This is a genomic window from Clostridium sp. ATCC BAA-442 (genome assembly GCF_964239415.1).
Classification (GTDB): domain Bacteria; phylum Bacillota; class Clostridia; order Oscillospirales; family Oscillospiraceae; genus Flavonifractor; species Flavonifractor plautii.
In genome coordinates, this window is record NZ_CAXSQB010000009.1 from 58,954 (window position 1) to 103,108 (window position 44,155).

At 55.7% G+C, this 44,155-nt stretch carries 54 protein-coding genes and 1 pseudogene; 48 read left to right on the plus strand and 7 right to left on the minus strand.

Annotation, left to right across the window (positions count from 1 at the left end; all coding sequences use genetic code 11):
* A partial coding sequence (locus ACESY8_RS05940) for a tyrosine-type recombinase/integrase (RefSeq protein WP_498794662.1) occupies positions 1–1,163 on the minus strand: 1,163 nt, incomplete at its 3' end.
* Positions 1,121–2,264 (minus strand): annotated as a pseudogene (locus ACESY8_RS05945) (tyrosine-type recombinase/integrase). The pseudogene ACESY8_RS05945 and the gene ACESY8_RS05940, both read right to left, overlap by 43 nt.
* A gap of 805 nt (positions 2,265–3,069) precedes the next feature.
* Here ACESY8_RS05945 and ACESY8_RS05950 point away from each other — a divergent pair.
* The 37 genes from ACESY8_RS05950 (at position 3,070) to ACESY8_RS06130 (ending at position 31,176) form a co-directional block, all read left to right on the plus strand.
* Positions 3,070–4,185, plus strand: a complete 1,116-nt coding sequence (locus ACESY8_RS05950) for a hypothetical protein (RefSeq protein ID WP_054338397.1) — start codon at positions 3,070–3,072, stop codon at positions 4,183–4,185.
* A gap of 14 nt (positions 4,186–4,199) precedes the next feature.
* Positions 4,200–5,582, plus strand: a complete 1,383-nt coding sequence (locus ACESY8_RS05955; protein WP_054338398.1) for a DUF6138 family protein — start codon at positions 4,200–4,202, stop codon at positions 5,580–5,582.
* 10 nt (positions 5,583–5,592) lie between these two features.
* Positions 5,593–6,435 (plus strand): DUF2262 domain-containing protein, encoded by an 843-nt coding sequence (locus tag ACESY8_RS05960; protein WP_039997486.1) that lies wholly within the window; start codon positions 5,593–5,595, stop codon positions 6,433–6,435.
* A gap of 17 nt (positions 6,436–6,452) precedes the next feature.
* Complete coding sequence (locus ACESY8_RS05965) at positions 6,453–6,677, plus strand: Imm17 family immunity protein (protein WP_054338399.1); 225 nt, start codon at positions 6,453–6,455, stop codon at positions 6,675–6,677.
* A 13-nt stretch (positions 6,678–6,690) separates the two neighbouring features.
* Positions 6,691–7,230: a hypothetical protein gene (locus ACESY8_RS05970; protein ID WP_007493242.1), complete on the plus strand. Its 540-nt coding sequence runs from the start codon at positions 6,691–6,693 to the stop codon at positions 7,228–7,230.
* 41 nt (positions 7,231–7,271) lie between these two features.
* On the plus strand, positions 7,272–7,466 hold the full coding sequence (locus ACESY8_RS05975) for a hypothetical protein (protein WP_007493240.1): 195 nt from the start codon (positions 7,272–7,274) through the stop codon (positions 7,464–7,466).
* A gap of 45 nt (positions 7,467–7,511) precedes the next feature.
* The gene (locus ACESY8_RS05980; protein ID WP_007493238.1) at positions 7,512–8,099 is read left to right on the plus strand and encodes a hypothetical protein; all 588 of its coding nucleotides are present in this window, start codon (positions 7,512–7,514) and stop codon (positions 8,097–8,099) included.
* A gap of 19 nt (positions 8,100–8,118) precedes the next feature.
* On the plus strand, positions 8,119–8,268 hold the full coding sequence (locus ACESY8_RS05985) for a hypothetical protein (RefSeq protein WP_007493235.1): 150 nt from the start codon (positions 8,119–8,121) through the stop codon (positions 8,266–8,268).
* 20 nt (positions 8,269–8,288) lie between these two features.
* Entirely contained in the window at positions 8,289–8,630 is a 342-nt protein-coding gene (locus tag ACESY8_RS05990; protein ID WP_007493234.1) for a hypothetical protein, read from the plus strand.
* Positions 8,631–8,673: 43 nt separating this feature from the next.
* On the plus strand, positions 8,674–9,294 hold the full coding sequence (locus tag ACESY8_RS05995) for a hypothetical protein (protein ID WP_009260983.1): 621 nt from the start codon (positions 8,674–8,676) through the stop codon (positions 9,292–9,294).
* 13 nt (positions 9,295–9,307) lie between these two features.
* Positions 9,308–9,901, plus strand: a complete 594-nt coding sequence (locus ACESY8_RS06000) for a hypothetical protein (protein WP_009260982.1) — start codon at positions 9,308–9,310, stop codon at positions 9,899–9,901.
* Between the two features lie 14 nt (positions 9,902–9,915).
* Positions 9,916–10,755 carry a DUF2262 domain-containing protein gene (locus tag ACESY8_RS06005; RefSeq protein WP_054338400.1) on the plus strand — a complete coding sequence of 280 codons (840 nt, stop codon included), beginning with the start codon at positions 9,916–9,918 and terminating at the stop codon, positions 10,753–10,755.
* A 13-nt stretch (positions 10,756–10,768) separates the two neighbouring features.
* Positions 10,769–11,272, plus strand: a complete 504-nt coding sequence (locus ACESY8_RS06010; protein WP_054338401.1) for a DUF2004 domain-containing protein — start codon at positions 10,769–10,771, stop codon at positions 11,270–11,272.
* A gap of 289 nt (positions 11,273–11,561) precedes the next feature.
* The gene (locus tag ACESY8_RS06015) at positions 11,562–11,888 is read left to right on the plus strand and encodes a hypothetical protein (RefSeq protein ID WP_225123431.1); all 327 of its coding nucleotides are present in this window, start codon (positions 11,562–11,564) and stop codon (positions 11,886–11,888) included.
* 26 nt (positions 11,889–11,914) lie between these two features.
* The gene (locus tag ACESY8_RS06020) at positions 11,915–12,469 is read left to right on the plus strand and encodes an SUKH-3 domain-containing protein (protein ID WP_054338402.1); all 555 of its coding nucleotides are present in this window, start codon (positions 11,915–11,917) and stop codon (positions 12,467–12,469) included.
* A gap of 35 nt (positions 12,470–12,504) precedes the next feature.
* A complete protein-coding gene (locus tag ACESY8_RS06025) occupies positions 12,505–13,050 on the plus strand; it encodes a hypothetical protein (RefSeq protein WP_007493214.1) in 546 nt (181 codons plus the stop codon).
* A 16-nt stretch (positions 13,051–13,066) separates the two neighbouring features.
* Entirely contained in the window at positions 13,067–13,393 is a 327-nt protein-coding gene (locus tag ACESY8_RS06030) for a DUF5713 family protein (protein WP_054338403.1), read from the plus strand.
* Between the two features lie 221 nt (positions 13,394–13,614).
* Positions 13,615–14,346 carry a DUF4241 domain-containing protein gene (locus ACESY8_RS06035; RefSeq protein ID WP_054338404.1) on the plus strand — a complete coding sequence of 244 codons (732 nt, stop codon included), beginning with the start codon at positions 13,615–13,617 and terminating at the stop codon, positions 14,344–14,346.
* Positions 14,347–14,357: 11 nt separating this feature from the next.
* Positions 14,358–15,317, plus strand: a complete 960-nt coding sequence (locus ACESY8_RS06040; RefSeq protein WP_055180368.1) for an NTF2 fold immunity protein — start codon at positions 14,358–14,360, stop codon at positions 15,315–15,317.
* A gap of 10 nt (positions 15,318–15,327) precedes the next feature.
* Positions 15,328–15,564 (plus strand): hypothetical protein, encoded by a 237-nt coding sequence (locus ACESY8_RS06045; RefSeq protein ID WP_007493205.1) that lies wholly within the window; start codon positions 15,328–15,330, stop codon positions 15,562–15,564.
* Positions 15,565–15,579: 15 nt separating this feature from the next.
* Entirely contained in the window at positions 15,580–17,061 is a 1,482-nt protein-coding gene (locus tag ACESY8_RS06050) for a hypothetical protein (RefSeq protein WP_054338405.1), read from the plus strand.
* Positions 17,062–17,073: 12 nt separating this feature from the next.
* Positions 17,074–17,673 carry an SIR2 family protein gene (locus ACESY8_RS06055; protein WP_054338406.1) on the plus strand — a complete coding sequence of 200 codons (600 nt, stop codon included), beginning with the start codon at positions 17,074–17,076 and terminating at the stop codon, positions 17,671–17,673.
* Between the two features lie 2 nt (positions 17,674–17,675).
* The gene (locus ACESY8_RS06060; protein WP_174888197.1) at positions 17,676–17,954 is read left to right on the plus strand and encodes a hypothetical protein; all 279 of its coding nucleotides are present in this window, start codon (positions 17,676–17,678) and stop codon (positions 17,952–17,954) included.
* Between the two features lie 7 nt (positions 17,955–17,961).
* Complete coding sequence (gene ybiA, locus ACESY8_RS06065; protein ID WP_434307942.1) at positions 17,962–18,807, plus strand: riboflavin biosynthesis intermediates N-glycosidase; 846 nt, start codon at positions 17,962–17,964, stop codon at positions 18,805–18,807.
* Positions 18,795–19,253: a C-GCAxxG-C-C family protein gene (locus tag ACESY8_RS06070; RefSeq protein ID WP_009260970.1), complete on the plus strand. Its 459-nt coding sequence runs from the start codon at positions 18,795–18,797 to the stop codon at positions 19,251–19,253. Before ybiA ends, ACESY8_RS06070 begins: the two co-directional genes overlap by 13 nt.
* Positions 19,254–19,284: 31 nt before the next feature.
* Positions 19,285–19,497 (plus strand): hypothetical protein, encoded by a 213-nt coding sequence (locus ACESY8_RS06075; protein WP_054338409.1) that lies wholly within the window; start codon positions 19,285–19,287, stop codon positions 19,495–19,497.
* 1 nt (position 19,498) lies between these two features.
* On the plus strand, positions 19,499–19,810 hold the full coding sequence (locus ACESY8_RS06080; RefSeq protein ID WP_009260968.1) for a DUF6881 domain-containing protein: 312 nt from the start codon (positions 19,499–19,501) through the stop codon (positions 19,808–19,810).
* Entirely contained in the window at positions 19,810–20,220 is a 411-nt protein-coding gene (locus ACESY8_RS06085) for a DUF6966 domain-containing protein (protein ID WP_054338410.1), read from the plus strand. Before ACESY8_RS06080 ends, ACESY8_RS06085 begins: the two co-directional genes overlap by 1 nt.
* 11 nt (positions 20,221–20,231) lie before the next feature.
* Positions 20,232–21,200 (plus strand): hypothetical protein, encoded by a 969-nt coding sequence (locus tag ACESY8_RS06090; RefSeq protein WP_434307941.1) that lies wholly within the window; start codon positions 20,232–20,234, stop codon positions 21,198–21,200.
* Positions 21,201–21,307: 107 nt separating this feature from the next.
* A complete protein-coding gene (locus ACESY8_RS06095) occupies positions 21,308–21,766 on the plus strand; it encodes an RNA 2'-phosphotransferase (protein WP_434307940.1) in 459 nt (152 codons plus the stop codon).
* 36 nt (positions 21,767–21,802) lie between these two features.
* A complete protein-coding gene (locus ACESY8_RS06100) occupies positions 21,803–22,153 on the plus strand; it encodes a DUF6547 family protein (RefSeq protein WP_054338412.1) in 351 nt (116 codons plus the stop codon).
* A 15-nt stretch (positions 22,154–22,168) separates the two neighbouring features.
* The gene (locus ACESY8_RS06105; protein ID WP_054338413.1) at positions 22,169–27,775 is read left to right on the plus strand and encodes an immunity protein Imm33 domain-containing protein; all 5,607 of its coding nucleotides are present in this window, start codon (positions 22,169–22,171) and stop codon (positions 27,773–27,775) included.
* A gap of 21 nt (positions 27,776–27,796) precedes the next feature.
* Entirely contained in the window at positions 27,797–28,075 is a 279-nt protein-coding gene (locus tag ACESY8_RS06110; RefSeq protein ID WP_054338414.1) for an Imm32 family immunity protein, read from the plus strand.
* The gene (locus tag ACESY8_RS06115) at positions 28,072–29,184 is read left to right on the plus strand and encodes a hypothetical protein (protein ID WP_054338415.1); all 1,113 of its coding nucleotides are present in this window, start codon (positions 28,072–28,074) and stop codon (positions 29,182–29,184) included. The genes ACESY8_RS06110 and ACESY8_RS06115 overlap by 4 nt, the downstream gene beginning before the upstream one ends.
* Before the next feature lie 104 nt (positions 29,185–29,288).
* Entirely contained in the window at positions 29,289–29,642 is a 354-nt protein-coding gene (locus tag ACESY8_RS06120; protein ID WP_243427567.1) for a hypothetical protein, read from the plus strand.
* Positions 29,643–29,648: 6 nt separating this feature from the next.
* Positions 29,649–29,909: an SMI1/KNR4 family protein gene (locus ACESY8_RS06125; RefSeq protein WP_243427568.1), complete on the plus strand. Its 261-nt coding sequence runs from the start codon at positions 29,649–29,651 to the stop codon at positions 29,907–29,909.
* 388 nt (positions 29,910–30,297) lie between these two features.
* Positions 30,298–31,176: a DUF4261 domain-containing protein gene (locus tag ACESY8_RS06130; protein WP_044942891.1), complete on the plus strand. Its 879-nt coding sequence runs from the start codon at positions 30,298–30,300 to the stop codon at positions 31,174–31,176.
* A 371-nt stretch (positions 31,177–31,547) separates the two neighbouring features.
* Here ACESY8_RS06130 and ACESY8_RS06135 read toward each other — a convergent pair whose 3' ends face one another.
* From ACESY8_RS06135 to ACESY8_RS06150, 4 genes are all read right to left on the minus strand, one after another.
* The gene (locus tag ACESY8_RS06135) at positions 31,548–32,171 is read right to left on the minus strand and encodes a CatB-related O-acetyltransferase (protein WP_434307939.1); all 624 of its coding nucleotides are present in this window, start codon (positions 32,169–32,171) and stop codon (positions 31,548–31,550) included.
* A gap of 15 nt (positions 32,172–32,186) precedes the next feature.
* On the minus strand, positions 32,187–33,563 hold the full coding sequence (locus ACESY8_RS06140) for an MATE family efflux transporter (protein ID WP_054338416.1): 1,377 nt from the start codon (positions 33,561–33,563) through the stop codon (positions 32,187–32,189).
* A 627-nt stretch (positions 33,564–34,190) separates the two neighbouring features.
* Positions 34,191–34,634 carry a GNAT family N-acetyltransferase gene (locus tag ACESY8_RS06145; protein ID WP_035301026.1) on the minus strand — a complete coding sequence of 148 codons (444 nt, stop codon included), beginning with the start codon at positions 34,632–34,634 and terminating at the stop codon, positions 34,191–34,193.
* A gap of 5 nt (positions 34,635–34,639) precedes the next feature.
* On the minus strand, positions 34,640–35,176 hold the full coding sequence (locus ACESY8_RS06150; protein WP_054338417.1) for a dihydrofolate reductase family protein: 537 nt from the start codon (positions 35,174–35,176) through the stop codon (positions 34,640–34,642).
* Positions 35,177–35,367: 191 nt separating this feature from the next.
* Here ACESY8_RS06150 and ACESY8_RS06155 point away from each other — a divergent pair, with 191 nt between their 5' ends.
* The 7 genes from ACESY8_RS06155 (at position 35,368) to ACESY8_RS06185 (ending at position 38,931) form a co-directional block, all read left to right on the plus strand.
* Positions 35,368–35,691, plus strand: a complete 324-nt coding sequence (locus ACESY8_RS06155; protein WP_007493162.1) for a TfoX/Sxy family protein — start codon at positions 35,368–35,370, stop codon at positions 35,689–35,691.
* A 2-nt stretch (positions 35,692–35,693) separates the two neighbouring features.
* Positions 35,694–35,831, plus strand: coding sequence for a hypothetical protein (locus ACESY8_RS06160; RefSeq protein ID WP_009260955.1), 138 nt, complete (start codon positions 35,694–35,696; stop codon positions 35,829–35,831).
* A gap of 16 nt (positions 35,832–35,847) precedes the next feature.
* Positions 35,848–36,405 (plus strand): DUF3795 domain-containing protein, encoded by a 558-nt coding sequence (locus ACESY8_RS06165; RefSeq protein ID WP_024723293.1) that lies wholly within the window; start codon positions 35,848–35,850, stop codon positions 36,403–36,405.
* 4 nt (positions 36,406–36,409) lie between these two features.
* Entirely contained in the window at positions 36,410–36,805 is a 396-nt protein-coding gene (locus ACESY8_RS06170) for an SRPBCC family protein (protein WP_009260953.1), read from the plus strand.
* Between the two features lie 74 nt (positions 36,806–36,879).
* Positions 36,880–37,395: a helix-turn-helix domain-containing protein gene (locus ACESY8_RS06175; protein WP_044942883.1), complete on the plus strand. Its 516-nt coding sequence runs from the start codon at positions 36,880–36,882 to the stop codon at positions 37,393–37,395.
* Between the two features lie 118 nt (positions 37,396–37,513).
* Entirely contained in the window at positions 37,514–38,371 is an 858-nt protein-coding gene (locus tag ACESY8_RS06180) for an AraC family transcriptional regulator (RefSeq protein WP_044942881.1), read from the plus strand.
* A gap of 419 nt (positions 38,372–38,790) precedes the next feature.
* Positions 38,791–38,931: a hypothetical protein gene (locus tag ACESY8_RS06185; RefSeq protein ID WP_164468428.1), complete on the plus strand. Its 141-nt coding sequence runs from the start codon at positions 38,791–38,793 to the stop codon at positions 38,929–38,931.
* Positions 38,932–38,999: 68 nt separating this feature from the next.
* Here the strand turns inward: ACESY8_RS06185 and ACESY8_RS06190 are convergent, their stop codons facing one another.
* Complete coding sequence (locus ACESY8_RS06190) at positions 39,000–39,404, minus strand: methyl-accepting chemotaxis protein (RefSeq protein ID WP_024723290.1); 405 nt, start codon at positions 39,402–39,404, stop codon at positions 39,000–39,002.
* 518 nt (positions 39,405–39,922) lie between these two features.
* Here ACESY8_RS06190 and ACESY8_RS06195 point away from each other — a divergent pair.
* From ACESY8_RS06195 to ACESY8_RS06210, 4 genes are all read left to right on the plus strand, one after another.
* Positions 39,923–40,531: a recombinase family protein gene (locus ACESY8_RS06195; RefSeq protein ID WP_054338418.1), complete on the plus strand. Its 609-nt coding sequence runs from the start codon at positions 39,923–39,925 to the stop codon at positions 40,529–40,531.
* 196 nt (positions 40,532–40,727) lie between these two features.
* Positions 40,728–41,897 carry an RNA-guided endonuclease InsQ/TnpB family protein gene (locus ACESY8_RS06200; protein ID WP_009260949.1) on the plus strand — a complete coding sequence of 390 codons (1,170 nt, stop codon included), beginning with the start codon at positions 40,728–40,730 and terminating at the stop codon, positions 41,895–41,897.
* Positions 41,898–42,161: 264 nt separating this feature from the next.
* Positions 42,162–42,581, plus strand: a complete 420-nt coding sequence (locus ACESY8_RS06205) for a carbon storage regulator (RefSeq protein ID WP_054339583.1) — start codon at positions 42,162–42,164, stop codon at positions 42,579–42,581.
* 186 nt (positions 42,582–42,767) lie between these two features.
* Positions 42,768–44,006: a flagellin N-terminal helical domain-containing protein gene (locus ACESY8_RS06210; RefSeq protein ID WP_054339582.1), complete on the plus strand. Its 1,239-nt coding sequence runs from the start codon at positions 42,768–42,770 to the stop codon at positions 44,004–44,006.
* Positions 44,007–44,155 lie beyond the last annotated feature (149 nt).

Consider the following 44,155-nt stretch of genomic DNA (forward strand, 5'->3'; position numbering starts at 1 on the left):
CCCCCCCCCCCCCCCCCCGCTTTTCCGATCCTCTGGTCAATCTTTGCCGCCGCCTCGGACCGCATGGGATCGGTGATGTGGGTGTAGATGTCCAGTGTAGTAGCCGCCGAAACATGGCCCAGCATGGCGGAGAGGGTCTTCACATCCATCCCGTTTCCCAGAGCGATGGTGGCAAAGGTATGCCGCAAATCATGGAAACGAATTTGCTTACATTGGGCGTGTTCCAGAATAAGGTGCAGCCGTGTTCTGATGTAGGCCGGGTCCAGCGGTGAGTCCTCCTTGACCGGCGAGGGGAACATCCACCGGGAGTTTACGCCCTCTTTGTACTCTTTCAGAATGTTCAGAAGCGGCGGAGGCAGGCTGACCGTGCGGATGGAGGATTTCGTTTTGGGCTGGGAAATCAGGAGCCCGTCCTCCTTTGTCCGGTAGACCTGCTTGGTGACTTGTAGTTCTCCCGTTTCCAGATTCAGGTCATCCCACTGGAGGGCCAGCAGTTCTCCCCGGCGCAGGCCGGTGGTCAGCTCCAGCAGGAACAGCTCGAAGTATCCCTCCGCCTTGGCCTGGATCAGGAACCGCTGGATCTCCTCACGGGTCAGCACCTGCATCTCTCGGGCCTTCTTGGGCGGTAGCTTGCAGCCGACGGCGGGGTTCACGCGGATCAGGCCATCCTGTACCGCCTTTTCCAGTGCGGATCGGCAGTTCATGTGGCAGGCCCGCACCATGCGGTCAGACAGCCCCTTGCCGTAGTGTTCTGTGTGGAGGAGCCGCCCGCTCTTTTTCAGTCGAGCGTAGAACTGCTGCAGGTCGTTCTGTGTCAGCTGATCCAGAGGGATGCTGCCCAGTTCCGGAATGATATGCTGATAGATCCTGCCCTCATAGCCAGAACGGGTGGTAGGCCGAAGTTTCGGTTTGGAGTAGTTCTGATACCAGAAGTCCATCCACTCCCTGAAGGGCATATCAGGCTTGACCTTGTCTGACTTGGGCGGAGCGTACTGCTCCTGCAGTCGCTTCAGCTTCTCCACGCATTCGCTCTTTGTCTTGGCCAAGACATTCTTGGTTTTGGGGCGGTTCTTTTCATCGTAACCGATGACCACCCGGCCCTCCCAGCGGCCATCTTTTCTCAGGCGGACGGTTCCCTCGCCGTTCTTTCGCTTCCTTGCCACGGTTTCCACTCCTCTCCCAACAGTTTTGTCATAAAGTCGCCTACAATATTCGCCGCCTGTTTCTGCATTTCCCCGGTCACATGGGTGTAGGTGTCCAGGGTAAAGCTGGCGTTGGTGTGCCCCAGGATACCCGAGAGGGTCTTGGCGTCCACGCCTCCGGCTAGGGCGTGGGTGGCGAAGGTATGCCTTAAATCGTGGAACCTGATACTGGGCAGTCTGGCGTTTTTCAGGATCGTCTTCATCCGGTTATAGGCATAGCCGGGATTGACCGGCTCCTCTGGATGCAGGGGATTTGGAAATATCCAATCACTAATGGCGGTTTCCTTCCGCTCCCGAAGGCGCTGGGCTGTGCTGTCCGGCAGAGAGATGGTGCGCCGGCCCTTTTTCTCCGACCTCCAGGTTGCCCGCCTTGCGGGTGCTGACAGAGCGGTTGACTCTGAGGGTTCCATCTACCTCGTCGAAATCCTCCCACCGAAGGCCGCAGATTTCCCCCCGGCGCAGGCCGGTGGTCAGTTCTGTGAAGAAGAAGTCCCTCCACACCTCGTCCTGCTCAATAGCGATCATGAAAGTGTCCAACTGTTCCTCATTCAGAATCTGCTTTGGACGGTAGTTGGGCTTGGGGACTACTGCGCCCTCGGTGGGATTCTTGGCGATTAAGTGTGCGCCCACCGCGTCTTTCATTGCTTGGTGGAGCATGGCATGGATGCGCCCCTCCCGTTTCAGTTTAGTGTACATCCGCTGGATGTCCGTCGAGGTGATGTGGGAGATTACTTTATCTCCCAGGATGGGCTTGATGTAGAGTCTGGCATACTGCCGGTAAGCGTACATGGTGCTGGAGCGTATAGTCCCTGACTTGTACTCGTCCAGCCATCGATCCAACCATTCGCCCAGGGTGATTCTGCTGTCCTCGGTCAACTCCACATCCTGATAGGTTTCGATGTTCTGATGGAGTTTGCTCAGCAATTCCTTCTGCGTGCGGCCCTACACATACCGGAAGATGTGATTGCCATTTGCCTTGTGGCCCACCACAATCCGGCCCTCCCAGCGGTCGTCTTCCTTTTTTCGTACCATGCCGTCGCCGGATGGCCTGCGTTTTGCCATGATGATGTACCTCCTTTGCAGCAACACAACATATCCCAGAAAGAGAGAACTATCCAGGGGCACGGCGAACTGTTATCAAAAAAGTTATCATTTGGGGTAGCGAACACAGTGGCAATCAATCAAAAATTTTTCTGTGATAAACCAAAATATATACATTTTTACAAAAATTGACCATCATAAGCAGCGACGAGAATTCTTTAAAAAAACAAAAGCACGAAAAACACTCAAAAATAGGCATAAAGGCTTTGATTTCTCTTGCAATAATTGAATTCTTGGAGAATTGGAGCTTGTTTGTAGCCCACTTTTTTACTCATCTCTTGATAGTATGTCTCAAGGGCTTTTTTGAATATGCTTTATAGTGCTTATTCTTTGTATATTGCGTGCTAAAAATTGGTACGCCCGTTGTCAGTCATCATCTATGTGTTTTCCTAACAGAGAACAGTTTCTGGGATTTTATCAATTCAAGTTTTAGTTGATAATTTCCATGTAATTAGGTATGATGGAAAAGAACCATCCGACCTTATGGTTTGAAAGAAGCAACTAACCATATATAAAAGTATCACAAGCAACTTACACTGTACGCATGGGATCATGCGTGATGTAGGCGGAAGTTTTTGGGAGATGCACACGAATCAGTTAAAGATAACTTTATTTCTATATAAAAATGGATTTTGTGTGTGGCGGAAACCACATCTGGGGGTGGATGTGGTTTCTTTCTTGCGGCCTTTTTGCGCCTTGCGTTAACCTGTCTAAGTGACAGGATATCGCAGGGCGCTTTTCTATCTTCGAAAAGGAGTCCGAGAATATGAGCCTGAAATACACCTGCCTCGGCTGTGGGACACCCTTGGGTTACGAGGGACTGTGCTGGAAATGCGAGTGCGAGAAAAGCCGAAAAACCGCGCTGGGATGGATGCCGGAACAAATTGCAGAGAAGCAGAAAAATCTGATTCAGAATATCCAGCGGCTGGCGGATATGGAAGACCCGGAGTTTACCAACTTCTGGCAGCTTTTAGGCTACCGGGATGCCATTACCCCGGAGATCCAACGGGCAGCACTGGCTGTAGAGGGATTCTATCCCTGCGAACTCTATTACGGAGCACCGGATGATGTACGGGATGCGCTGATCACCGCTTTACTGGAAACGGATAGCTCCCAAAATGCTGCCGAACTGATGTCCTGCCTTGCCTTCCAGGGAGATGACAAGGCAATGGAGACTCTGCTGGAACTGGAGCGGAACCCCCGGCCCTGGCGCAAGAGTCTCTATGTGGATCCGTCCAGCTATGCCCAGTGTGGCGGCTGGACCTTTGATAAGGATGGCCATCGGACGCAGCTCAACTTCAATACCTGCTATCCTATGGTCAAGGGGGCGACCGGCGAAGCGTCTCCCGTTCGCATCGGGCGGGCACGGGAGGACACCTGTCCCCACTGTGGCGGGCATATGGTGGATATGCTGGTGCTGGATGGGCGGGATGAGCGGCTGAAGTTCTTGGGGCTAGACGGTATTCTGACGGCCACCTGCTGTCCCAACTGCGTGGGCTTCCTGAAAGGCCCCGCCTTCAACCGCTTTACCCTGGACGGCGGCGTGGAGGTCTTTCCCTCGGAGCTCTTTGACGGGGCGGAGAGGATAAAATGCTATGTCCGGCCAGAGGACTATAAGGCACTCACCGAAAATTCTTTTGTGCTGGCCAAAACACCTGTGCCCCTGTTTTACGGCGCCGCCTGCGACGATGTGAACACCATTGGCGGCTTTGCCAACTGGGTGCAGGACGCGGAATATACCATCTGCCCCCACTGCGGAAAGCCCATGAAGTATCTGGCCCAGATCCAGTGGGATACGGTGTATGACTGTGCGGAGGGAACGCTCTATGTGGAGTTCTGTCCGGATTGCCAAATCCTATCCATGCAGCATCAGCAAACCTGAGAGGAGCGCATACGATGAGTTTGCCAAAGCGTGACGGCGTGAAGGGCCGCTACTACCTGATCCACAAGCCGGATACTTCTCCAGAGGTGCTGGCGGAGGCGGATCTCTGCATCCAGGATGTTCTGAACGGCACTGCTCGTGAAAATCACTCCGATTACCCGACCGTGGTGCGAAACCACAACGGAACGCCCTTTCTCCCTGATCAGCTGCTGGAGCGGTATCTTTCCCGACTGCCGCTGAAGGGATTTCCCTGCGAGGATGCGGTTTCCCTCTGCGATGCCATGCGGCGGCTGGTTTGCTGGGAGGAGATCCGCTATGAGTTGGAGAAGTACATAGAAAAGCAGGTGCAGGAGCGGTTCTTCCTTGTGGGAGAGCAGGAAGATGGGTTTACCGTCTTTCCGCCCTGCACGGTGTGTCCGGAATTGCGCCTGGAGGATGTGGACGAAGGGCTGCTGCGCTTTGCCTGCTATGTGGCAGTCTGCCACACCGTGTATGGGCAGAGTTTTGAGTCTCTCAAAACCGAACACATCCTCGGCCTGGTTTCCCAGCTCCGTCCCGACATGGTAAAAGAACTGAAAGCCAATGGCAGCGGCAAATTGCCGCCTAACATCCAAAAGCGGAAAACAAAGTACCTGACCGCCTCGGCCAATGATGCGTTTGCCACCGTCCGCATCACCGCCAGGGACTGCACAGAGGAGTGCTATGCGGAAGTCTTGGACTATCTGTGCGCGGTGCTGGAGCAGGAGGAATTCCCCCGCAGTTACTCGGTGGAGTTCCGTGGCTCAGAGAAAAACTATCTGCCCATTCCTGGACTTCCTAAAAAGGGAGTTAATCAGTTCTTTGCCTGTGCTGTCCAATACCCCAAATTACACGCCGATATTGAGCGGTATGCACGGCTGGCCATGCGGGAGTATGAATGGTACAACAACCTCTCCGATGAATCCTGCGCCATGCCCGGAACCTTCGCCGTGTTTGCTCTGGGACTGGAAGGAGAACAGTGGGCACCGCTCGTGACGGAGTATCTGGATCTCTGCGACGACGAGCACTCCTCCCTGCAAGATAAATTCCTTCATGCCTTTATCCGGAAGTTTGGTTTTCAACCATGGACACTGGGGGTATTGGTTCGGGGCGCATTGTCTATGCAGTGGATGAAGCCTGCCAAGGAATTCCGCAGTCTGATTGCCAATGCGGAAAGCCTGGATGCTCTACTGGCAGTCAAGTGCCGCTTTTCCGCTTATCTCCTGTCAGAAGAAAATAAGGACCCGAAATTCCGGGCCATCGCTTGGCAGAGCCTACTCTGGGCCATCTGGGGTCCGTCCTCCGAAAACGGTGGCAGCAAGGTCATCAAAGCGGCCCCAGAAGAATTGAGAGAGAAATACCGGCAGGTATTTGCGTGAGGAGAACACCATGAAAAAAAGAAAAGTCAAGGACTTTATTGCCCTGTACGCCCCGGAAGATGAGGAAAAGCTGGTGCTGATCCAAAGCGGCACCAGCGCGGACAAGACCTTTCTGGATACTTTCTGGACGGCGCATACCCATGCCCTCGCCATGGCGGATGTCCAGACCGGACAGGTGCTCTCCGGCCGATGCTGCCTGAGCTGGCCGCTGACGGACAAGGAAAGGGAATCCGGTGACTATTCCAAGCGGTTTGCCAAGGGCAACATCTATCGGATCAAGACCCGCGGCTGGAAAGGCGACGCCCTCAGTGAACCCCAGTGGTATGTCACGGAGGTACTGGAGGAAGGTGTAACCTGTCCGGCACTGGAGGAGATCTGGGCGGAGTACACAAAGCCCATCCTTTTGGAAGATGAAGTGCTGGGGACACTCACGCTGGATCGTGAGATGAGCACATTCGATGGAACCTGCCAGTGGATGGGGAAAGAAGTCCGGATCTCGTTGGATGTGGAGATTGAAAAGAAAGCGTCCTGGACCCGCGTCACCAATGTGATGAAGAACCTGTTGGCAGATCAGGAAGTCTGGGACAAGTCCCTACGGGCGATGGCTGCTCAGACGCTCACTGCTCAGGCCAACGAATGGCTGGCAGACAATGACCAGACCGACCGGGCCCCGGAGAAAGACCCCATCACGGAGGAGGAGTTCGCCCGGCGCATCCTGCTCACCGAGTTTACAGTATCTCCCGGCGGGCGTTTTACCGCCTGGTATGAGGACGACGATATGTTCTGGGGCCATGTGGTCACTGTGGATGGAATACTGAAAAAGGGGCCCATTGGTGCGGATATGCAGGGATAAAGAGAGGAGAAACCTGAATGAACAGTGAGCAGATTACAGCCTTTTTGCAGGAGCATTGGAGCTGGGTGACACTGATCATCGGCGCTGTCCTGCTGATTGGTGCGATCATGAGCTGGAACTGGCTCTGCGACCCCACCGGCAAGCCGGACTCCCACCGCTATGGCCGCGGCTCCCGGCGGGTGATATTCTTCTTGCTGGGGATCGTGCTGATTGTGACCAGTGTTATGTCTTGGATGTTGTAAGGAGGCCGAAACGATGACTGAAAAATATCCTACCTGGCTCACCGGCCATGTGAAGGAGTGGGCCGAGAAGCGTCTGCCCACCGTGACATTGTGTTCCACCACCGGCAATGAACTGCTGGAGGTGTGGTACTACGGAGACTTGCTTACAGTGAAGGGGGAGCCTCAATCCTATATTGTAGATAGTGACGAGGCCCCCGGACTGGTGGCGGCCCGTGACCCGGAGAGCGGCGAGGCGTTCATTATCTTCGACGGCGGGCGGCATGGCTATGACAATCTGTTCTGTGATGAACACGATCCGGCTGAATTGGAACACCGCCCCCTTAAGCGGTATGAGATCCCCGCCTCCAAACTAGTGCTGGAGCTGGGCTACAGCATTGACTATGAGGATGAAAAAGAGGGTTTCGAGGCGGACGAGGCGGATACCGTGGAACTGCTCAGCGGCAGACGGATGCCCTGGGAGCAGGTCAAGCGGGATGGCATTGACTACATTGCGCTTTACTATGTGAACGAGGAAGGAAAACAAGTACAGATTTTGGATGCGGAGCTGGCATGAGTACAGCCGTTCCATCTTCCGACACTCTAAGGAGGTACCCCATGACCCAAGAAGAACAGATCCGTCTCTACCGGCTCATGGAAAAGCTCAACTGGTTTTTCCACCAGGAGATGCACTATCTCGACCGGAATATTGCGGAACAGACCGCGCGGGAGTGTTATCCGGAGATCCGGGAGTTTACATATGATATTTTGTGGAATGACCTGCCCAAAGAGGTGCAGGATCAACTTGATTAGGATGAACCCTAATGACTTTGCACTGGCCCAGGAGGTGGAGTTGCAATGTCCATAACCGCTTATAAAATAGAATCCGTCGGGCATGACCGGACCGGCAAGGACTACGGCTATGTGAATATCATGTACCGCTACGGCAACAAGCGGTCCTGTCCCCAGCCTGATCAATGCGAAAAGATGGAAGTCATGTGGGCGGATGAGAGCGTCTATGGGCCCCCTGCTCCCGGCAGCAAGGTGGGTGACTTTATCATGACCTGGCTGATGGGCCCCTGGAACTGCGGGGTGTTTACCCACCGGGAGATCGCCCAGCGGCTGATGGATACCTTCACCGGCCTGAAGATCAAGGAGCTGAAGTGGTTCGAGAATCCCAGAGAGAAGACACTGAAAAGCGGCAAGCTCCGGGCGCGCCGGGCCAGGTGGCTTCCGGAGCGGGAGGTGGATCTGGTGTATCTCTACTCCGACTACTATATTGACGCAAGAGAACCTACTTCTGCCCAAACTGACTTCTTCACCGTCACAAGGATGGACGCCTGGGGCGTGAGCACCTGGTTCATGTGTACCCCACAGGCCGCCGAGAAGCTGATCGCTATGGATTTCGAAAATCTGACCGTCAAGGCAACCACCATTGTGGGATAGATTAAAAAGGAGTAAGCCAATGATGGCTTTGGAACAACTGCCCCGCAAGGTGGAAAACCCGGAACTGAAGCGCGTTCTGCGGGGCTACTTCCACATTCGCAGCCAGAAAAAGAAAGTGGCAAAGAGCATCACCGTCTATCAGGATGCTGCCGAGCGATTCGGAGAGTAAGCTGGAATGGAGGGACTGGCATGATCGGGACAGATGAAAACCGGGCGGTGCTCCATGTGGAGGTCATCTTTTGGATCGGCAAACGAAAGGCTCCCCCCAGCCTGGTCAGCGGAAAGTATAGCCCCCATTTTGTAGTCGTGGGAACCGCTGAGTATCTGGGTGTATGCTTCCTGGATGGAACCGAGTGTGTATTTGATGAACCGGCATTGGGGAATGCCCAGCCCCTCTACCCGGATACTGTGGACTACGGCCCGCTGGAACACAATGCGGAATTCTTGATTTATGAGGGGGCCAATTCCGTTGGCAAGGGCCGGGTGCTGGGCCGAACCGTTCCCTATCAAGTAAAGCAGCAGAGGAAGTAAGTCCTATGATCGAGGGTGGGTTTGAAGGATAAGGAGCAATGCCATGATATCAATAGACTTTCTGAACAAGGTATATAAAATCCTGGACTCGCAGGAATACAACCTCTCTTTTTCTCCCGCCAAGTTCAAGAACTATATGCTGTACTGCAACGGCAACTTTATCGGCGGCCTGTTCGATGAGGAACTGTGCTTCGTCTATGCCGACAGTGTGAGCGAACTGCTGGGGCAGCCGGAACCCGTCTACCGCGGCTACTCCGGCACCGCCCAGCACAGGATGCTGGTGATCCCGGAGGAACACTGGGAGAAGGCGCTGAAACTGCTCTATGCCGAGAAATTTGACTGGAGCCGTTTGGTGTACGACATCACATACACCAGCATTGGCGCGGCTGTGGTGGAGGACTTCTATGATGAGAATGTGGTGTTCCTTCGGTTCTGCTTTGACAAGGAACTGCTGAAAAAGAACCCTTTGGACCAGCAAGGCCGTATCCTTCGGATGGTCTATCTCAATCAGGACCTGACAAAAGCGGGCAAATATCTGTTCCCCAGACTGCTGCAAAAGTTTCTTGTTTTTACAGATCGCAGCGGGAAAACCAGTCTGGAAACCATGCTGAAACGGTGGTACACCACGCTGGAGAAGATGTACCGCAGTCAGACAGCGGGATAAGGAGGGCAACGACATGACAGAAGAAAACAAAACCTACATCCGCCAGCTCAAGGTCGCTGATGTCCCGTGGCATCGGCTCACCACCGCCTATGGCCGGGGGACGGATTTTCCCGCTCACCTGACAGTCCTGGAACAGATGCGTGATTTGGCGTCAGTCAAAAAGTCCCTCTACGTGTTCACCACCAACCTGGAGCACCAGGGCACCCTGTGGCACGCCACCCCCTTCGGCACGGTGTTCCTGAACCGGATTCTGGAGAAGGCCCTCATGGAGAGCGGCCAGAACCCCGTGGCTCGCTTCCTTGCCGGGGAGCTGCTGGACTTCTTTGCCTGCATCCTCCAGTGCTTCCACGATGGAGATGAGATGGAACACGCCTCTCCCCTTCCCTGCTTCTCTGATCTGCTGAAAGAAGAATACCTGTGGTCAGAGGAATACGACGAGGAAGAAGATGAGATGCGCTACGAGGAGGACGAGGTCTTCCCCGCGGACTTGTTCTACAGCTTCTATTACTACTCCTGGCAGGCGGTGCTGGCCTACCGAGGCGCACTGGAACAGGAAGTTTCTCCGGAGTTTCTCCCCAAGATTGCGGCGGTTTTGGAAGGACTGTAAAGGAGGTTGCGCCCATGTTTGAGGAATTCTATGGGATGTACGAGCCTAAGGAGCAGGAAGTGGTCGCTCTGATCAAGCGCTGTATCGGGGGAGGATATCACAACAAGGGAGACTTTTGGGGAATGACCGTTGTAACGCTGGGCATGGTGTTCTGTGACACCGGCAAGGCCAGCCCCAAAGAGGAGCGGCTGGAGTGGCCGGTCACCAACGAGGAGCGGGACGGCGAAAGGGGCTGGGGACGCTTTCGCAACGAGCAGATCTGCCGTCTGAAGATCCGCCGGATGAAGGAAGAATGGGCGCAAAACCTGGTGGCGCGGCCCTGGTGCATCTCCGAGGTGGTCAGGGCTCATGAGGACTGCCCGGAGCTTCAGGCCATTCTGGACGAGTACCACAAGCCGGTGGTGATCCAGGACGAAGTGCTGGGTGAGCTGACGCTGGATAAGGACTATGATGCCTTTGAGGGTGAGATCCAGTGGTGCGGAAAGGATGTACGCCTTTCTCTGGAGGTCAATGCTGAGAGCAAGCCCTCATGGACCCGCGCCCGCAACGCCGCCAAGAGGCTGGTTACAGATCAGGAAACCTGGGACAAGGCCATGCGGGACTTTGCGGCCAAAAACCTGACTGGGCTTGCCAACAACTGGCTTTCCCAGGATGAGGAAAGCGCCCGTGACCCGGAGACAGCCCCCATCACGGAGGAGGAGTTTGCCCAGCGCATCCTGCTCACCGAGGTTTCCGTTTCTCCCGGCGGCCGTTTTACCGCCTATTATAACGATGACGATATGTTCTGGGGCCATGCGGTAGAGGTTAGCGGCTCTTTGAAGAAGGGCATTACCTATGCCAACCTTGCAGGATAAGGAGGATAGCCTGATGAAACTGAACAGTAAACGCATTGATTTTGAATACACGCCCGGCGAGGAAATTTTTACCTTTCCCGAGGACACGGGACTGCCCTTTTTCTTTGATGTAGATGAGGAACTGACCGACAATCCTTCTGCCATGGACGCGGTGGGCGAAATGCTGGATGAGGCGGAGACATTGGCGGAAAAGGCCAAAGCCGCCATCAAAGCGGCGCTGGCGGACGAGAGCAGCCCCTACCACGACCTCGTGACCTTTTTCATGCAGTTCCACCGGGACGACGTAGGCCCGGATATTGCGGCTGATCTTTTTCCGGGAACCGATCCGGCCAAGCTGTCTTTTATCGAGATGGTGGACTTTTTGCGGCTCAAGTGTTTTGGCAGCTTGGTGGATGGCGAAACCGGCCAGCAAGCCTTTATTCTGGACCTGTCTTTCAACCCGGAAATCACCGACGAGCTGATGGTGGTCTACTTTGACTTGAACAAGGAGATTTTCTGCATTACCCATGAGAGCTGATGAAAGAAAAAGGGCGTAGCACTTGCCCACGCTTTTGATCCAGCAGATCCGCCTGCAATGGTATAAAGACTGTCGGGGGGAAACTACGCTGTGCAAAGGAACCAGTATCCCAGAGCAATGCGTCTGCCGAAGGCAGGGAGGCATTTTTTGCCACCGATGGCAGCGGCCAAAGCATGATTGTCCTGTTTGCGCCCGAAGGCTGCGTCATCAACGGTGTGGACTCCGAACTCTACGACTGGGAGAAAAACTCCCCTGAATCGAAGACCTGACCGACGGGATGCCGACCGCTTTGCAAAAGCTCATGACCAGCCATGAGGTCAAGAAGATGAAAAGCACCTTCTGCGTCTGGACGAAAGATGGCATCGCCTGGCACTGCAATCCGATGGACGGCGAGGATGCGTCCAGGGACCTGCTCTCCAGAATCGACGGCGAGGCACAGACCTATGTGGAGTACGGGAAGTGGTTTCCCGCTGACCTGCCTTTGGAAGCTGTGCGCCGGCTTGCGGACGGGGCGCCGGTGACAAAGGAACTGGTCGCCGCGCTGAACCCCAGGCGCAGCGAGTGGGAGGAAATCAAGGCAGGACTGGATAAGATCGGCTATCCAAATGAACTTTGATCTGTAGTAGACAGGAGATGGTTCGAATGATCAAAGAACGCACCCTAATCTCCGGCGACCTCAAAAGCAAGGTCAAGCAGCTGATGGAGTACGCCGGGTGGTACGAAGGGCGAAAAGTTGACATCTCCATTGCGGAGCAGTATTACGCCGATCATGGCGTCCCGATGATGAAGACCGTCCAGCGGTTTTACCGCAAGTATTTCGGCCTGTGCTGTGAGTGGTACCTGGAGCAGAAAAAGATGAACTGGGCGGCTGACTTTGAATTTGCTTTGTTTCCTTACCTGGTTAACGGGATCAAAGACCATTTGGAGGACGCCTATTTTCGGGACATGTCCGGCTGTGAGCTGGCGGAGATCGAACAGGCCGCCGGTGAGCGGTGTCAGCCTATCGGTCATATCGGCTACTACTACCCGGCAGAGGTTTGGATCTCCGAGTACGGGAAACTGTATGCGAAATATGAGTATCAGGATGAGATTGAATGCCTTCCCGATGTGTTCGCCCTGATCGAGCGCGATTTGCGGCAGTGTATATTTGATTCCGCTGCCATGAAAACCGTGGAGGCGCTGGATGGGAAGCAATGAGAAATCAATCGCAAGCATAACTGGAGGAAATAGCTATGGATTATTTGAAAATACTGCGTGAAAATCCTAATTTGGCAGAGGAATTTGATTCGCTTTTTGACTTCTTCCTGCTGGATGAGTTGTCCCCTAGGGATGAGGCGGACGGTCGAGCAACCTTCACACTGCCCGGCATGGCATTTGCCAGAGATGGCTCCGGCGGAGAATACCACTTGTTGGAAGATGGCTCCATCGGCTATTACAGCAGCGAAGGTGAGACAGGCCGTCTGGCTGAGAGCATGGACGATCTCTTTTCCCTGCTTGTGAGCTGTATCTGCTGGCATGACTGCTGTGATACAAAGCAGTATGTGGATTCCAAAACACTGGAGGAATATGGGCAGAGGCAGCGTAACTGTAACTTGGAAGATATGGATAGGGGCAGCTTGCGGCGGGTGTCTGATGTGCTCGGTATCCCTACCGGTGAGGCGCTGGCTCCTGTTCTGGAGAGGTTCCGCAAAGCAACACAGCGCCAGCCCCTGTATCAGTGTATTTTCCATGAGGACGACGGAAGCCTGACCAAATCATACGGTTTGATGTTTGAATGAGAAAGGAGCAATCACGATGAAAGCATTTGACCCGGATTATAAGCTGTTGGACGAGATGTATCAGGATGATTACTATCCTGCTTTTCTGGTAGACAAGGTAAAGGACGAGCTCCAGAAGGTCATCGACTTGCTGGAAAGCGGCGAAACCGACACCGAAGTGATACAGGAAACGCTGGATGAGGCAGTCTGCGGCATCAATGATCTTCAGGAGGAGTTTGACGAGAACGACAGCGAGATCGAAACGGTGGCCCGTGATTGCATCGGCGTTACCGTGGCCTACATTCTGGAGTGGTTCAATATCCCCATTGACACCGAGGAGGCCATCCGGGAAAGGGACTGGTGATACCCGTGGCAAAAAAAGAACTGGCCGTTTGTGATGAGTGCGGCAGCCTGTTTTTCAAAGGCCCCTCACAGATGATGGGACTGTGCCCGGAATGTGCCCATATTCTCTATGGCTATCCGAATTGTCCCCATCATTTTCAGAATGGCCGGTGTGTGAACTGCTACTGGGACGGCTCAAAGAGCGGGTACATAAAGGAACTGAATCAACAGGAGGAAGCTGATATGCCTACGACCGAATGGCTGAACAAATACGAATCCACCAAGGACAAACTGGCCTGCAAAGCTGACCTGGAGGCCCATTTTACAGAGAAATTGATTGGGAACATGGCGGTGGATGTGCTGGACATCGGCCCCGTCCATTTCCCCACCGGGCAGATCTTCGCCTGCGATCCGCTGGTGGAGCTGGAGGACACGCCGCCCTTTATACAGACAATCCCCGCCGGGACTTACCCAGTAAAAATCTGCGTGGTACCCAGTGAACAATACGGCGACCGCTACGCCTGTGTCAAGGTGGAGGTCAGCCAGGAGAAGCCTGTCCGCTATGAGTTGGGCATGACAGGCAAAGAGGACCTGGAGGAGGAACTGGGCGAGGACGATTATTTTGGCTTTGGCGTAGACGCCGGGATGGGGTGCATTGCGGACATCCAAACCCAGGCAGCCTTTAAGAGGTACTGGGCCAAGCGGCTGGAGGAGGACCCGGACATCGACCCCTACAACGACCTGTTCTGCGACTTGATGGAGGAAAACGCCAAAGCCCATCCCAAGTATCAGGAGAGCCACGGCGACTGGCTCAACTGGACGATACCGGGCACGGACTGCAATCTGCCTGTCTTCTCCTCCGGCTGGGGTGATGGCTACTATCCCGTCTACTTCGGCTATGGCGCAAAGGGCGAAATTTGCGCCGTGTATGTGCGGTTCATCGACATCGAAGCCTGCTACAAGGAGCAGGCGTAAGGAGGAAAGCGATGGAATGGCCAAAACGGGCGCGGACAGCAGCATGGGAAAGCGGTGTCCTGACCCTGGATGGAGAAAAACAGTTTGAGATCCCGGAGCTGACCATGAATCTAATAGAGCGACTGGCTGGCTACACCCTGGTGGGGTTCCATGTGAAGGACTACCCTGTATCGGATGAACTGCTTGCAGCCTTTGCCGGACATAAAAGCATGGTCAACTTTGGTGTGGAAAACGCCGCCCTCACCGACGCCTGTTTTCCCATTTTTTCTGCCATGCCCAAGCTGCGCTATCTGCTGCTGGACGGCAACGCCGCCATCCACGGCAGCGGCCTGTCCGCCCTGCAAAACTGCAAGCTGGATCTTTTGACCCTCAACCGCACCGGGCTGGACGACGGCGGGCTGCTCCAGGCAGCCGCCATCCCCAAGCTCTCCCACATCCAGATCGACCATACCGCAATTACCTATGATGGTCTGCTGGCCGTCGCCGGGAACAGCCGGATCGAGCCGGTGGCCCATGAGCAATTCACTAAGGAGCAGATGGAACACTTCTTCCATATCCAGCGGGAGAAGGCCAAAAAGCCCACTGTGCTGGACGAGCAGGCGGCGGAGGAATGCCGCAGGGTGTTGTCCGCTTTCTTTGCCGAGATGACAGAATGGGAGCAATATATGGAGCAGGCCGGATTTGAGGACTCCGAAGCTGCGCCCCGCCTTCTGGCGATCTGGGAGAGGTATGTGAGCGAAAAGCCCCGTCCGGGCTACCGGCCGTTGGCACTCTCTTACAGCGCCCAGGGAACCTACAAGGGGGAAGGGTTCCTGGACGCGGAGCAGATCACCAAGAACAAGCTCTACATCTACACCAGAGAGGAAAACACCGGCTTTGACCGTCGCTTCCTCATGAAGCGTGTGGACGGGAGCTGGAAGATCGACGCGGTGCAGGAGCGGCTGGACGGCTGGCAGCGCGTGGGATTGTGAGGGATACGAAATGACATGGAAATTTGAAACATCCGGTTTCGATGGGCAGTGTACGTTGTTTGGCGTAAATATCTTTCAATACCGCTGGCGCGACTGCCGGGAAACAGCGGCGGTCATCGATCCCCATTACGGCACGGAAAAAGTGTTTCATGTCTATGAGGTGGAGATCAACGGGCAGATCCACCGCTTTGCCGCCGGGGAGTTCTCCAACTGCGTGTGGGGATTCTACCTGGAAAAGAACGGATGAGAGGATTGCTGCCCCATGAAAGCTAGCGCCGGATCGGTCTATACGGTCTACAACCAATACCTGAAACGCTACACCGCCTGTCAGGTGGCCTATATTGCACCGCCGGACACGGTGAGCAAGGAGTCCTGGGCGGTGATCCTCTCTCTGGATTGGGTGGGCGACGCCCCTCTGACCGCGGAGGAACTGCCCCATCTCCGCCCGCTCTACAAGGACTTCATGTACTGGCCCCGTGAACTTCACCTGCTGCGGGTGCCGGTGGAAATCCCGCCACAGTACACGCTGGTGGGTATCCTGCCATCCTTCGCCGATGAGCCCTGCCACTCCTACGGTCGCTGGGATGACGGCTATGAGGTGTACCGTCAGATCAAGTGGCAGGAGATCCCGGAGGAGCGGCGGCGGGCCTTCAAGGAGGCCATAGAGAGCGACGGGGAAACGGAGATTGGCGGTATCCCGGTGAAGGTCAGCAGCCATCGGCTGATGGACAAATATCTACCCTTTGGCTCAGCGCGGGAACTGGAGGCGCTGCCCTGCCTCTCCGACCTCATCTGCGAGCGGTGGCACCCGGATCTGCTGGAGTTTCTGCGGGAAAACCCCTTCCTTGATGAACTGACTTTACTGAGCCACGGTCAGAGGGAACTTGATCTGCGGGGCACCAGCGTCAGAAAGCTGATGCTGGACATGACTGGCCTGGAGGAACTGTGGCTTGGCGAGGAGACGGAGCAGCTCCTGTTCCAGAACAAGGGGCCGGACGCCTGCACCATCCATGCCGCCGGAAATGGCAGCGGTTTAACCCTCCAATTTATCAGGGAATACCGCCCCCACCCGGAGCTGCCGAACCTGTGGGGACTGCATGGTATCCGGCTGGAAGGGTTTGACATGACCGGCTTGCCCGTTGTTCATCCCAGCCTGAAGGAGCTGCGGCTCTGGGGCGCGCCGGGAAACCTGAGACATTTCTCTGCTGTGGCACAGTTCCGAGAACTGACAGACCTCTCCACCTTCGACCTGTTCGGCTTCGACGCGGCCGACACCCCAACCCCGGAGCAGATGCCAAATCTTCACTGGTTCTGGATGACCAGCCTGCCGGAGGACGCTGCAAAAGCGGCAAAACAGCTCTGGAAAGGCAAGCCAGGCATGGATCTGCGAATCACCAAGCCCCGGAAACCGGAGTGGCTGGCGCAAAATCTGGACAACCCCTTCCGGGGCTGGGACGGCGCGGAGCATATCCCCGCCAGTGCCGCGAAAAAGGCAGCCGATCAATACCGCAAGACTCGTTCTCAGATGATGAAGCTGGCCGCTGAGCCGGACGGGGACGCCCAGACCCAGGCGCTGGAGGCGGTGGCAGCCTATACCCAGACCTTCAATAAGATGCGCTTTATCGAAACCGAGGAACGGGATGAAATTTATATGGCCCTGCGGGGTATCCTGGATGCCCTGCCGGGAGATACGCTCCAGAAAGATGCCCTGATCGAACAGTTTGAGCAGCTACGAGATTTTTGAGGATATGAATTGATGAACCGAATGGTTGATGAACCCTATTTTACATATAGTACCTACAGCGCCCTGACCTCCGGCATCCAGGTGAAATGCCCAAAATGCAACCGCGCAGGTGTTGTGACAGCGGACGATGAAAATGCTTATTTCCGATGCCTGAGCTGCGGCCATCAAGAAACCCGCGACCGGACGGTCTACCGCTACGATGTACATAACCAATGTAGGAACTGTGGCAGGTGCTATCGGGTGGACATTGAAGATGAGGCAAAGCAGCACTTTTCCGTTCTCCATGTGGCCTGTCCCTATTGCGGGACGACCATGTCGGGCGAGGTACACAAGACGGCGGAGGCTTTCTCCTATGCCGCTGAGATCAAGGACGGAAAGGAGCCCTGGTTTGGTCTGGAACTGTGGTTCCTGACCTCCTTTCAAGGCAAGCCGGTCTGGTCTCTCAACCGGGAACATCTTGCCTATCTGATCGACTATCTCAGCGCCGACCTGCGGGAAAAGCCGCTGGGCATCCCACGAAAGACCCAGGCTGACCATCTACCCACCTTCATGAAAACCGCAAAGAACCGGGAGCGGATCGTGAAGCTGCTGAAGAAAATGCAGGAGGAATGAGGATGGAGCAGAAAGTTATTTACAACGGCCAGGTTCTTACTCTGACCCAGTTTTGGGCTACGGGGGAGCCTTGCCTGTGGATCACCGACCCACAGCAGATCGGGATACCAAAAATGGAGTTTGTAGGCGGATACCCAAACGAATACTGCATTTTCCTGAAAAATCTGACTGAAACGGAGTTGGCACAAATCACATCCCCGGACGGTACTCCACTGGATATGACAGAAGAACTGCGGCAGCATCTAACAGGAAAGGGCAAACCCTATGGCGCTACAGGATAAGAAAATCATGCCTCCCCCTTGGCTGGCTCACCGGGAGATCGAGCGATACTCCATCGGCTGGCGCATGGGCTCTGGGGAGGATTACATAGACCGATTTGGCGATTGGCTGGACGCCCTCTCATCGGAGGAGCGGACGGAATACCGCAACCTCTTTCCCGAACCGGTGACCTGGAAGGGCTGGTGGGATGACGAGGACAAGATTGAGGTGCTGGAACATGGTGACTTCTGGGTGGATGCATGGCAGCCGGAGGGCCAGCCCAAGTACACCCACCAGTGGCTCCAGCAGGAATTTTCCATGGGGAGAAAGCGAGAACTGTACCTATTCTGGGGCCATCAGCCTGCCGAGGGCGGCCAGCTAACGAAAAGCTGCCTCAGCCAGTGGTGGATGGAGGACTTCTGGTCCATCGCTGACACCTATCTCTGCATGGAGCAGTATATGATGGCCGCAAAAGCTGAGCTGTTCCGTGACGGGGAGATCCGGGACCAGATTTTGAAATGCAGCGACCCCAGGCAGATCAAGGCCCTGGGCCGCAAGGTGCGGGGCTTTGACCAGAAGGTATGGGACAGGTTCAAATACGCCATTGTGCTGGGTGGCAACTGGTGCAAATTCAGCCAGAACCGTGACCTGCGGGAGTTTCTCCTCTCTACCGGGGACAGCGTGCTGGTGGAGGCCAGTCCCTATGACAGCATCTGGGGCATCCGGCTCTCGTCCAGCTCCCCGGGGGCCCAGGACCCGATGAAGTGGCGGGGGCAGAACCTGCTGGGCTTTGCGCTAATGGAGGTGCGGGACGAGCTGCGCCGGGTGACGCAGAATGAAATGCTTTGCGATTGGAGTACGGTATGGCAGAAATGAAACTCTATGAACTGGTCAACCACTATCACATCGGCACCGAACTGACCTGCGCCGAGGCGATGTTCATGGCCTGCAATGAATATTACCATCTGAATTTGTCCGAGGAGACACGGAAGATGTTCTCCGTCATGGGCCTTGGGATGCAGACCGAGCAGTCCTGCTGCGGCGCTTTCACTGTGGCGGTGGGGATCATCGGTCTGATGACCGCCAAAGAGGGCCAGACCGATGTGAACAACATGGAGGGCTATCGGATGATTGCTGAATTAACAGACTTTATGCTTGGGTTCTATGGAACACTCCATTGTGTCGAGCTGCAAAGGCTGGAGATCGTAGGATACGAAAACCCCTGCCATGCTATTGTGGAGGCGCTGGCCAAAAAACTGGAGGAGCTGCTGGCGGGCCGCAGCATCTTACGCCCGGCAGATGCAGGACAGATTGGCTCCTGACCTTTGGCAAAAGAAACAGGAGGTCATGAACATGAGTATTGAACTTTCCCGCGACGAATTGCTGGTGCTGTACGACCTGCTCCACCGGCTGGAGGATGTAGAGGAGATATTTGAAGATCCGTCGGAACAAGAGGTCCTCTGGCACATTCAAACACAGCTTGAAAAGGAATTGGTTGAGCCGTTCCATGCGGACTACCAGGCCATCATCGAGGAAGCCCGCCGTGCTGTGACGGAGCAGTATTGAGATGGAGTACATCAAACTCTTTTGGGAGGGCGCACCGGAGGGAGAACCACCGGTCATCCTCTATGAGGTGGACACAGAGCATGAGCGGCTGGCCTTCCGTTCCATTGACATTTTCGCCGGCGGCCGCACCCACAACATCCCCGACCTTTACGACGGAGCCATTGAAATCACACCCATTCCCACCGTGGAGGAATTCAACGCCCATGTCTGGGGCGAGGAGTTCCATGCCTGTTTGATAGAGAAAACGGAATTTGAGGCCGTCTGGGAGAGCCACACCCACAATGGAGCGTTAAAGCAATCAGGAGGAATCTGATGAAACAGACAGATATTTATACTGAGGCCTTGGTCTGTCTGCGGCTAATCCTACAGACAGACCACCCGGAATTCAAAAACTGGCTCGACTGGCTGGGGCTGGATATTGAGGATTGGACCCAGCGGCGGGAGGTCGCCCACCATCTTTTGGCATACGGCGGAATGGGTTCTTTCAACGATCTGCCCAATATGCGGGGAAACCATGATTATATCTTCGATTTTCTCAAATCGGTGTGCTACACCTTTGGCCACCGCAATGGCAAGCGGCAAGGAATTTCACCAGAGGCATTGATGGAGGAGTGTGTCCACGATGCAGAGCAGGCATCCTATCATCCCCATAAGGGACTAAACCGAGCTATCGCCCAACATCTGATGCAAGGCAATTTACAGGATAATCTGGATCGACTGTAGGAGGACTTGCTATGAACGAAAAACGATTTCGCCCCCAATTCAATCAAATGGATACCACCGAGAAACAGGTGCTGATGGAGAACCTGGCTGCTCGTTATGCTATGACCTTCCTCGGTCTACATACCTTTGACCGCTGGGGCCAAAGCTGCACCACCGGCATATTCGAAAAAGATGGCCGGGAGTTCGTCTTTGTCCCCGGCGATACCGTCACCTTGGGCTGGGAACGGTTCGCTGTGGGACTGAATCAGGACAGTCGAGAGGAACTGGACTATCTGTTCCAGGAATGGGAGATGGAGTGTGATTCGGAGGAGATGATCCGTGAAAGCATGGCTCCCGTTCGGCAGGCAGCCATTGGCCCTATGCTGGTGGGCCGGGAGCTGGAGGAGCTGTGTTGGGAGCCGGTCAAGATGGACGATCCCAGACTGACCGCCCGCCCCGACTGGCTGAAGAAGTTCCGGGATTTTGCCTGGAGCGACCTTGACAGCCTTACCTTGCACCAGTCAGCCCGTATTGAGCGGACGGAAAAGGGCTTTCAGATCTGGATCTATAACCGCACAGACTACGGTGCGCTTCTTGACCAACTGGAGAAGCAGGGCCTTTCGCTGCCTACGGCGGACGAGTGGGCCTATCTGTGCGGCGGCGGGTGCCGCACCCTGTTCCCCTGGGGGGATGGAATGGACTACTCCATGCATCTGCACCATTTTGAACGTCCGGAGGATGAGGACAAGCCCTTCGATATGGAGGAACCCAACTTCTTCGGCCTGTCCGTCGCCTATGACCCCTATATGCGGGAGGTGGTGAAAGCCAAAGGGTTTACCACCTGCGGCGGCGATGGCGGGCGCAGCATCTGCGGCGGACTGGGAATCTTTCTCGGCTTCCTGCCCTGTTCGCCGCACTGTAAGCCGGAAGTGCAGGAGGAGAAGGAACTGAACGGCGACTATGACTTCTACCGGCCCATCATCCGGATAGAGTCAGCTTGAGAGATCATTTGGAGGACACTGCACGAGAGAGACAACACCTGATCTTACAAAGATCAGCAAATATGAGTTTAATCCTTCGGCACAAGCCGGAGGTCATCAGAACCTAATTGGACGCCCATGGCTGGGCGGATGTCAATGCGCTGCCGGCGGGCATCGGTAAGAAGTACCCCATCAATCGGGACATTCTGGAGGAGATTGTGAGGAGCGACAGCAAACAGCGGTATGCCTTCAATGAAGACCGGACGCTGATCCGAGCCAACCAGGGGCACTCCATCCAAGTGGATGTAGGACTCCCCGTAACCGAGCCGCCGGAGACGCTGTACCACGGAACGGCCCAGCGGTTTTCCGCTGGCGGAGTCCTCCTATCGGGCGCTATCCCTATCTGGGCGACCGGGAGAAGGCGCTCCAGACCGCGAAGCGGTTGGCGACGGAGCGGCTGTGGCCGGGCCGACACAGGTTCCACCCCATGTCCTTCTTTGAGAACCCGAACCTGCGGGAGCTTTTGCTGGAACCGGAATCCCTCCGGCGCATCCGGGAGGCTGCCCTCATTGACAACGGGAGTTTAATACGGAAATAAATTGCTTGGGAATGGAGGATCTGCCATGAGCAAGGAGCTGAAACTGTATAAAGCATTTATTGACGGCCTTGTGGAGCGTAAAGACAGCATGACGGCCCGGTGGGTCAAGGGCGATGGTTTCCCCCAAACGGATGACAACAAGGCAAAAAACGATCTTTTCGCCGCACTGACACCAGCGCAGAGAGAAGTGCTGGCTGAAATACTTCAGGACGAACACATTGCGGGTATCCATGATGCCCTTGCATATATCAATGAGATGATGGATCTGGAGGGACTGGAGCTTCATCAGGATGGTGAATCCTATCCCAACGACTATTTTGAGAGCCTGCACTATGACTTCATCAGCCGTTGTGACGGCGATGAGTGGCCGGAATAAAAGGAGGCATGACGGATGTATATCGACAAATACTGGGGCAACTTTATTGGAGGTTCCGATGACAGTCTGAACCTTGTGGCGTTTTTGGAGGACCAGAAGAAAGAGGAGATCCCTCTCAGCGAAATCTTTGCCAAGGTCGGGCTGGACAAGCAGAACTGGGACTTCCACCAAACGGTGGAGTATCTTGAGTTCACCCACTCCAATGGCGTGGAGATCGACTTTCACTTCGCCATTGATGTCGTCACTGATCTGGCCGCTATCCTGCTGGAGTGTAGTGTCAGCGGCGGGGTAAACCTCCATGATCTGGACGAGTATAACACCCCCTCCCGCCGCATCCGTGTCACAGCCACGGCAGAGGAGCACGACGCTATGGACAAGGCTCTGGCAGATTTCGCCCAAGATCCCCTGTCCTATGACCTCCACGATCTGATGAGCGATGAGGAGATCGAGGAGATGGCCCATCAGGTGGCGGCGCTGCGAAAGGAGCTGTACGAGTCCGCTGGCCGCAACCGCAGCTACCATGTGAAGGCGGAGGACATGAAGAATCTGCTCCCCGACTGGGCTGGGGCCGATGGCTGCATCGCCACCAACCGCATCACGGTGGAGGGCTGCAAGGTTGGCTACTGCTACCGGGAGGAGCCGGATGGCGACTGGGACAGCGGCTGGCGCTTCACCGCCGGTGACGAGAGCGATGATTACATGGACGACCCCAACAACGCCGGGCTTTACAAGCTGAACACGATCTGCAACGACGATTCCGACATTATCCCGCTTTTGAATACGCCCGCCCCCTGCGCCTTTGAGCGGGATGAGCATGGCGTGTTCCAGCCGATTAAAGATTGGAAACCAGAAAATGAGGAGGAACCGGATATGGACATTTTACAGCAGTGCCAGAGGTGGCATGAAAACGACGAATACCAGAAGATCATTGACGCGCTGGAGGCTATCCCCGCCGAGGAACGCACTCCTGAGATGGACAGTGAGCTGGCCCGGGCTTATAACAATCTGGCAGACCCAAATAAGCCAGGCGGCAAGGATATGCTCAAAAAGGCGATTGCTTTGCTGAAGCCCCATGAGGAATACTTCGAAGGCGACCACTACTGGAACTTCCGCATGGGCTATTCCTATTACTATCTGGACCAGGAGGGGCGCGCCCTTCGGTACTTTGAAAAGGCGCTGGAGGCCCGCCCGGATGACGCGGATACCAAAGAATTGATTGATTCGTGCAAGAAAGGCATTGCCCTGCCGCAGTTCTCGGAGTGCTTCCGGGAGCGGACAGAGGACTGGTGGGAAACCTTTGCCGAAATGGAAGGGGCACTGCGCCAGATGATGGACGAGGACAAGGATCACACCCGTGGCGCGGAGATTGTGGCCCAAATGGAAGATACTTTGAACCTGGTCTTTGACGAGATCTCCTTCGAAATGGGCTTCAACGGAGAGAAGTACGAGCTGATCCTCACCCCGGAGGGGGACAGGGTCAAGCTGTTTGAACTGGTCTACTTTCAGAAGCACGCCCCCAAGGAGGTGCTGGAACACTGGAACATCCTGGTGGGCCGCCAGCCCATCCGGGATATCGGCCTGCGCACTGACGACGGCTGGGATATCTCCGGGGATGACGTGCAGATCTGGTTGGAGGAGCAGGGTGAAAACAGTTTTACTATCTCCGCCTACTGTGAAAAGCTGCTGCCCATGCTACGGAAAGAGGAAGGCCGGGCCTGGTGGATGCTAACCACCCTCACCGACCAGGTGCTGGGTGAGATCTCCCACATGTGGTATATCGACGGCTTCGATGTGCTGGAGGGGCCCAGGGCGGAGCCTTCCCTTCTCCTCTCCCAGCTGCCGGACAAGCTGAAAGAGCGGGGGGTGGACCTCTCCACCGCCCCGGAAGCGTACTTAGACAGCTGCCTCGCCTACAAAATGGAGCCCAATAAAGACCCGGACGCCGATTGGCGGCTGGATGTGATCGCCGGTTCCACCAACTGCGTGCCTCTGATCAACGGCTATCTGAACGAAGACAACGACTTCATGGACGCTCTCCATGCCGACGGCGCGGTGGCGGGCTTCTTCTGCTATCCCCTGGATACCCTGCGGGAGGAAGAAGGAAGCCAGAAGCTCTTCGACTTCCGGGACAAGCTGGAGGAGGTGTTCACCTCCGGGGAAGGCCCGGAAGTGCTCACCCTCACAGGCGGGGCCACCGGTCTCTTCTGCGGCTATGTGGACTTTATCGCCTGGGACATTCGCACCGCACTCAGGATGGCCAAGGCGTTCTTTGAGGACAGCGGCATTCCCTGGGCCAGCTTCCACACATTCCGCCGTGAAGCGGGCACGGTGAACCTGAAAGCGCCACCTGAGGAGGAGCCGGCTGACGGGGGGCAGGCCGCCGAGTTGGCCGAGCCGCTGACGGGCATGGACTATATCCCTTACACCCCGGAAAACGCGGAGGAGTTTTTCGCACAGATCGAGCAGTGGAACGACGCGGACGAGTACACCCGCTGTATCCAGGCGCTGAACGCCATCCCGGAGGACTGGCGGAACTACCGCACGACCTACGCTCTGGCCCGAGCGCTGGAAAACTACGCCATCATTGGGGACCATGACGAGGGCACGCCCCGTTACAAGGGAGACAAGGCCCTGCTCCGCGCCATCGATGTCTTGGAGTCCGTTTGGGAGGAGGGCCAGGACAAGGCGGAGTGGAACATGCGGATGGCCTATGCCTATCAATATCTCTTTGAGCAGGAGGAGAAAGCCATTCCCTACGCCCAGCGGTGGGCGGAGCTGGACCCTGAGGATGAGAACGCCCCGGCGGTGATCCGGGAGTGCCAGGAGGAGATCGCAAAGCGGGGCGAGGCGGAAACAGACGGCGAGACAGACCACACGGGCGTCTTCACCGGCTTTGTCCTGCTGTCCAGGGGAGAATGGGACAAGGCGCAGTTCATCCGGGACATGAAGGAAAAATGGGACATCCCCGTGGAGGAATACGACGCAAGCGAGGACAAGAGCGACGACGCTCTGGTATTCGAGGTGGGCGGCATGGTCGCTGCCGTCAGTCTGGCGGCCTGTCCCATTCCCGGCGGCGAAGCCGAGGCCAACGCGGAAAACAACTATATGTGGGAGGATGCCGTAAAAGCTGCCAGGGAGCACCGCGCCCACATCATGGTGGCGGTGCTTGGCAAAGAGGAAGATGTTCTGGAGAAGGGCAAACTCTATACCAAATTGGTGGCTGCCTGCTGCCGCCAGAAATACGCCACCGGCATCTACACCAGCGGCGTAGTGTTTGAACCGCGCTTCTACGAGGGCTTTGCAGACATGATGCGGGAGGACGAGCTGCCCATCTTCAACTGGATTTGGTTTGGTCTTTGGCGGGATGAGAACGGCATGAACGGCTATACCTACGGCATGGATGTGTTCGGCAAGGACGAGATGGAGGTGCTGGGCACCGATGCCGAGCCAGGCGACCTGCGGGACTTTTTAGCCAGCCTTGCCTCCTATGTGCTGGAGAATGATATGGAACTCCACGCTGGGGAAACCATCGGTTTTGCGGAGGATGATAAGCACGCCATCACCCGCAGCCCCGGCGTCGGCCTGCCGGAAGATCAGATGACCCTAAAGATCTCCTGGGAGTCATTGGCTGGCGGTCCGGATGATGACCGTGAGGACGGCCCGGACGGTGAAGCCCCCCAGGATGAGGAATCCAGTGTTCCCGAGGTCTATACGGAGGAGGAACTGGCGGCCGTCGAGGGGCACATCCAGCAGTATTTCGGCAAGTTTGGGCATGTGTTCCATGAGCTGTCTTCCCCGGACATCCATGTGGACATCTGCGTGGTGCCGCCCTCCCAGGAGCGGGACTACTACACCCTGGTCACCATGGGCATGGGCGCCCACCGGATGAATGTGCCGGGGGCGCTGGCGGAATACAAGCTGGAGCGGGCGGAGCTGGCCATCGCGCTGCCGAGGAACTGGAAGCTGAAGCATGAGGATCTGAAGAATGAGCGGTGGTACTGGCCCATCCGCCTGTTGAAAACCCTGGCCCGACTGCCCATTGCCAGCGATACTTGGCTGGGTTTCGGCCATACCATGGACAATGAGGAGGACTTTGCAGAGAACACGAAGCTGTGCGCCGCCATTCTCACGCCCCCCCAGGGGACGGAGGACGGCAGCGAGGTCTGCACCCTGCCGAGCGGCGAGGAGGTCAACTTCTACCAGGTGCTCCCCCTCTACCGGGACGAGCTGGAGTACAAACTGGCCCACGACGCGGACGCCCTGCTGGATAAAATGAACGGCATCAGCTTTGTGGCGGAGCCTGACCGTCAGAATGCCGCTACCAGCGGTACCCTTTCGGACGGGAACCCCATAGGCAATATGGACGATGCTGCCTGGCATCTGGAGACCATCCGGGAGAAGCATCTGCCGGTGGACGAGATCAACGCCTATAATCACATGGCCATCTACCTGCGCTGGTGCATGGAGCATGACCTGATGAGTGTAGAATTTATCGAGCGGTACAGCGAGCAGTATCAGGCGTTTCTGGCAGATATCAAGCAAGCGGACTTGCGTTCTTTCATCCGCGATGTACTGAAGGGACAGCTCTTTGGCGCTCTATTCAACGAGAAGGGCGCGGCCTTTGCCGGGTACTACTACGGAGAGAGCGACAGCCCTTACTATCCCAGCGATATCGACAGCTACGCCGTCAGCGTCATCGGGCCGGAGCGCAATTACTCCGAGGAGATCCAGGACGAGGCGTACCTGTTCATCCCCTTTGACGAGGACTACTACCAGGCTATGGCAGAGGTGATCGAAGAACGCTTTGCCAACTGGCAGGGTCAGGACTTTGACGAGGATACGCTGGAGCCCTCCGAGGTGGCTCAGGCCATCATGGAGTATCTGGACTGTGAATGCACCTATTTCCCTTCCATGGCAGATGACGACCCCATCATGTCGGCATACAGCTACGCCAGGCGGGACGCCGCCCATGAGGGCTTCGTGCCGGTGCTGATCAGAGCGGACGACGAGACGCTGCTGGAGTGCCTGGTGATGAACGCCGACCCGGAGCACGACGCGGACTGCTATGAATTTGACCTCAAAACCGTGACGGAGTACCGGAAGAAGATGCTCTCCGCCCCCATCAAGGACGGCAAGGCAGTCCTGGAGGCATTGACCGGCCAGCGCAAGGAAGAAGCCGAGGACGATGACATGGACTGGGAGGAGGAAGTTCTTGGAGAGATGGAGGGCGGCTATGACAATGACCGATTCTCCTGCTATTGGGATTCGGATAGCCACATGACCTATCCCCTCATTTTGGCCAAGATCCCGGTAAAGAACCCCTGGGAGATCTTCGCCTACCTGCCCTTCGGCAACTGGAATGAGTGCCCCGACACCCCGGACCTGATGGCAGTGGCGAGATACTGGTTCGAGCAGTATGGCGCCATCCCTGCCGCCATGAGCCACGACGAGTTGGAGTTTGACCTCCCGGCCCCTGTTTCCCAGGAGAAGGCCATGGAGGTAGCCACAGAGCAGTACGGCTTCTGCCCGGACATTGTGGATCAGGAGCAGGATGAACCCACAGTGGGCAATCTGGCGGATGTTCTGCGGCAGTCCACTGTCTGGTATCTCTGGTGGGATTGATGGAAGGCGCCCCGGCAAGCGATGAAAACTCAAACACTGACCATTCAATGGAATGATAAACATCTGCCCATCCTCCCTGCGGAACCGGGTGCCCGTCTCACCTTCCTCACCCATGCTGGTGGAAGTGAGCTGGAACTGACGGGCAACCGGGCCGGTCTGCTCCTGCTGGCGAAAGCCGCTCTTGGTATGGCGGAAACCGCTTGTGCGGATGGCTTCCATATCCATCTGGACGACCTATACAGCATTAACGCTGATGGAAAGAGCATCCTGATCCGAAAGGAGGAACGATCAAAGCTATGATGGAAAAAGTCTTTCTCAACCCTGCCACCAACAAACAGTGGCAGATCGAAATTGACGGCTATACCATCCGAACCTGCTTGAATGGCGGGAAGGTCAAGGAGATCCTGTGTGACTCCGCCTTCCAAGTCAAGAGCAAGGCGGCCAGCGCCATGATGGGCCAAATGCGGAGAGGATTTATCTATCAGAATCCAGACGCCGCCGTTGGAGAAGCGCAGTGCCACCGGTTTGTCGGGAAGGACAGCAACGGGTTTCTCCCCCTGGCCACCGCCCTCACACGGGATGACTTCTTCCTGACGAGGGTGGCCGGCGATTTTGAGGACGAGATCCTCTATCACTTCGATGGCAACGGAGAGGTCCTAGAAACTGTTTCCCTAGGGGCTAAGAGAATGACCTATGAGCAGATCCTCTGCTCCAATGATACCCTGCTGATGAACAACAGCTATCTTCTCCAGCAGTTCTCCCTCCGAACCCATGAGATCACGCCCTTTGCCAACAAGAAAAACAGCATGAGAACCATGCTGGATGCCAGCGGCGACCTGGCCCTGTGGTACACAGGAGAGGAGATTGTTGTCTTTGACTTTGGGTGCAATACAGAGGTGTGGCGGGAAACGGTGAAATGCAGGAAGTCGAAAGCTCCGAATTTTACTTATTACTGCTTCGGGATGCTCTCTCCCCAGCAGAGCAAAGCGGCCTACTGCGTCAACGAAGGCGAGTATGTGCTGGTTGATCTGAAGTCCGCCCAAAAAGTAGCGGTCCCCAATGAGGGCTGGCATCCCTTTTTCTCCCCGGATGACCAGTGCTTCTCTGTGGGCGGCAAGTTTTATCTAACCCAGACCGGAGAGGAAATGGACAATCCTTTCCCGTTTGCCGTCCGGCAGGGACTAAGTTTTTCGGATACCTGCACGGTTCGGACAAGGGGCAGTCTGATGGCCGTTCAGCAGGAACGGGGCAGTTCCCCTATAGAGCTGTGGGATACCAGCAGCGGCCAACTGCTGGTATCCATCGATGATCTCTTTGTGGTGCGGCAGACGAATTTCGCCTTTACCAAGAGCGGACTTGTCCTGCACACCGATTATGGGGCCATGAGTATCTACCACTGCCCTTCCTGAAACGGACGACCGGACTATGGATAAAGAGACATCGACAGCAAAACTCCTGGACTTAGCCGAAGGACGGCCCCCCCGAAAGCTGGCAGGGCTGGTGGGACAAGCATGTGCCGGAACTGGAGCCCCTGCTCAACCGGGGAGAATTTCTGAATCTGACACCCTGCCAGCATGATTTCCATTGGGTTCCGGTGCTTACCAGTCAAAAGGGAGCTACCGCCATTCTGGAAAAAGGTGGCGTGGTATTTGAGGCCAGCAATCTCTATCCCAAGCGGTATCTGGCAGAGCTGGATGCTTTTTGCGAGGAGCAAAAGCGGGTGCAGCGGGAAACGCAAACGGAATTCAAGGCGAAACACCCAGAGTTGTTTCGCTGCTACCTCAAGTTCTCCAAGGCATTGGCAAAGGCTCTTGGCCCCTCTGATGAGATCAAGCCCGCTGCCACTGAGGAGCAGATTGGAAGTTGAGAAAAAGTGCTGGGCTTTACACTTCCGTCCCAGGTTCGGAAGTTTTTCCTGCCGACCGCAGACATCTATGTATCCACAGACGTGATCATTGATCTTTTCGGAATATTTGATCTGACCCTCCATGTAGAGCGGTATTGCGTATCGGGCGAGTTCTGGAAAGACGCAGGTGGCGACCAGCTTCTGCTCTATCCTGATGACGAAACCATATGGTACTATGCCCATGGAGATGATGACTATATCCTGGTTGTGGGGATCTATTGTGATTGAGAGGTGGTAACATGGCAAGCGTATCCACTTGGAGCGGAATCCGGAACAAACTGGAGCAGGACTACCTCTGCCCGGCTCTCCGCGGGCACATCCAATAATCGCATCCTTTTCTCCCATGCGGCTATGTGGACCACGCCTGGGCCGCGAGCCGCACGGTGGAGGAATTGGATGCAGTTGCGGGAAGCCATATCCAGGAAAAAAACAGTATGACACATGGGATGATGAGGATAAGGCCGGCTATCAACTCTACCTTTAGGAGCAGGACATGGAAAAGCGATCCTACCAGGACTGGTATCTGAGCCAATCCCTGGAAACTGCCCCAAGAAATCGTCCAGCAGGAACTGGAGTTTCGATTCAAGTTATTCCCTAACAAAAAGGAGGAAACGAAATGAGCAATGAAGTATTCCAGCAAAATTTGAATGATGAAAAAGGCTCCCGTCCCGGCGGGCCCTATCTCATTCAGATGCTGTTCAAAGAGCCGGTGTCTATGCCTGGAAAAGCAGAAATGACCGCTGTGATGGAAAAACACATCGGGACGGCGGAGTGTTTCTGTCACGATAAAAAGACAGCAGGCTTTGCCGCCCTGGAGCATATGGCGGAATTCAAGGATGTCAAGGCTCCGGTACAGCTCATGGTGATGGGATGCAGCAAATTTAAGGGTAAAGGCTTCGACGCGTTCCTCATGAGTCAGATGTGGGACTGTCAGGAGGACCGGGAACGGATCTTCCGGGAGTGCCGGTATCAGGTCGTGGCCACGGATATGCTGGCAGCGGCGCTTTTAGTTCTGGAGCGGGCCAACCTGGATGCTGACTTTGTGGAGGCCCTGGCGGAGCTGTACCCCACCTGTGAGGCGTTCTACTTTCAGAACTGCGGCAAGCTGCTTCTGGCTGAGGATGTGTGTTCTCAACAGATCGAGGGGGCGGACCGCTTCATCCGCTTCGGGGTCAATGTCCGTTTCTTTAACATTCAGGGAACCGAGGATATGCTCATCGACACGGTGGGTATGAGTACCCTGTTCCTGCCGGACCTACAGTACCATTTCCACGGAATGGATCCCAACTGGGTGGTGAACCACGCCTACAATGCGGCGTCGTATATTCTGGCAAATGACAACCCCATCAAGGATGGGGAAACGATAGATGGCATAGCGGACGGCCAGATGAGCCGGGAGCTTCAATGGAAATGCCGATATGAGGATGCTCTGATCCAGCCGCCCAGGGGAGTGGTAGACATCCATATGGGCGAGTATGCTTCCGGAAAACGCTGAACTGATAAAACGACTTCCTGCGCAGTCAGAGGAAATGTTTGTCGTCCCCTTAGGTGGATTTTTCGTTCAGTCGGTGTATTCTTTGTCTATTACATAATAAAATCTGATATGCCTGATATGAAAAACTTGCTTCTCAGACATTCTGAGGGTACAATACCCAAAACCCGAACATGAAAAGAGCCCTTCCGAACAGGCGGCAGCCGTTTTGCTGCACCTGGTCAAGAAGGGCTCTCTGACCAAATGTAAGACCACAGGCAGATTGGAAGTAAACGGAAACAGCAAAAACAAGGTTGTCAAAAAGTGATTATTTCACAAAAACATCACAACACCCCAAATTAAAATGAACCGCTCAGCTTTGACCGTAAAACAGGTCATCTGATTTGATCGAGCCGTCCCGACTGGATCGCATCTAAATTGGCCTTGAGCCGTTCCTCCGGCCAATCCCACCACCGTAGTTCCAGCAAAGCCGCGATGAGATCCTCAGAAAACCGCTTTCGGATTGGCTTCGCAGGGATACCACCTACGATGGTATAGGGTGGTACATCTTTTGTCACAACGGCCCTGGCGCCGATGACAGCCCCGTCTCCAACGGTCACACCCGCCAGGATGACCGCCTCGTAGCCAATCCACACATCGTTTCCAATCACAATATCCCCCTTGTTGTCCCAGGCTTTGGCCACCTGTTGCCGCTCCAATCCCCACTTCTCAAAAAAGATTGGGAAGGGATATGTGGCGAGAGATTGCAGCTTGTGGTTGGCGCTGTTGAACAGGAACCTGGCCCCGCAGGCGATGGAGCAGAACCTGCCGATCACCAGCCGGTCCTGGTTGACGGGATAGTGATACAGCACATTGTTTTTTTCAAAGTCAACAGGGTTATAAACAAAGTCGTTGTATATGGTATAGTCCCCGACAATAATACTGGGAGCTTTCACGGCATGCTTGAGATAAACTGTCTGACGGTCTCCCGTCCGGGGATAGATGTTTGATTCATTCATATTCTTTTTCTCCTTTTACTCGTTTCGGCTGCCCTGTGCTGGCGGTTTATGCACCGGCGTTCTCCCTTCCCAAACCCTGCTTTTAAAGTAGACCAGCCCCACAAGAGCAGGCAGGATGGGCGAAAGGGCCTGGCCCAGATAGATCCCGGAAAAGCCCAGAGAGAGGGGAAATGCCAGCAGCCATCCCACTGGCAGGCGCACAACGACGGCGTCCAACAGGGCATTGACCATGGCCACGTGGGCTGCTCCCACGCCGATGGCAAAGGAATCTAGTGTGTACATCGCGGCGTAGATCAGGCTGTTTATACTACAGCAGGTACGCAGGTACTGCACCCCGCAGCGGATCACCTCCGGGCTGGTGCCGTCAAACATGCAGATGAGAGGTTCGGCCAGAAGCTGGACCACCACCGCTACCGCCGCAGTGACCGAAAGGTTCAGCAACAGGCCGGACCGCACCACCTTGCGGGCCCGCTCAATTTGGCCAGCCCCCAAACACTGGCCCACCATGGCGGTTATTGCCTGTCCGATGGCCCAGCAGTGCATCCCGGCAAAGGTGTTGATCTTCAGTCCCACACCGGACGCAGCGGCCACCGGAGTTCCAAACTGGTTGAGCATCCCTGTCACCAGCAGATAGGCCGTGTTCACCACAACCATCTGTATGGCGGTGGGCAGGCCAACCTTCAAGATGGCCAGCAGCTTTTCCCGATGAAACTCGATTTTTCTAAGAGAAAAGCCCGGCTGATACCGCCGTAGATATACCAGGGAACCCATAAAGGAAACACCCTGAGCCGTGATAGTGGCCCAGGCTGCGCCTGCCGTGCCCATGGAAAGCGGCCCAACCAGAAGCACATCCAGCACCACATTGAGGACCGTGGCGACACCTACGAAAAAGAGAGGCGTTTGGGAATCGCCCAACCCCTTCAGGATAGAACAGACCGCATTATAGCCAAAAACGAACACCGTTCCACAGCAAATGATCTTCATGTAGCCGCAGGCATCCTGATAAGCATTCGCCGGTACATTTAACGCCTGAAAGAGGGCCTCATAAATGGCGAGGCCGAGGATGGTAACAACAGCGGAACCCACCAGCGATAGAAAGAACAGCATTCCGATCGTGTCCCGCTGACCCGTTTGGTCGTTTGCGCCCTTGCACTGGGCCACCAGAACGCTCCCTCCCATAGTCAGGCCAATGCAAAGGGAATTGATGATAAAGCACAGCATGGAGGCGTTGCTGATGGCGGCCAATCCAGTCTTTCCCACGATTTTGCCTACCACCAGCATATCCACCACATTGTAGAGGGCCTGCAGCAGGTTTGCCAGAAACAGCGGAAAGGCGAACCGAATCAGTTTTTTCGGCACGCTCCCGGTCAATAAATCTTGTCCTTGGGGCATATAATATCTTCCTTTCAAAAAACAGAGGACAGCACAATACTGTGCGCCCTCTGCTCCATCCCCCTAAAATGGGTATCACAAAAGGCCGCGGACAAAACATCGTCCGCGGCCTGAAATGGTCTATCTTTTCCAGTCAGCCTGCAAAAAGGGGTACAACAAACCCAAGGCAGTGAATTCCTGCCCTGTCCTCCCGGTTTTACAGGTTGAAATTCCAGTAAGGCTCCGCACAATGTTTTGTGGTATAAACTTGTGTGGAGCCAAAATCAATGCAGAATTTTCCGAACAACATCGTGCCCACCTCACTTTACTGCAATAAATACTATACCAGGTGTGCTTCCGCCTGTCAATGTCCTTCTGATGGACGGTCATTGACAGGTCAGAGCACAGTTCCCTCAACCAGAGTGTGGAGGATCACATCGGCTACGCGGAAAACACTGTGGAGATTGAGGGCGGCAGCCACACCCAGTTCGGCAACTATGGGCCCACGTGAGCGGTCTTCCGGCCACCATTTCTGCGGAGGAGCCGCAGAGACAGATGGTACCGTCCATCGGAGCCTCTCTTGCACATCGGATATCAAGGCAACCCCTATTAGCCAGAAAGCGGAGTGGCCGGCAGGCACTCCGCTTTTCATAGTTCTCTTTGCAGATACACCATATCTACCAGCTTGACTCCGCACTCATAGATGGGGTGGTCGTAGTGGTCAGTGAAAAAGTTCTTGACCAGATGATGCCTGCAAAAGCCGCAGCTCTCGTAAAACGGGATGGTGGAGGGGCTGTCCCCAGTACCCACCTGTAGCAGCGTATACTGTCCCGCGTAGGCTCGAATGAGGAAGTCCACCAGGGCTTTCCCATAGCCTTTGCCCTGAAAGTCCGGCTCCACGGCGATGTTTTTCAACTCCAGAACGCCTCCGCCCTCGTCGGTTACGACACACTCCGCCTTAACTCCGTCATCTTCCAGCACATACATGCTCCCACGCTCCAGGTAACGGTCGATCATGTCCTCCTGCTCATCCGCCAGCAATAGCAGCGCAAGATATTGCTTCTTATTGGTTTCAACCCTTCTGATTTCCACGCTTGTCACCGCTTTTCGTAGACCAGATCCACGATTCCGTTGTAATGTTCTGTTGCCACGAGCTTCAGCGGCAGTTCCCGATGAAGCCCCGGAAACAGCCGCACGCCTTTGCCCAGCACTGTAGGAATCACTGACAGCCACAATTTATCAATGCGGTTCTCTTTCAATAGCTGCCTGGCCACGGACGCACCGCCGCAGATCCAGACGTTTCCCTTCGACTCCGTTTTTAGCTGATCGGCCAGGGCGGTCAGTTCCCCATTCCAGAAGCAGACATTCTCCCGATTTTCTCCCTGCCGGTGGGTCACCACATAACAGGGGCGGCCCTCGTAGGGCCAGATGTCCGGAGAGAGCGCCGTGACGATCTGATGGTACGTAGTCCAACCCATGACGATGGCTTCTACCGTCTCATAAAACGCCGGATAACTGCCGGAGGTATCCGGTTTGCTGCCGTCTCCCTCCAGCCAACTCACGCCGCCCTGCTCGTCCGCAATATATCCGTCCACACTCATGGCAAGATATAACACGATCTTTCCCACAATCATCCCCCCGCTGCCCCTATTGTACCCAATGGGCAAAAAAAGTGCAAGGTAAAAAAACATGACAGACAGTTGTGGTGTTCCTGTGGTATAATACAGAAAAATCAGGAAAGGCGGAGCTGCCGGAGCGGGAAGAGCCGGAGAGCAGCTTGGGGATTTGACTGAAACATTGGCCGATCGTTACAGGAGGAATTGACATGGCGTCCCATCCGGATTTTGTGAACTATATGGCCGAGCAGTTGCGGGAGGCCGGAGCCATCCGCAGCCGGAAGATGTTCGGCGAATATGGCCTTTATTGCGACGATGTATTCTTCGCCGTCGTCTGTGACGACCAGCTTTTCGTCAAGGTCACCCCGCAGGGCGAAGCGGCGTTTCCCGACCTGCCCAAGGCCCCGCCCTATGAGGGGGCCAGGGATTCCTTTCTGGTGGAGGATGTGGAGAACCGGGAACAGATGACGGAGCTGGTGCGTATCACCTGTGAGGCACTGAGAAGCGGGCCTCAGAGAAAGCGGAGGAAATGACCATGGTCTTTGACAACAAGAAAGAGCACAAGGAATTCTATCTCCCGCCCAAGACGCCGGGCATCGTCAACGCGCCCGCTATGAGCTTTCTGGCAGCACGGGGCCATGGCGAGCCTGAGAAGCAGGCCATGTGGTTTTAAGGGAGGGGCGAACAGAATGAAAGGCTTTACCCGCATGGAAACCCGTTTCTCCCTGTGCGGTCTCAACTGCGATTTGTGCAGTATGCATCTGGGCGGCTATTGTCCCGGCTGCGGAGGCGGAGCAGGCAACCAGAGCTGCACTATGGCTAAGTGCTCCCTGGAGCACGGGGGCATCCAGTTTTGTTGGGAGTGCCGGGAGTATCCCTGCCCCCGCTACGATGGCATCGACGATTGGGATTCCTTTGTCCCTCACCGGAGCCGACAGCAGGACATCGCCAAGGTCCGGGAACTGGGGCTGGAGGCCTATCTGGCTCAGTTGGGGGAAAAACGGGCGATCTTGGATTCACTTTTGGCCCGTTTCAACGATGGCCGCCGCAAAACTCTTTTCAACACGGCGGTCTATCTCCTGCCCCTGGAGGATTTGCAGTCCGTGATGGCTGATCTGAACAGCCGGACGGAGCTGGCTGGGCAATCTGTCAAGGAGCGGGCCCTCGCCGCTGTGGAGCTGGTCCAGCAGGCGGCGGACCGCCGGGGCGTCAGTCTGAAGTTAAACAAGAAACCGAAAAAGGGGTGATCCTATGGCGGCTTCCAGGGTGACCGTCCACTTCCCCTGCCCGGTGGAGCGAGTGTGGCAGACCGTGACCGACCTAATGAATACCGCTTGGCGCGGCGACCTGGCCCGGGTGGAAATTTTGAATGAAACCCATTTTGTGGAACACACCAAAAGCGGCTATGCCACGAATTTTACCGTTACGGCCTGCGAGCCGCTTTGCCGCTGGGCATTCACCATGGAAAACGGCAGCATGTCCGGGACCTGGGTGGGGATCTTTGAGACGGCGGAGGGCGGCGCCCGGCTAACCTGCATCGAAACCGTTAACGCCAAACACTGGTGGATGCGCCCCCTTGTCCCCGGATACCTGAAGCGGCAGCAGAAACGGTATCTGGACGATTTGCGGCGGGAACTGCAAAAATAGGACCGTGTTACTCTGCGTTGCTTGCGGCAACGGGCCGCTTTCCCTACAATGGGGGGTGAAAGGAGTGAGCCCATATGTTGAACGAAACTATCAAAGCCCTTCGGAAATCCAAGGGTCTTTCCCAGCAGGAGCTGGCGGTCAAGGTAAACGTGGTGCGGCAGACCATCTCAAAATGGGAGCAAGGCCTGTCCGTCCCGGACTCCGATCTGCTGATCGCCCTGTCGGAGGCCCTGGAGACGCCTGTGAGCACGCTGCTGGGCGAGACAGTGGCGGAGTCGGAGGCGGACGAGGTCAAAGCCCTTTCGGAAAAGCTGGAGATCATCAATTTGCAGTTTGCCCGGAGAAAGGCCGTGCGGCGGGCGGCCCTCCACTGGCTGCTCATCGCGGTGTGCGGGGGCATCCTGGCCGTCGCCGCGGTTCTGGCCGCGGTAAACAGTCCCTATCTGGGCTGGGATTACAGCGCCCCGGAAACCGCCGTTATGGGGGTGGCCATCCACGCCTTTGAATGGGGCTTTGTCCGTCTGGCGCCCTTTGCTCTGATCGCGGCAATGGTCGGCGTTTTCCTGACGCGAAAAAAACATAAGGTATGAATTGGGAGAGTGCACCACTGAACATGGAGATAACTACCACCGGACAAATATAGGCACGGAAAGTCGGGCAGAGTCACTTACATTCTGCTATGCTGAATCCAGAAGGACGGTGTGACCAATGGATTGGGTAGCAAGTATTCATCAGGCGATCCAGTATATCGAAGAACATCTCCGGGAGGAGCTGACCATCCGGGAGATCGCGCAGCAGGCGGCCCTATCCCCTTTTTACTTTCAGAAGGGTTTTGCCATGCTGTGCGGTATGACGGTGGGCGACTACATCCGCCAGCGCCGGCTCTCCGCCGCCGGGCTGGAGGTTCTCACGACAGACCGGAAGATCATCGATATCGCGCTGGAGTTCGGCTACGATTCGCCGGACAGCTTCACCAAGGCTTTTGTCCGATTCCACGGTCTCACACCTGCCGCACTGCGAAAAAGCGGAGGCGCGGTCCGCTCCTTTGCTCCGCTTCGAATTAAAGTGACATTGGAAGGTGGTCAAAACATGGATTGCAAGATTATGAAAAAAGAGGCGTTCACGGTGCTCTGCCGGGCAAAGACGTTCAAGTATGAGGACGCCGCTGCTCAGGTTCCCCAGTTCTGGGCAGAGCATTTCGGCACAGGCGGCGGCAAGGTGGTTTGCGGCATGTACGGTATCAACCTGGACGAGAGCATGGGCGGCAACGAGTTTGAATATCTTATCGCCGACAACTACGATCCGGCCAAGGAGATCCCCGATGGCTTCACCACCCGCACCATCCCGGCCCATACCTGGGCGGTGTTCCCCTGTACTGGCCGGATGCCCCAAGCCCTCCAGGGACTGAACCAGCAGATCTTCTCCCAGTGGCTGCCCACGAACCCCGACTACAAGATCGCCGCAGGCATCAATGTGGAGCTGTATAGCGACGCCAGCAGGTTTGAGGACGGCACCCAGGACCAGGACTACTACTGCGAGGTCTGGGTCCCGGTGGAAAAGAAGTAAGGCACATTCCTCGGCAAAATTAACGGTCCTACCATATTGTTTCAAACAGAATCCACCAAACAAACTAGTATCGTATGCTGACAGCGTGCGCTGTATGTTATGTGTTGCATCAGGTGGGATGCCGAAGATATTGGAGGAAAATGTAAAAAAATCCGGCGAAGACAGTTTCGTTTATAGATAAAAATCGATTTCGTCTGTGAAGGAAACCACATCCGGCAATCGGTGCGGCTCTTTCTTTGCGGCCTTTATACGCCCTGCGTCAGCTTGTCCAACGGACAGCGTATCGCAGGGCGTTTTTCTATCGTTTGAAAGGTGCCAAGGCGCATGAGCTTGAAATACACTTGCCCCATTTGCGGCACGCCCCTGGGTTATAAGGGCCTGTGCTGGAAATGCAGGTCTGAGCAGGAGCGAAGGACTGATTGTCCTGGACACCGGAACAAATCTCAGAGAAACAGAAAAGCCTTATTCAGAACATCCAGCGGCTGGGTGATGTGGAGGCCCTGGAACTCACCGACTTCCGGCAGCAGGACGGGCTGATCCATCCTCTGCTGTCCACATAGATTCCAGCGAAGCATCAAACCTGATGTGCGGCCTGGCCATACAGGGGGATGACCGGGCCACGGAAACGTTATCGGAACTGGATTTGTGATCCCACTGGAACCCCCATGCGGACCGACACAGCAGAGGCGGAGCCAGATGGTGGGGGGTGGATATCGGATACGGCGGGGAACCTCTGCTCATCCCCATCAACATGCGGGACGGGAGCCTTCTCTGCGTGGGCAGGGGCAATGAGGTCTGAGAAATTCTGCCGAAAACCGTAGGCGGACTGCGGCAGGAACTGGTGAAGCTCAACCAACTGGCATGGCAGGCCGGCAAGGACACAATCCCCCGCTGGACAGAAACAGAGGGTTATCCGGTTGATGGTAGCCTCCACCGCTGTATTCAATACAAGAATATTGGTTTGGAATGCAATATTATCAATCGTCCTGATAATGTTCTCAATTTCATCGGAGCCCTGTTTGAACTCTTCCATAGAACCGGCCTGTTCGGCCGCTCCCCGAACCAACGCTGCGCTCCGCTGAAAACCTGATCGCCGGTTTTATCATTTGGGTTGCTTTGAATGTCAGCATCCAGATTTCCCTGGGCAAATTCCTGTGCAATCAAAATAGGTATCCATACTACCAATTTGTCAAATCCGGTTCTGTACCCCCTAGGGCTTGTTTGAAAATTGGCGATATGCCCGGCGGCGGAATTTGGGGCCGCTGGCAAGCAATTTTTTCGCAGGAATCCTGACGGATTTCAAGGAAAAATTGCGCCGTCCAGCGGTTAAAAGGCCCGTCGATTGGGCATGTTGGCATTTTTCAAACAAGCCCTAGGATACAAAAATCCAAGCATGGCCACAGTCAGCCTGCAATGAAACAAGTCCAAATATCTTATAGGAAGCCGTGGGAGTTCGCCCACGGCTTTTTAGCTGGAACAGGGGCTTGCAACTCTGCCTTTTCTTATGGTGCACTATTCCAAGATCATTTCTATCAGCAAGGAGGTGCTGCCTTGAACGGGCAGGTTTACGGCTATATCCGGGTCAGCAGCAGGGAACAGAACGAGGAGCGGCAGCTCATTTCCCTGCGGGAAGTACAGGTGCCGGAGGAGAACACATTTATAGATAAGCAGTCCGGCAAGGATTTTGAGCGGCCGCAGTACAAGAGGCTTCTGCGGAAATTAAAAAAAGACGATCTGCTCTACATTAAGAGCATTGACCGCCTGGGTCGCAATTATAGCGAGATTTTAGAGCAATGGAGAATATTGACCAAAGAAAAAAGCGTTGACATTGTGGTACTGGACATGCCTCTGCTGGATACCCGACAGGGGAAGGATCTGATGGGCACGTTTTTGAGCGATATTGTGCTGCAAGTACTCTCCTTTGTCGCTGAAAATGAACGTGCCAATATCCGTCAGCGTCAGGCGGAGGGAATTGCGGCCGCCAAGGCCAGAGGGGTACGGTTCGGCCGGCCGCCAAAGCCGCTGCCCGATAACTACCTGAGCACCTATCTGCAATGGAAAAGCGGGGCACTCACAGGGACCGCCGCCGCGAAGGAGTGCGGAATGCCGTTGGCTACCTTCCGTTACCGGGCGGAACGGTACGAAAACACGAAACGTTGAACAGCAGGCAGCTTCACAAAAAGGTGTACCTTTCTGTAAGCCCCCAATTTTCAAAATCTTTTTCAAAAAACTCTTAACATGACGAGGATTTGGACGATAAGGATAATGTATAGAGACAGCAGGCAGCTTCACAGAAAGGTACACATTTCTGTAAGCAGCCAAAAGCAAAGCATGGATTTGGAGGCGGGCGGCCACGATGGCATCCAGAGAAAAACAATATAATGTCCTCAAGCTGCGCCTGTATCCAACCTCAGAGCAAGCAGAACTTTTTGAAAAGACCTTTGGCTGCTGCCGCTATCTCTGGAACCAGATGCTGGCTGATCAGCAGCGGTTTTATTTGGAGACTGGCGTCCACTTCATCCCTACCCCGGCAAAATACAAAAAGGGAGCCCCTTTTCTAAAAGAAGTGGATAATCAGGCACTCATTCAGGAGCACAACCAGTTGTCCCGGGCGTTCCGTTTATTTTTTCAAAATCCGGAGGCTTTTGGGCATCCCAATTTTAAGCGAAAAAAAGATGACCGGGACTCCTTCACCGCCTGCAATCATGTGTTTACTTCCGGCCCGACCATTTATACCACGCGGGACGGCATCCGCATGACCAAGGCCGGAATGATTCGGGCTGTCTTTCCACGCCGCCCGCAAAACGGGTGGAAGCTCAAGCGCGTCACAGTGGAAAAGGCCCGGACGGGCCGCTATTACGCTTATGTCCTGTATGAAAGCCTGGTACAGCCGCCGGAGCCGGTCCTTCCCGCTCCGGAGCGCACCCTAGGGCTGAAATATTCCCTGCGCCACTTTTATGTGGACGACCAGGGCAACAGGGCCGATCCACCCCGCTGGCTGAAACAGTCCCAGGAAAAGCTGGTGCATCTTCAGCGGCGGCTGAACCGAATGCAGCCTGGCTCAAAAAATTATGAGGAAGCCGTACTGAAATACCGCCTGCTCCATGAGCACATCGCCAATCAGCGCAGAGACTTCCTCCACAAGGAATCCCGACGGATAGCCAACGCCTGGGATGCCGTATGTGTGAGGGGCGACGATCTGGGTGCGATGACGGACACGCTGATTCAGGCCGGGAGCGCCGTAAAGGAGGCGGGGTTCGGGATGTTCCGGGAGATGCTGTGCTACAAGCTGGCCCGCCAGGGAAAAGCATTTATTCAGGTAGACCGGTATCTCCCTACCACCCGGAGCTGTTCGGCCTGTGGGTTGACGCGGGACGCGCTCCATGCGCGGGATTACAGGCGAAGTGGTTGGGTCTGTCCAGAGTGCGGCGCGGTTCATGACCGTGAGGTCAACGCGGCAAAAAATATCAAAGCCCGTGGGCTGGAACAGTTTTTTGATTTACAGGGGCAGGACAGGAGCGCCTGACCCTTTCCAGGCGTCCTGTGCTCCGCCTTGACAATATGCCGGCCGGGACACCGGTGAACGCCCATGATTCCGGCTGGAGAGCGTGGATGGAACGCCGGTGGGGAGCCTCCGCCCTTCCATCCACATTCTCCGGACCGCCGAGTGGGAAACGAGAGGCCGCATCCGTGCGGCTGAAGCCTGTAAGCAGGCGTCCACAATATTATGACGATGTTTTTGCACGCGGCGCATGGATGCGCGCCGCTGGCCACAGGAAGGAGATCCCCCATGCTTCAGCTCTCTCTGCGCCCCGGTGAGTATCTCACCATCCATGGCGACATTGTGGTACAGCTCGCTCAGCTCTCCGGCAGCCGCGCCTTCCTTCGGGTAGAGGCCGACCGCAGCATCCCCATTGTGCGGGGAAAGGTACTGGAGCGGTCGGGGGCTCCCCGGCCGGAGTGCCTGGCATCTCTTCCCCGCAGCCGCGCCAGGAAAGGCCGGGATGCCGTCTACCACTGGAGTGCGGAGCGGGAGCGGGCCGTCCGCACAATGGAACAGCTCCTGGAGCGGATGGAGGCCGGGGACAGCCGGGAGGAAGCCCAGGCGCTGCGTGCACAGTTGGAGTACCTGCTTCCAACGGTATGGGAGGAGGAGCTGTCCGGCCAAATACAGGCCCTGCTCCGCAGCAAAACAGCCCAGGACGTATAAATAACCACCTTAGTTTGGTTTCACCCGGTCTCGCGAACCGGTTGAAATAAATCGAAGTGCAGGGACACAGCCCGCCAAAGGCCACGGCGTCTGTGTTGGTCTGCCAAACCACTAAACGCACATGAGGGATCGGTGCGTTGGACCAGCAAACCCAATATCATTTCAGAAAGAAAGGAAACGATCGAAATGAGGATCCAGCATAACATCATGGCGATGAACGCCTACCGCAACTACGCCAACAACACCTCCGCCCTGTCCAAGAACCTGGAGAAGCTGTCCTCCGGCTACAAGATCAACCGCGCCGGTGACGACGCCGCGGGCCTCGCCATCTCCGAGAAGATGCGCGCCCAGATCACCGGCCTGGACAAGGCCCAGGACAACGCCAAGGACGGCATCTCCCTGGTGCAGACCGCCGAGGGCGCCCTGACCGAGGTCCACGACATGCTCAACCGCATGTATGAGCTGGCCGAGCAGTCCGCCAACGGCACCTTTGAGGACGGCACCGACCGCAAGCAGCTCCAGAAGGAGGTCGATCAGCTCAAGAGCGAGATCAACCGTATCGCCGATTCCGCCAACTTCAATGGCATCAAGCTGCTGGACGGCTCCATGTCCGCCAATGGCACTACCACCATTAAGAGTGCTGCGACTTCTCAGGCGGCTGGCGTAGATGTGAATATTATGGCCGACTCTGTGTTTGATGCCAACGGCAGCCGTTCGGAGCTGAAATTCTCGTTTGCTGTTGTTAGCAACGCGAGCAAGGCGGGCGCTGTGGTCGATAAAGATGGCAACGTCACGATCTCTGTTGCAAAAGCATCTGCTGGCCAGGCCTCTTATTCCGCCGCGGACATCCAGGCCCTGCTGTCGAAGGTTACGGCTAAGGATAGCAAAGTCAGCGCAGACATGGTCAACGCTGCAAAGAATGCCACGGTCACCGGCGCAGGTATCCAAGATGCCACCGGCACTAAGGCAGGTAAGTGGACTACTCTGGCAAAGACCAGCAACGGTGCGGCGAAGCCCAATGCCGGCAAGCCCCTGACCCTGCAGATCGGCGATACTTCCGATAGCTTCAACCAACTGAAGGTGGGCATCAAGGACTGCCACGTGGACGCTCTGGGCCTCACCGATATGAAGATCGGCGATCAGGACAGCGCTGCCAAGGCTCTGGACAAGATCAAGAGCGCCATCAACTATGTCTCTGATGTCCGCGGTACTCTGGGCGCCACCCAGAACCGCCTGGACCACACCATCAACAACCTGTCCGTCATGCAGGAGAACATCCAGGATGCCGAGTCCACCATCCGCGACACCGACGTGGCCGACGAGATGATGGCCTACACCAAGAACAACATCCTGATCCAGTCCGCCCAGGCCATGCTGGCCCAGGCCAACCAAGTGCCCCAGGGCGTGCTGCAGCTGCTCCAGTAAGCTCTGGTGTTGGCTGGGCATCTGCACGCTCCCGAACCCTCCTGTGCTGCCCCGCCCTGGGGCACGGGGAGCCCCGCCGAAGCCCAGCGAAGCGGGTTCGGTGGGGAGAGGAGGCGCGACGGAGAGAGCAAGCTTTGCCGCCTGCGGCG

Coding starts and splice junctions, on each gene's coding strand:
- ACESY8_RS05950 (WP_054338397.1), top strand. CDS start 3,070: ATGAGCCTGAAATACACCTGCCTCGGCTGTGGGACACCCTTGGGTTAC.
- ACESY8_RS05955 (WP_054338398.1), top strand. CDS start 4,200: ATGAGTTTGCCAAAGCGTGACGGCGTGAAGGGCCGCTACTACCTGATC.
- ACESY8_RS05960 (WP_039997486.1), top strand. CDS start 5,593: ATGAAAAAAAGAAAAGTCAAGGACTTTATTGCCCTGTACGCCCCGGAA.
- ACESY8_RS05965 (WP_054338399.1), top strand. CDS start 6,453: ATGAACAGTGAGCAGATTACAGCCTTTTTGCAGGAGCATTGGAGCTGG.
- ACESY8_RS05970 (WP_007493242.1), top strand. CDS start 6,691: ATGACTGAAAAATATCCTACCTGGCTCACCGGCCATGTGAAGGAGTGG.
- ACESY8_RS05975 (WP_007493240.1), top strand. CDS start 7,272: ATGACCCAAGAAGAACAGATCCGTCTCTACCGGCTCATGGAAAAGCTC.
- ACESY8_RS05980 (WP_007493238.1), top strand. CDS start 7,512: ATGTCCATAACCGCTTATAAAATAGAATCCGTCGGGCATGACCGGACC.
- ACESY8_RS05985 (WP_007493235.1), top strand. CDS start 8,119: ATGATGGCTTTGGAACAACTGCCCCGCAAGGTGGAAAACCCGGAACTG.
- ACESY8_RS05990 (WP_007493234.1), top strand. CDS start 8,289: ATGATCGGGACAGATGAAAACCGGGCGGTGCTCCATGTGGAGGTCATC.
- ACESY8_RS05995 (WP_009260983.1), top strand. CDS start 8,674: ATGATATCAATAGACTTTCTGAACAAGGTATATAAAATCCTGGACTCG.
- ACESY8_RS06000 (WP_009260982.1), top strand. CDS start 9,308: ATGACAGAAGAAAACAAAACCTACATCCGCCAGCTCAAGGTCGCTGAT.
- ACESY8_RS06005 (WP_054338400.1), top strand. CDS start 9,916: ATGTTTGAGGAATTCTATGGGATGTACGAGCCTAAGGAGCAGGAAGTG.
- ACESY8_RS06010 (WP_054338401.1), top strand. CDS start 10,769: ATGAAACTGAACAGTAAACGCATTGATTTTGAATACACGCCCGGCGAG.
- ACESY8_RS06020 (WP_054338402.1), top strand. CDS start 11,915: ATGATCAAAGAACGCACCCTAATCTCCGGCGACCTCAAAAGCAAGGTC.
- ACESY8_RS06025 (WP_007493214.1), top strand. CDS start 12,505: ATGGATTATTTGAAAATACTGCGTGAAAATCCTAATTTGGCAGAGGAA.
- ACESY8_RS06030 (WP_054338403.1), top strand. CDS start 13,067: ATGAAAGCATTTGACCCGGATTATAAGCTGTTGGACGAGATGTATCAG.
- ACESY8_RS06035 (WP_054338404.1), top strand. CDS start 13,615: ATGCCTACGACCGAATGGCTGAACAAATACGAATCCACCAAGGACAAA.
- ACESY8_RS06040 (WP_055180368.1), top strand. CDS start 14,358: ATGGAATGGCCAAAACGGGCGCGGACAGCAGCATGGGAAAGCGGTGTC.
- ACESY8_RS06045 (WP_007493205.1), top strand. CDS start 15,328: ATGACATGGAAATTTGAAACATCCGGTTTCGATGGGCAGTGTACGTTG.
- ACESY8_RS06050 (WP_054338405.1), top strand. CDS start 15,580: ATGAAAGCTAGCGCCGGATCGGTCTATACGGTCTACAACCAATACCTG.
- ACESY8_RS06055 (WP_054338406.1), top strand. CDS start 17,074: ATGAACCGAATGGTTGATGAACCCTATTTTACATATAGTACCTACAGC.
- ACESY8_RS06060 (WP_174888197.1), top strand. CDS start 17,676: ATGGAGCAGAAAGTTATTTACAACGGCCAGGTTCTTACTCTGACCCAG.
- ybiA (WP_434307942.1), top strand. CDS start 17,962: ATGCCTCCCCCTTGGCTGGCTCACCGGGAGATCGAGCGATACTCCATC.
- ACESY8_RS06070 (WP_009260970.1), top strand. CDS start 18,795: ATGGCAGAAATGAAACTCTATGAACTGGTCAACCACTATCACATCGGC.
- ACESY8_RS06075 (WP_054338409.1), top strand. CDS start 19,285: ATGAGTATTGAACTTTCCCGCGACGAATTGCTGGTGCTGTACGACCTG.
- ACESY8_RS06080 (WP_009260968.1), top strand. CDS start 19,499: ATGGAGTACATCAAACTCTTTTGGGAGGGCGCACCGGAGGGAGAACCA.
- ACESY8_RS06085 (WP_054338410.1), top strand. CDS start 19,810: ATGAAACAGACAGATATTTATACTGAGGCCTTGGTCTGTCTGCGGCTA.
- ACESY8_RS06090 (WP_434307941.1), top strand. CDS start 20,232: ATGAACGAAAAACGATTTCGCCCCCAATTCAATCAAATGGATACCACC.
- ACESY8_RS06100 (WP_054338412.1), top strand. CDS start 21,803: ATGAGCAAGGAGCTGAAACTGTATAAAGCATTTATTGACGGCCTTGTG.
- ACESY8_RS06105 (WP_054338413.1), top strand. CDS start 22,169: ATGTATATCGACAAATACTGGGGCAACTTTATTGGAGGTTCCGATGAC.
- ACESY8_RS06110 (WP_054338414.1), top strand. CDS start 27,797: ATGAAAACTCAAACACTGACCATTCAATGGAATGATAAACATCTGCCC.
- ACESY8_RS06115 (WP_054338415.1), top strand. CDS start 28,072: ATGATGGAAAAAGTCTTTCTCAACCCTGCCACCAACAAACAGTGGCAG.
- ACESY8_RS06130 (WP_044942891.1), top strand. CDS start 30,298: ATGAGCAATGAAGTATTCCAGCAAAATTTGAATGATGAAAAAGGCTCC.
- ACESY8_RS06135 (WP_434307939.1), bottom strand. CDS start 32,171: ATGAATGAATCAAACATCTATCCCCGGACGGGAGACCGTCAGACAGTT.
- ACESY8_RS06140 (WP_054338416.1), bottom strand. CDS start 33,563: ATGCCCCAAGGACAAGATTTATTGACCGGGAGCGTGCCGAAAAAACTG.
- ACESY8_RS06150 (WP_054338417.1), bottom strand. CDS start 35,176: ATGATTGTGGGAAAGATCGTGTTATATCTTGCCATGAGTGTGGACGGA.
- ACESY8_RS06155 (WP_007493162.1), top strand. CDS start 35,368: ATGGCGTCCCATCCGGATTTTGTGAACTATATGGCCGAGCAGTTGCGG.
- ACESY8_RS06160 (WP_009260955.1), top strand. CDS start 35,694: ATGGTCTTTGACAACAAGAAAGAGCACAAGGAATTCTATCTCCCGCCC.
- ACESY8_RS06165 (WP_024723293.1), top strand. CDS start 35,848: ATGAAAGGCTTTACCCGCATGGAAACCCGTTTCTCCCTGTGCGGTCTC.
- ACESY8_RS06170 (WP_009260953.1), top strand. CDS start 36,410: ATGGCGGCTTCCAGGGTGACCGTCCACTTCCCCTGCCCGGTGGAGCGA.
- ACESY8_RS06175 (WP_044942883.1), top strand. CDS start 36,880: ATGTTGAACGAAACTATCAAAGCCCTTCGGAAATCCAAGGGTCTTTCC.
- ACESY8_RS06180 (WP_044942881.1), top strand. CDS start 37,514: ATGGATTGGGTAGCAAGTATTCATCAGGCGATCCAGTATATCGAAGAA.
- ACESY8_RS06190 (WP_024723290.1), bottom strand. CDS start 39,404: ATGGAAGAGTTCAAACAGGGCTCCGATGAAATTGAGAACATTATCAGG.
- ACESY8_RS06200 (WP_009260949.1), top strand. CDS start 40,728: ATGGCATCCAGAGAAAAACAATATAATGTCCTCAAGCTGCGCCTGTAT.
- ACESY8_RS06205 (WP_054339583.1), top strand. CDS start 42,162: ATGCTTCAGCTCTCTCTGCGCCCCGGTGAGTATCTCACCATCCATGGC.
- ACESY8_RS06210 (WP_054339582.1), top strand. CDS start 42,768: ATGAGGATCCAGCATAACATCATGGCGATGAACGCCTACCGCAACTAC.